The organism is Peribacillus sp. NPDC096447 (assembly GCF_044762725.1).
Classification (GTDB): domain Bacteria; phylum Bacillota; class Bacilli; order Bacillales; family DSM-1321; genus Peribacillus.
In genome coordinates, this window is sequence record NZ_JBIWEV010000004.1 from 281,031 (window position 1) to 338,701 (window position 57,671).

The 57,671-nt window shown below is 40.9% G+C and carries 51 protein-coding genes, 1 pseudogene and 1 riboswitch (2 of these 53 cut by a window edge); of the genes and pseudogenes, 11 read left to right on the forward strand and 41 right to left on the reverse strand.

What is annotated here, in order from left to right:
• The 8 genes from ACIQZD_RS15745 to secA (ACIQZD_RS15780) form a co-directional block, all read right to left on the reverse strand.
• Positions 1-820: the 5' portion of a S41 family peptidase gene (locus tag ACIQZD_RS15745; protein ID WP_402904372.1), read on the reverse strand. 605 nt of this gene lie to the left of the window's left edge; 820 of the gene's 1,425 nt are visible here — the first part of the coding sequence; it begins with the start codon at positions 818-820; its stop codon lies off the left edge, out of view.
• Between the two features lie 144 nt (positions 821-964).
• Positions 965-2,341, reverse strand: a complete 1,377-nt coding sequence (locus ACIQZD_RS15750) for a murein hydrolase activator EnvC family protein (RefSeq protein ID WP_402904374.1) — start codon at positions 2,339-2,341, stop codon at positions 965-967.
• Between the two features lie 95 nt (positions 2,342-2,436).
• Positions 2,437-3,330 (reverse strand): permease-like cell division protein FtsX, encoded by an 894-nt coding sequence (ftsX, locus tag ACIQZD_RS15755; RefSeq protein ID WP_402904376.1) that lies wholly within the window; start codon positions 3,328-3,330, stop codon positions 2,437-2,439.
• A complete protein-coding gene (ftsE, locus tag ACIQZD_RS15760; RefSeq protein WP_402904378.1) occupies positions 3,320-4,006 on the reverse strand; it encodes a cell division ATP-binding protein FtsE in 687 nt (228 codons plus the stop codon). The genes ftsX and ftsE overlap by 11 nt, the downstream gene beginning before the upstream one ends.
• Before the next feature lie 295 nt (positions 4,007-4,301).
• Positions 4,302-4,643 (reverse strand): cytochrome c551, encoded by a 342-nt coding sequence (gene cccB, locus ACIQZD_RS15765; protein WP_402904380.1) that lies wholly within the window; start codon positions 4,641-4,643, stop codon positions 4,302-4,304.
• A gap of 49 nt (positions 4,644-4,692) precedes the next feature.
• Positions 4,693-5,556 (reverse strand): YitT family protein, encoded by an 864-nt coding sequence (locus ACIQZD_RS15770; RefSeq protein WP_402904382.1) that lies wholly within the window; start codon positions 5,554-5,556, stop codon positions 4,693-4,695.
• Between the two features lie 155 nt (positions 5,557-5,711).
• Positions 5,712-6,810 (reverse strand): peptide chain release factor 2 gene (gene prfB, locus ACIQZD_RS15775; RefSeq protein ID WP_241593077.1). Its coding sequence is split into 2 segments (ribosomal slippage): positions 5,712-6,746 and positions 6,748-6,810, totalling 1,098 coding nucleotides; the frame shifts between segments, so codons are not numbered across the junction.
• Positions 6,811-6,980: 170 nt separating this feature from the next.
• Entirely contained in the window at positions 6,981-9,494 is a 2,514-nt protein-coding gene (gene secA / locus ACIQZD_RS15780) for a preprotein translocase subunit SecA (protein ID WP_402904385.1), read from the reverse strand.
• Between the two features lie 421 nt (positions 9,495-9,915).
• On the opposite strand from secA (ACIQZD_RS15780), the gene ACIQZD_RS15785 reads away from it, so the two are divergent.
• Complete coding sequence (locus ACIQZD_RS15785) at positions 9,916-10,239, forward strand: helix-turn-helix domain-containing protein (protein ID WP_063233922.1); 324 nt, start codon at positions 9,916-9,918, stop codon at positions 10,237-10,239.
• 149 nt (positions 10,240-10,388) lie between these two features.
• On the opposite strand, the gene ACIQZD_RS15790 is transcribed toward ACIQZD_RS15785, so the two are convergent.
• From ACIQZD_RS15790 to ACIQZD_RS15890, 21 genes are all read right to left on the reverse strand, one after another.
• A complete protein-coding gene (locus tag ACIQZD_RS15790) occupies positions 10,389-10,529 on the reverse strand; it encodes an anti-repressor SinI family protein (RefSeq protein WP_402904387.1) in 141 nt (46 codons plus the stop codon).
• 31 nt (positions 10,530-10,560) lie between these two features.
• Positions 10,561-10,646, reverse strand: a riboswitch (cyclic di-GMP riboswitch).
• A 151-nt stretch (positions 10,647-10,797) separates the two neighbouring features.
• Entirely contained in the window at positions 10,798-10,998 is a 201-nt protein-coding gene (locus ACIQZD_RS15795; protein WP_402904389.1) for a hypothetical protein, read from the reverse strand.
• Between the two features lie 298 nt (positions 10,999-11,296).
• Positions 11,297-11,854: a ribosome hibernation-promoting factor, HPF/YfiA family gene (gene hpf / locus ACIQZD_RS15800; protein WP_352923949.1), complete on the reverse strand. Its 558-nt coding sequence runs from the start codon at positions 11,852-11,854 to the stop codon at positions 11,297-11,299.
• A 252-nt stretch (positions 11,855-12,106) separates the two neighbouring features.
• Entirely contained in the window at positions 12,107-12,451 is a 345-nt protein-coding gene (gene fliT, locus ACIQZD_RS15805) for a flagellar protein FliT (RefSeq protein ID WP_402904392.1), read from the reverse strand.
• Positions 12,451-12,852, reverse strand: coding sequence for a flagellar export chaperone FliS (fliS, locus tag ACIQZD_RS15810; RefSeq protein WP_402904394.1), 402 nt, complete (start codon positions 12,850-12,852; stop codon positions 12,451-12,453). Before fliS ends, fliT begins: the two co-directional genes overlap by 1 nt.
• Positions 12,853-12,876: 24 nt before the next feature.
• A complete protein-coding gene (locus ACIQZD_RS15815) occupies positions 12,877-14,388 on the reverse strand; it encodes a flagellar hook-associated protein 2 (RefSeq protein WP_402904396.1) in 1,512 nt (503 codons plus the stop codon).
• Positions 14,389-14,402: 14 nt separating this feature from the next.
• A complete protein-coding gene (gene flaG, locus ACIQZD_RS15820; RefSeq protein WP_402904399.1) occupies positions 14,403-14,765 on the reverse strand; it encodes a flagellar protein FlaG in 363 nt (120 codons plus the stop codon).
• Positions 14,766-15,695: 930 nt separating this feature from the next.
• On the reverse strand, positions 15,696-16,922 hold the full coding sequence (locus ACIQZD_RS15825) for a flagellin N-terminal helical domain-containing protein (protein WP_402904401.1): 1,227 nt from the start codon (positions 16,920-16,922) through the stop codon (positions 15,696-15,698).
• A gap of 136 nt (positions 16,923-17,058) precedes the next feature.
• Positions 17,059-17,292, reverse strand: coding sequence for a carbon storage regulator CsrA (csrA, locus tag ACIQZD_RS15830; RefSeq protein ID WP_214750272.1), 234 nt, complete (start codon positions 17,290-17,292; stop codon positions 17,059-17,061).
• Entirely contained in the window at positions 17,264-17,734 is a 471-nt protein-coding gene (fliW, locus tag ACIQZD_RS15835) for a flagellar assembly protein FliW (protein WP_402904404.1), read from the reverse strand. The genes csrA and fliW overlap by 29 nt, the downstream gene beginning before the upstream one ends.
• Positions 17,735-18,322, reverse strand: coding sequence for a DUF6470 family protein (locus ACIQZD_RS15840; RefSeq protein WP_402904406.1), 588 nt, complete (start codon positions 18,320-18,322; stop codon positions 17,735-17,737).
• A 41-nt stretch (positions 18,323-18,363) separates the two neighbouring features.
• Positions 18,364-19,242, reverse strand: a complete 879-nt coding sequence (gene flgL, locus ACIQZD_RS15845; protein WP_402904408.1) for a flagellar hook-associated protein FlgL — start codon at positions 19,240-19,242, stop codon at positions 18,364-18,366.
• A gap of 15 nt (positions 19,243-19,257) precedes the next feature.
• The gene (gene flgK / locus ACIQZD_RS15850) at positions 19,258-20,814 is read right to left on the reverse strand and encodes a flagellar hook-associated protein FlgK (protein WP_402904410.1); all 1,557 of its coding nucleotides are present in this window, start codon (positions 20,812-20,814) and stop codon (positions 19,258-19,260) included.
• A gap of 30 nt (positions 20,815-20,844) precedes the next feature.
• Entirely contained in the window at positions 20,845-21,333 is a 489-nt protein-coding gene (locus tag ACIQZD_RS15855; protein ID WP_402904412.1) for a flagellar protein FlgN, read from the reverse strand.
• A 77-nt stretch (positions 21,334-21,410) separates the two neighbouring features.
• Entirely contained in the window at positions 21,411-21,674 is a 264-nt protein-coding gene (flgM, locus tag ACIQZD_RS15860; RefSeq protein ID WP_402904414.1) for a flagellar biosynthesis anti-sigma factor FlgM, read from the reverse strand.
• Positions 21,675-21,892: 218 nt separating this feature from the next.
• Positions 21,893-22,312 (reverse strand): TIGR03826 family flagellar region protein, encoded by a 420-nt coding sequence (locus tag ACIQZD_RS15865; RefSeq protein ID WP_402904416.1) that lies wholly within the window; start codon positions 22,310-22,312, stop codon positions 21,893-21,895.
• A 99-nt stretch (positions 22,313-22,411) separates the two neighbouring features.
• Positions 22,412-23,104, reverse strand: a complete 693-nt coding sequence (locus ACIQZD_RS15870; protein ID WP_402904418.1) for a ComFC family protein — start codon at positions 23,102-23,104, stop codon at positions 22,412-22,414.
• Positions 23,097-24,488: an ATP-dependent helicase ComFA gene (locus ACIQZD_RS15875; RefSeq protein ID WP_402904835.1), complete on the reverse strand. Its 1,392-nt coding sequence runs from the start codon at positions 24,486-24,488 to the stop codon at positions 23,097-23,099. The genes ACIQZD_RS15870 and ACIQZD_RS15875 overlap by 8 nt, the downstream gene beginning before the upstream one ends.
• 123 nt (positions 24,489-24,611) lie before the next feature.
• The gene (locus tag ACIQZD_RS15880; protein ID WP_402904420.1) at positions 24,612-25,454 is read right to left on the reverse strand and encodes a DegV family protein; all 843 of its coding nucleotides are present in this window, start codon (positions 25,452-25,454) and stop codon (positions 24,612-24,614) included.
• Positions 25,455-25,646: 192 nt separating this feature from the next.
• Positions 25,647-26,330 (reverse strand): response regulator, encoded by a 684-nt coding sequence (locus ACIQZD_RS15885; protein WP_101223770.1) that lies wholly within the window; start codon positions 26,328-26,330, stop codon positions 25,647-25,649.
• 47 nt (positions 26,331-26,377) lie between these two features.
• Positions 26,378-27,520 carry a sensor histidine kinase gene (locus ACIQZD_RS15890; protein WP_402904422.1) on the reverse strand — a complete coding sequence of 381 codons (1,143 nt, stop codon included), beginning with the start codon at positions 27,518-27,520 and terminating at the stop codon, positions 26,378-26,380.
• 614 nt (positions 27,521-28,134) lie between these two features.
• Between ACIQZD_RS15890 and ACIQZD_RS15895 the strand changes: the two genes are divergently transcribed.
• Both ACIQZD_RS15895 and ACIQZD_RS15900 read left to right on the forward strand, forming a co-directional pair.
• Entirely contained in the window at positions 28,135-28,770 is a 636-nt protein-coding gene (locus ACIQZD_RS15895) for a YigZ family protein (protein WP_402904423.1), read from the forward strand.
• 177 nt (positions 28,771-28,947) lie between these two features.
• Positions 28,948-29,970, forward strand: a complete 1,023-nt coding sequence (locus ACIQZD_RS15900) for an LCP family protein (protein ID WP_402904425.1) — start codon at positions 28,948-28,950, stop codon at positions 29,968-29,970.
• Between the two features lie 153 nt (positions 29,971-30,123).
• Here the strand turns inward: ACIQZD_RS15900 and ACIQZD_RS15905 are convergent, their stop codons facing one another.
• From ACIQZD_RS15905 to ACIQZD_RS15915, 3 genes are all read right to left on the reverse strand, one after another.
• Positions 30,124-31,257, reverse strand: a complete 1,134-nt coding sequence (locus ACIQZD_RS15905) for a glycosyltransferase family 4 protein (RefSeq protein ID WP_402904837.1) — start codon at positions 31,255-31,257, stop codon at positions 30,124-30,126.
• A gap of 85 nt (positions 31,258-31,342) precedes the next feature.
• Positions 31,343-32,446, reverse strand: a complete 1,104-nt coding sequence (locus tag ACIQZD_RS15910; RefSeq protein WP_402904426.1) for a glycosyltransferase family 4 protein — start codon at positions 32,444-32,446, stop codon at positions 31,343-31,345.
• 18 nt (positions 32,447-32,464) lie between these two features.
• On the reverse strand, positions 32,465-33,208 hold the full coding sequence (locus ACIQZD_RS15915) for a WecB/TagA/CpsF family glycosyltransferase (RefSeq protein WP_402904428.1): 744 nt from the start codon (positions 33,206-33,208) through the stop codon (positions 32,465-32,467).
• A 110-nt stretch (positions 33,209-33,318) separates the two neighbouring features.
• On the opposite strand from ACIQZD_RS15915, the gene ACIQZD_RS15920 reads away from it, so the two are divergent.
• Genes ACIQZD_RS15920 through ACIQZD_RS15930 form a run of 3 tightly spaced genes read left to right on the forward strand, consistent with a single transcriptional unit; the run spans position 33,319 to position 37,471 of the window.
• Complete coding sequence (locus ACIQZD_RS15920; protein WP_402904430.1) at positions 33,319-34,749, forward strand: O-antigen ligase family protein; 1,431 nt, start codon at positions 33,319-33,321, stop codon at positions 34,747-34,749.
• 4 nt (positions 34,750-34,753) lie between these two features.
• Positions 34,754-36,280 carry a murein biosynthesis integral membrane protein MurJ gene (gene murJ / locus ACIQZD_RS15925; RefSeq protein WP_402904432.1) on the forward strand — a complete coding sequence of 509 codons (1,527 nt, stop codon included), beginning with the start codon at positions 34,754-34,756 and terminating at the stop codon, positions 36,278-36,280.
• A 24-nt stretch (positions 36,281-36,304) separates the two neighbouring features.
• Positions 36,305-37,471, forward strand: a complete 1,167-nt coding sequence (locus tag ACIQZD_RS15930) for a glycosyltransferase family 4 protein (RefSeq protein WP_402904434.1) — start codon at positions 36,305-36,307, stop codon at positions 37,469-37,471.
• A 36-nt stretch (positions 37,472-37,507) separates the two neighbouring features.
• Here the strand turns inward: ACIQZD_RS15930 and tagH are convergent, their stop codons facing one another.
• The 5 genes and pseudogenes from tagH to ACIQZD_RS15955 all read right to left on the reverse strand — a co-directional run bounded on the left by tagH (position 37,508) and on the right by ACIQZD_RS15955 (position 45,439).
• A complete protein-coding gene (tagH, locus tag ACIQZD_RS15935) occupies positions 37,508-38,305 on the reverse strand; it encodes a teichoic acids export ABC transporter ATP-binding subunit TagH (protein WP_101223779.1) in 798 nt (265 codons plus the stop codon).
• Between the two features lie 17 nt (positions 38,306-38,322).
• Entirely contained in the window at positions 38,323-39,120 is a 798-nt protein-coding gene (locus ACIQZD_RS15940) for an ABC transporter permease (protein WP_402904436.1), read from the reverse strand.
• A gap of 3 nt (positions 39,121-39,123) precedes the next feature.
• A pseudogene (locus tag ACIQZD_RS15945) lies at positions 39,124-40,329 on the reverse strand (CDP-glycerol glycerophosphotransferase family protein); the annotation flags it as partial.
• Between the two features lie 139 nt (positions 40,330-40,468).
• Positions 40,469-42,007, reverse strand: a complete 1,539-nt coding sequence (locus tag ACIQZD_RS15950; RefSeq protein ID WP_402904438.1) for a glycosyltransferase family 2 protein — start codon at positions 42,005-42,007, stop codon at positions 40,469-40,471.
• 102 nt (positions 42,008-42,109) lie between these two features.
• Entirely contained in the window at positions 42,110-45,439 is a 3,330-nt protein-coding gene (locus ACIQZD_RS15955) for a CDP-glycerol glycerophosphotransferase family protein (protein ID WP_402904440.1), read from the reverse strand.
• Positions 45,440-46,346: 907 nt separating this feature from the next.
• Here ACIQZD_RS15955 and tagD point away from each other — a divergent pair.
• The 4 genes from tagD (at position 46,347) to ACIQZD_RS15975 (ending at position 50,438) form a co-directional block, all read left to right on the forward strand.
• A complete protein-coding gene (gene tagD, locus ACIQZD_RS15960; RefSeq protein ID WP_057278149.1) occupies positions 46,347-46,745 on the forward strand; it encodes a glycerol-3-phosphate cytidylyltransferase in 399 nt (132 codons plus the stop codon).
• Positions 46,738-47,901, forward strand: a complete 1,164-nt coding sequence (locus tag ACIQZD_RS15965) for a CDP-glycerol glycerophosphotransferase family protein (RefSeq protein ID WP_402904442.1) — start codon at positions 46,738-46,740, stop codon at positions 47,899-47,901. The genes tagD and ACIQZD_RS15965 overlap by 8 nt, the downstream gene beginning before the upstream one ends.
• Before the next feature lie 280 nt (positions 47,902-48,181).
• Positions 48,182-49,222 (forward strand): C40 family peptidase, encoded by a 1,041-nt coding sequence (locus ACIQZD_RS15970; RefSeq protein WP_402904444.1) that lies wholly within the window; start codon positions 48,182-48,184, stop codon positions 49,220-49,222.
• Positions 49,223-49,511: 289 nt separating this feature from the next.
• Positions 49,512-50,438 (forward strand): LCP family glycopolymer transferase, encoded by a 927-nt coding sequence (locus ACIQZD_RS15975; protein ID WP_402904446.1) that lies wholly within the window; start codon positions 49,512-49,514, stop codon positions 50,436-50,438.
• 20 nt (positions 50,439-50,458) lie between these two features.
• Here ACIQZD_RS15975 and ACIQZD_RS15980 read toward each other — a convergent pair whose 3' ends face one another.
• From ACIQZD_RS15980 to secA (ACIQZD_RS15990), 3 genes are all read right to left on the reverse strand, one after another.
• Complete coding sequence (locus tag ACIQZD_RS15980; RefSeq protein ID WP_402904448.1) at positions 50,459-52,255, reverse strand: LTA synthase family protein; 1,797 nt, start codon at positions 52,253-52,255, stop codon at positions 50,459-50,461.
• A gap of 244 nt (positions 52,256-52,499) precedes the next feature.
• Entirely contained in the window at positions 52,500-52,949 is a 450-nt protein-coding gene (locus ACIQZD_RS15985; protein WP_402904450.1) for an SLAP domain-containing protein, read from the reverse strand.
• A complete protein-coding gene (gene secA / locus ACIQZD_RS15990; RefSeq protein ID WP_402904452.1) occupies positions 52,946-55,324 on the reverse strand; it encodes a preprotein translocase subunit SecA in 2,379 nt (792 codons plus the stop codon). The genes ACIQZD_RS15985 and secA (ACIQZD_RS15990) overlap by 4 nt, the downstream gene beginning before the upstream one ends.
• Positions 55,325-55,582: 258 nt before the next feature.
• On the opposite strand from secA (ACIQZD_RS15990), the gene ACIQZD_RS15995 reads away from it, so the two are divergent.
• Positions 55,583-56,998, forward strand: a complete 1,416-nt coding sequence (locus tag ACIQZD_RS15995; RefSeq protein ID WP_402904454.1) for an alkaline phosphatase — start codon at positions 55,583-55,585, stop codon at positions 56,996-56,998.
• 573 nt (positions 56,999-57,571) lie between these two features.
• Here the strand turns inward: ACIQZD_RS15995 and ACIQZD_RS16000 are convergent.
• On the reverse strand, positions 57,572-57,671 hold the 3' end of the coding sequence (locus ACIQZD_RS16000) for a SpoIID/LytB domain-containing protein (protein ID WP_402904456.1). The gene runs 1,970 nt beyond the window's last position; 100 of the gene's 2,070 nt are visible here — the last part of the coding sequence; the start codon falls outside the window, past its right edge; it ends in the stop codon at positions 57,572-57,574.

Here is a 57,671-nt window from a genome sequence, read left to right on the forward strand (position 1 = left end):
CTGCAATTTGCAAATAAGGCTTGTCTTTTGTGATAAACTCGCCAAGAATCGTTTCCACACTAGAAAGAAGGCCACCTGGGTTGCCGCGTACATCTATGACCAAGCCCTTGATTCCCTTCTTTTCGAGCTCTTTCATCTGCTTTTTGAAATCAGACGCAGTATTTTCCGAGAAAGTGGTCAACTCGATATAACCGATTTGTTCTCCGGCAACTTCCTTAATTGATGAAAATACGGTATCCAACGGAATTTCGGCACGCACCATATTGAATTCAAGTGGATTGTCCACCCCTGCCCGCTTTATTTCCATTTTGACGGGAGATCCTTTTTTGCCGCGGATTTTCAGGCGTGTTTCATACAGATCCAAACCTTCTACACTTTCACCATTCACCTTAAGGATTTGATCTTTCGGCTTTAATCCAGCTTTTTCAGCAGGCGAGTCTTTGTAAGGAGAAACAATTATGACCTTACCATCTTCCATTCCGATTTCCGTCCCGATCCCTTCAAAAGAGGAGTCCAGGGTTTCATTGAATTGCTTGGCGGTCTCCTTGTCCATATATACGGAATAAGGATCTTTCAAAGCTGACAGCATGCCCTGGATGGCACCCTCCACCAGGTTGGAGCCGTCCACCTGTTCTACATACTGACTTACGATCAAACCGTAAGCTTGTTCCACTTTTGCCCATTCCTTATCCTTCGTTATTTCTTGACTTTCATCCTTTGCTTCATTCTTAGCCGGAAGGCTTGTCCAATATATGCCCCCCACTGCTCCAATGGCTAGTGACATGATGATTGCTAGAGGAAGTACCCATTTTTTGACCATATTTATCCCCATTTCTGACCTGATATGTATTTCACTATATGAGGGGAATGGAAAGAATATGCTTATAGAAAATGGTGACACCAAAAAAAAAAAAAACAGACAAGGAATTTATCCTGGTCTGTTTTTTAATTGATATATTGGGTATTAATTAGGTATATAGTCTAATGGATTAACAGCATTTGACTTGCTATAATTCCATGCGCCTTTATGTAGCTCAAAGTGTAAATGCTGACCGAACGAATGTCCAGTGTTCCCCATGATGCCAATTTGTTGACCTTTGGCGACAACAGCACCTTCACTTACTTGTCTAGAGTTTAAATGTGCATACACCGTAGTCCATTGCTGACCGCCGATCGAATGCGTGACGAAGATGACGTTACCGTATGAACTTGAGAAGTAAGAACGGCTTACGACTCCGTCGGCTGCAGCCACAATTGGAACCGTTCCGCTAGCAGCGATATCGATGCCGGCATGCTGTTTATTCCAACGTTCACCCATTGTTGAAGATACATATCCTGCACTTGGTCTAGTGAAAGTACCAGATGATACAGCTGGCGCTTGACTTACATTAGACGAAGGTTGTGAAGTTGATGGCGCTGATGAACTGTTGCTTTTTGCACTATATCCTGAAGAAGTGGATTGTTTTTTTGATTCGGATGCTTGTGATGCTGCTTGAGCCGCTTCTTGCTCTGCACGTTTTTTCGCTTCGGCTGCCGCTTTTTTACGAGCTGCTTCCAATTCGGCAAGACGTTGATGCTCTAAGCTGATGGCTGATTTGATGGCCTTTTCTTGAGCAGCAAGATTCGCTTTTTCTTCCTCTAGACCCATCTTCTCATGTTCATGCTTTTCAGTTTGTTGCTTTAATTTCTTAACTAAAGCATCCTTTTCTTGCTTCTGCTGTTTTTGTTGCTTTTGAATTTCCAATAGTTCAGCTTTTGCCACTTCTAAACTGGCAAGCTTCGTTTCAACGGCATTTTGCTTTTCTTCCAGATCCTTTTTATCCAGCTCATGCTGCTTTAAAATATCGCGGTCTGCTTCTGCGATTGTCGCTACAGCTCCGACACGGTCAACTAAATCCCCAAAACTGGATGATCCGAATAATACTTCAAGGTAGTTCACGTCCCCGCCAGTCTCCTGGAAAGAAAGTGCCCTTTCCTTCAATACTTCATTACGTTTGGCGATTCGCTCTTTTAATACTTTAATCTCTTCTTTCAATGCCTCGATTTCTTTTTTCGTTTGTGTAATTTCAGCATTTTTAGCATCGATTTTTTTTGCGGACTCTGCAATTTTCGCTTCAATGGCAGCGATTTGGTCTTCTGCAGTCATTTGCTTATCCTGCAGGTTATCGATTTTCTTTTCCGTGTCGGAAATATTCGATTCAACACCCGAACGTTTTTCCTGGATGGATTCTTTCTGTTTTTCTAAATCCGAAATCGACTCAGCATAAACCGAAGGTGCCGCTAGAATGCTTCCCAACCCGATCATGATGGAGGCATTCATGGCAATGATATTCTTTTTCACGTTTCATTTCCCCTTTCAACCCGTTACATCCGGAGCCTTGTAACGTCTCTCTTTATATGTCTGGCTTCTTTTGGCTTTCGAGCAAAGATACACTTTTATACTTTCAAGAACTTCCTGACGGACATCAAGCTGCCCCATATCCCGATAACGGCACCAATTACGATGAGGATGGCCGAAACTTGATAAATAAACGGATTAGCAGGCAGGAAATCGATGAATTTTAACGTAATCTGCGGTGCTGCATATTTATAAAGATTGTAGTAGAGTACTGCAATCAGACCTATCGGAATGATGGAACCGAGGACTCCCAACCACAGTCCCTCCAAGAAGAATGGCCAACGGATGAACGTATTCGTTGCTCCTACCAATCTCATGATCTCAATTTCTTTTCTTCTGGCTACAATGGTAATTTTAATCGTATTCGAAATCAGGAACATTGCAGTAAATAGTAATCCTACAATAAGAACGATCCCTATGTTTCTAGCAATATCAACAAAGCTGAATAGTTTCTCGACGTAGCCTTGTCCATATTTAACACTTTGGATATACTCCAAACCTTCGATTTCTTTTGCCACCTTGATGACATCTTGCGGAGATTTCGTTTTGATAACATAAACGTCCCTTAATGGGTTATCCTGTTCAAATGGTTTAAAAGCCTCGCCATTATCTCCTAAATCATCTATTAAATTCGTAAGCTCTTCATCTTTTGGAGAGAAAATCACTGATTCAATGCCGTTCATCTCCGTAATTTGCTTACCAATAGCTTTTACATCGTCATCATTCGCCGCATTATCAATATGTGCGCGAACTTCGACATCTTTCTCCACATTTCCCGCGATATGATTTAAATTCATCATGAGCACTAAAAAGACGCCAACCAATGTTAGAGTGACCGTTACTGCACTGACTGAAGCAAACGTCATCCATCCATTACGGCCAATATTTTTAAAACTTTCACGGAAGTGACGGAGCAATGTTCTAAATTTCATATCCGTAATCACCTCGATGTTCATCGCGTACTATTTTTCCACTTTCAATGGCAATGACACGTCGTTTAATATTGTTGACGATGTCCCTATTATGAGTGGCCATGACAAGTGTAGTTCCGCGTTTATTAATTTCTTCAAATATGTTCATGATTTCCCATGATGTTTCGGGGTCAAGATTACCTGTAGGCTCGTCGGCTATGACTACCTTAGGGTCATTGACGATCGAACGGGCTATTGCAACCCTTTGCTGTTCTCCACCAGATAACTCGGAAGGCAGCATTCTTGCTTTATGTTTAATGCCAACCAGATCAAGGACTTCCATTACTCTCTTTTTGATTTCTTCTGGATCCTTTTCAATAACTTCCATGGCAAAAGCAACATTTTCATATGCAGTGAATGTTTGAAGGAGTTTAAAATCTTGGAATACCATACCGATATTACGGCGGAATAGAGGAACTTTCGAATTACGGATACTTGGCAGGCTAAGACCATTGACCAAGATATTACCGCTTGTAGGCTTTTCTTCCCTATACATCATTTTGATGAAGGTCGATTTTCCGGCACCGCTCGGACCCACTACATAAACGAACTCGCCTGGCATTATTTTCACATTGATTCCATTAATGGCAATTACGCCATTTGGATATGTCTTTTTCACATCTATCATTTCTATCATTCTAAAACCACCTAATTTGCTTGGATTATCACTATGTATCTGCAGCTTTTTCGACAATTTTCACTGAAATCTGACAGGAATCTCTCTTACTTGAGCACAGAAACATTATAACATCATATTTTGTCAAATTAAGCATAAAAAATATTACAGTTTCATTTCAGTTAGACATATATCAACATCTATGTAATAATTCCAGGATTAAGATTGCTTGAAAAAGGGGTTAAATGTGAGTTGTTTCGAGGTTTTAAAGGAGGCTAAATGAAACGTCCTGCTAAGCAGAACGTTTCATTAATAATTATTTATGTTCAGAAAGCCATTCAGCGACCATGCTCGCTTCCTTGCCCTGGATTATACCTTTTGGCATTCCGCCTTGACCATTCGCAATGACTTTTTCGATGTCTGCTTTTGATAGCTTAGAACCGACCTTCGTTAAATTCGGTCCTACGCCGCCTTCAAGATTCACTGCATGACAACTTGAACATTTGTTTTCATAAATTTTTGCGGCATCACCGGCACCTGCCGTAGTCGTTTCATTATTTTCACTTGCAGGCTCTTTATCTGCAGCATCATCGTTCCCACCGCATGCAGCCAAGGCCAAAGAAGTTCCCAAAACTAAGGATAACCACTTCATTTTCATTGAATTTACCCCCTCTGATTTATACCAGTACAAGAACATTATACCAATTTCAATCCAGTTTAAAACCCTCCCCAAGTACCTCCGATGCGTCCATTACAATTACAAATGCTTTAGGGTCAACGAGTTTCACCAATTGTTTCAATTTGGTGAATTCCGACTGGTCTATTACGCACATCAAAATTGGTCGAGTATCATCCGTATAGCCGCCATACCCGGATATGCCTGTTACACCCCGGTCCAGCTCATGTATGATAGCATCCCTTACTTCCATTTCTTTATTCGTGATGATTAATGACATCTTCGAATGGTTCAATCCAATTTGGACGAGGTCGATCGTCTTGCTTGTCACATACAATCCAATCAATGCATAAAGCCCTTTTTCAATATCAAAAACGATGGCAGCACTTAAAACGATGATTCCATCAATGACAGCCACACAGGTCCCCAATGACAGATGGGTATACTTATGGAAAATCTGTGCCGCCAAATCAGTTCCGCCTGTGGAACCCTTCCCTCGAAAGACGATCCCCAGCCCAAGTCCGACCATCATCCCTCCGCAAATCGAACCAAGCAATGCATCATTCGTCCATGCATCCCAATCCTTTGTCAGAAATACCACTAAAGGCAGAAACAAGGTTCCAATCAAGCTTTTGGCTCCAAAATGTCTACCAAGGATAATAAGACCCGCAATGAACAAAGGGATATTAAAACCCCAAAGAACGTATGCTGGCTCCCAACCGAGAGTTGAATCGAGAATCGTGCTAATCCCGCTGACCCCGCCAGATGCGACCTGGTTAGGCAGTAAGAATACATTAAAACCAATGGCAATTATGGATGAACCGACAATCACCAATCCATACTCAGTTAACTTTTGAATTAAAGGGTGCTTCTGCTCCCGGTATCTTTTCTTCATTTTGCATAAGTCTCCTCGAACCATCATTATTATCTAGTATTGGCCGAACGAGGTAGAGCATCCCTTTTCAATCCTGTAAATGTCAGCCAGAAGATTCATTAAAAAGGAAAAAATAAAAAAAGCCGGACCGGGGAAACCGGTCCGACTGGCTGATCTTATAATTTTGAACGCAGGTAGGCATCAATGAACATATCGATATCGCCATCCATGACAGCTCCCAAGTTTCCGGTCTCCGCACTAGTACGGTGATCTTTAACCATGGAATACGGGTGGAAAACATAAGAACGAATTTGGCTTCCCCAGCCAATTTCCTTTTGCTCACCACGGATTTCATCCAATTCCGCTTGTTGCTGCTCAATTTCACGTTGATACAATTTGGCTTTCAGCATATTCATGGCCTGGGCCTTGTTTTTGATTTGAGATCTCTCGTTTTGGCAAGTAACCACGGTGTTCGTAGGTATATGGGTGATCCGTACTGCCGAGTCAGTTGTATTGATATGCTGACCACCTGCACCACTTGCCCGGTACGTGTCTATTTTCAAATCTTCCGTGCGTACTTCTATATTGATCGTCTCATCGAATTCCGGCATGACTTCACATGAAACGAATGAAGTATGGCGTCGTCCTGAGGAATCGAAAGGAGAAATACGGACAAGACGGTGTACCCCTTTTTCCGCTTTCAAATAACCATAGGCGTTATGGCCTTTGAAAATTAAAGTGACACTCTTGATCCCAGCTTCATCACCTGGAAGGTAATCAAGGGTTTCCACTTTAAAGCCTCTTTTTTCACCCCATCTTGTATACATGCGCAGCAGCATGGAACCCCAATCCTGGGACTCCGTTCCGCCTGCACCAGGATGCAGCTCAAGAATGGCATTTTTCGAGTCATATTCTTCACTTAGTAAAAGTTGAAGTTCAAAGTCATTCATCTTTTGTGCAAGAACCGTGATCTCTTCTTCCAGCTCCGCTAAAAGTTCTTGATCATTCTCCTCTTTCACTAATTCATATGTCAAATCCAGATTTTCATATGATTCATTCAGGTCGGACAATTGATTGACTTGTTCTTTTAAAGCATTCGTTTCATTGATGACAGTTTGTGCTTTTTGCTGATCATTCCAAAAATCGGGATGTGTCATCTCATTTTCTAGCTGTGCGATTCGTGCCTCTTTTTCATCTAAGTCAAAGAGACCCCCTAAAGTCCGTTAATCGTTGCGCTGTCCGTTCAAGTTCATTTCTAATTTCTGCTAATTCCATTTCTCTTCACCTCATTAAGTATGTTAAAAAAAATCCCTGAAGAGGGATTCCCTTCATTACAAGTAAACCTCTCCAAACTATATGCAAATGTATTGCTTTATGCAAACTAAACATGAAAAGAGGCGGCAAGCCTTACACTTAACCGTCCCATAATCATTATACACCTAACTTTAGCCTAAATTGCCATGGCAATTCTTATATTTTTTACCGCTGCCACATGGGCATAACGCGTTTCGGCCAACGTCTTCCTTTTTACGGGCAGGGGCTTTTTTCACTTTTCCCCCGTCTTCTTCCTTCGGATTGACCGCTTGTCCTTTTATGACTTCCTTGCGTTCCAAATTGTTGCGGATTTCGGCCTTCATGATGTATTTTGCGACTTCATCTTCCATTGAAGCAATCATCGCTTCAAACATTGCGAAACCTTCTGATTGATATTCACGAAGCGGATCAATCTGACCATAAGCACGAAGGTGGATCCCTTGGCGCAATTGCTCCATTGCATCAATATGGTCCATCCACTTACTATCGACTGCACGAAGAACGATTACTTTTTCGAATTCACGCATTTGTTCTTCAGATAGCTCTTCTTCTTTTTGGTCATAGCTTTCTTTCACTTTTGCTAAAATGAACTCAACCAATTCCGATTCATTTTTCCCTTCCAAATCAGCTACGGTGATTGAACCTTCATTGAATAGGTTACCATTCAGGTAATCGACAAGGCCTTGTAAATTCCAGCCTTCCTCATCGCCCATTGGTGCAAACGCGACAACATTTCGCTGGATGGATGCCGTGATCATCGTTTCGACGATTTCACGTAAGTTTTCACTTTCCATGACATCGAAACGCTGTTTATAGATAATTTCCCGTTGTTGACGGAGAACATCATCATACTGCAGTAATTGCTTACGTGAATCGAAGTTATTGCCTTCGACCCGTTTCTGTGCAGATTCAACGGCCCTTGTCACCATTTTGCTTTGAATTGGCTGGGAATCATCCATACCAAGGCGTGCCATCATGTTTTTCATGTTATCCGAACCGAAGCGGCGCATCAATTCATCTTCCATTGATAAATAGAATTGAGTGACCCCTGGATCTCCCTGACGGCCGGAACGACCACGCAGCTGGTTATCTATACGCCTGCTTTCATGACGTTCCGTACCGATTACAGCAAGGCCCCCAAGCTCCTTGACACCTTCACCAAGCTTGATATCCGTACCGCGCCCTGCCATGTTCGTAGCGATCGTAACTGAGCCTTGATTACCTGCATTCGCAATGATTTCCGCTTCACGCTCATGGTTCTTGGCATTCAAAACATCGTGAGGGATTCCTTTTTTGGATAAATAGGCAGATATGACTTCAGATGTTTCAATGGCAACCGTACCGACAAGCACAGGCTGACCCTTTGTATAGCGTTCGGCTATGTCTTCCACAACAGCCTTGAATTTCCCATCAGTTGTCGCGTATATAAGATCTGCCCTGTCATCCCTGATGATATTCCTGTTTGTCGGGATCGCAATGACATTCATATTATAAATATTGCGGAATTCCTCTTCTTCCGTTTTGGCTGTACCGGTCATACCTGAAAGTTTTTCATACATCCTGAAATAGTTCTGGAACGTGATCGTCGCAAGAGTCATGCTTTCATTTTGAATTTCAAGTCCTTCTTTCGCTTCGATCGCCTGGTGGAGACCTTCACTGTATCGGCGGCCTTTCATCAAACGGCCAGTGAATTGGTCAACGATGACTATCTCGCCTTCCTGGACCACATAATCCACATCCAAATGCATGGAAACATGAGCCTTTAACGCCTGATTGATATGATGATTCAAAGTAACGTGATTAATATCGAATAAATTATCGATATTAAACGCTTTTTCAGCTCGATTCATCCCATCTTCCGTCAGCTGAACACCTTTTGTCTTTTCATCATATGTGTAGTCCGTTTCTTTTTTTAAGGTTCTTACAAACGCATTGGCCTGGATATAAAGCTGAGCCGATTTTTGTGCGGAACCGGAAATGATCAATGGCGTTCTTGCCTCATCGATCAATATCGAATCGACTTCATCAATGACAGCGAAGTGCAGCGGGCGCTGTACCATTTGTTCTTTATATAACACCATATTGTCACGAAGATAATCAAAACCTAACTCATTATTCGTACTGTACGTAATGTCCGCATTGTACGCCGCCTGCTTTTCTTCTTTAGAATGACTGTTCAAGTTCAACCCGACGGTCAAACCAAGGAAGTCATACAATACACCCATCTCGGTGGCATCACGGTGTGCCAGGTATTCATTGACAGTAACGACATGTACACCTTTACCGGTAAGCGCGTTTAAATAAACCGGCATGGTGGATGTTAAGGTTTTACCTTCCCCTGTTTTCATCTCGGAGATATTTCCATCATGAAGTGATGCCCCACCCATGATTTGAACACGGTAAGGATATAAGCCCAGAGCACGCTTTGCCCCTTCACGCGCAACCGCAAAAGCCTCAACAAGCAAATCATCAACGGTTTCCCCATTTTGATAACGCTCTTTAAACTCACCCGTTTTGGCACGCAACTGTTCATCCGATAACGAAGCCGTCTCATCGGCCAGCGCTTCGACCTGATCAGCGATTTTTTCTAAACGTTTGATTTCTCGCTTATTCGGATCAAAAACTTTATTTAATATATTAAGCATTCAATAACGCTCCTCTATTATGGTAATGATCGTTCAATGACAAAATTCATATAAGTAAGAAGAAACACACTTCTATTATTACTAATGCACGCTTAATTTTACCACTTCTATCATAGAGGTACAACTTCATGTCACTTCCCTGGTATAGACCTGAATACAATTCTTGCGAAAAACAATGGATAAATGAGGAGTAAAACTGTTAAAATAGAAGGAAGTATAAAAAATATGTTGCAAAATTCCCCACTATTCCAAACGCAAACGAGAATTATCCATAACCTTCCATCACTAGATGCTGTGTGTCCTCTCTAGCGATAGCATGTCAAGGTAATCCAACCTTACAGTCGTCTTGTTTTGAATGATAAGATTGGCTGCCGACACTTATTTGCGGAAGATAAATAGAACATGTTTCGAGGTGGTATTGATGATTGGTGAACGTGTAAAAAAACTGCGAGAAGAAAAGAAAATGTCGATGACTGAACTTGCCGATAAAGCGGGTGTGGCAAAGTCTTATTTAAGTTCGCTCGAGCGGAACTTACAAACGAATCCTTCTATTCAATTTCTTGAAAAAATCTCCGCCGTACTTAACATTCCTGTTGATGCCCTGCTTTATGATGCACCAAATAAGGAAACCTTGGACACTGACTGGATGAAAATCGTTGAGGAGGCCATGAATTCGGGTGTTTCAAAACAACAATTCAGGGAATTCATCGAGTTTAATAAATGGAGAAAAGATAAAGAAGAGTAGAGTGGTAGTGCACTAGTTTACCTACATAATCCTGAAGAATACAGTTTGAATAAGCTAGACTTGTTAGAATCTCAAGGAAGAATAAACCCTATAAACAGCTAATGAATCGAATTACTGTTTATAGGGATGTTCTCGATCTTGTTCGGAAGCTATTTTCCATTGTTCTCCTCTAATGTTGCCTCAAGGCTTTCCCGTTTTAAAAAAGCACTGATTTCCTCTTTTTTGAAACCCAAGCTCCTTGCTTCTGAAATCAATTTCACCCATTCTTGATCTATTTCCACATTAGCCACCTCTTCTACCTCCTAAAATACTCTTTGTATTTCAGGCAGACCAGCCATCATAGTCTCGAGGACCTTAGACCTGTGCCTTTGCGCCCTCATCTTTCAATAAGTTTGCCTTTGTCGTGGTATTTATTACCAAATACACTACTTATAATCATATTATAACGGATACCCACTCCATATATTGCTATTTTATGTCGGTAATCTACTTAAATGCAAAAACTTTTATCCGACAAAATATTACAATATTAAAAAAATTTGAATTCCAGATGATTCTTTATTTAATTTCTTTTTTTATATAATAGTAAATATTACTCTTCTTAATATTTCGTTGCTGTGTATTGATTCTCTCCATTGTAAGTGCATCCATGGCTTTTTGCTCAGTTAAATCCTCACCGCAGGTCGGGCAAAGCCACTTTCCATATTCCGCACTGCTAAAAGAAGCCCTATGGCAAGTATGGCAATTCTTTCGATACAAGTAATCCAACCCCTCTGCACCTTGATCAAATTGTTTTTTATAAAAAACCAGTCGTTCTTTTTAAAGAACTTACAATTTGAGTATAGTGCAAAAGAAAGGGGTTATTAAATAGGTAAAACTGACTATTTATCTTAATAAAGAACAAATATTGTTCTTTATTAAGGATTTTTCGTTGATTTGGATTCTTTAGAGAACAAAAGAAGCAATCATTTTTTTCCTTTTCAAACGAATTCTATCAACAGGCATTAAAAAAGCACAACCCAAAGGCTGGGCTGTGCTTGTGATCTTAGAATAATAATTAACTAGGTTCAATCAATCCATAGCGTCCATCTTTTCGGCGGTACACTACGTTCGTTGTATTAGTATCCGCATTCGTGTAAACGAAGAAACTATGACCAAGCATATTCATTTGTAAAATCGCTTCTTCACTGTCCATCGGCTTTAAATCAAAGCGCTTATTGCGGACCACTTCAATATCATTATCGTCTTCGAATTCATCCACCACTTCGTCAACTTCCGTATTGAAGGCGAATGCATCTGGTGCAGCCGATAGATTGTTCCGGAACTTACGATTGACCTTCGTTTTATGTTTACGAATTTGGCGTTCAAGCTTATCATTGATCAAGTCAATGGCAGCATACATATCCGCATTTTCCTCTTCAGCACGAAGAACCAAATTCTGCATCGGAATCGTCACTTCGACCTTTGATGTATTATTGTTCACTTTTAAATTCACTAACACATTTGCATCTGGTGTATTGTTAAAATATCGTTCTAACTTGCCAATTTTCTTTTCGACGTATTCTCGAATTGCTGGAGTTACCTCAATGTTTTCACCGCGTACGTTGTAATTCATAAAGTGAGTCCTCCTTAAATTAAGACTATACAGTTAGATTCTACAATACCCCTCCGGTTCCTTTTAGAAACACATCATGAAATATGTCGAAATAATGAAACAATTGTCGGGAGGTTTGGAAAGGGTTGATGTCTGCCCTAGCTTCATTATATCAAATGCTATGCTATAAAGAAAAAATTAAGCCTATTTTATTTACAGAAAATTTAAAAATAATTAACATAAAAACCGTTTGGAATCCAAACGGTCGTGTAATCAATTTCTTTTATCGTAGAACATACCATCCACTGATAGACTTTCATACGGGTTCGTGTATTTATTGGATGATCGTTTCTTCTTATTTATTTCCTGGATATCCCGCTGTATCTCCTGCTTCTGGAGCTTCAACAAGTGATCGACCTTTTGATTGAGCAACAGTGCTGCACGTCCCAGCTGCTGCTCTTCAGCAGTAAAAGGCGGTTTGATTTGAGGAAGAATTCCATCTCGCTGATCGATCAGCTTTGTGATCCTTTCTATTTTATCATCACGCTCTGTGATCGTGTGATCTTCCAGAACGGCAAGTAATTCAACAGTCAAATCATGAAAGGTCCTAATCACCATTAAACTTGACCGCTTTGGGTAAATTGTTTTTTCCGATTGATTTGAATTACTTCCTTCCAAGTATTCCGGAACTCAGTAACAAGGCCCTCCACTTCTTCCAAGGCAGAAACATCATTTTTCATATTCGCTTCTATCAGACGCCAGTTCATGAAATCATACAGACTCATCATATCTTTGGATACATCCTCATCCATATTCAGTGTCACCATCAATTCGCGGATAATATTTTGCGCCTTGATGATGTTCGTATTCTTCGCTTCGATATTTCCTGCTTCAATGGCCTTCTTCCCAAGCATGATGAACTTCAAACAGCCATTATAAAGCATTAATGTAAGCTCACCCGGGGATGCTGTATTGACTGAATTTTGCTGATACGATTGATATGGATTATTTATTGCCATATTTAACTTCCTTTCCGACATACCTTAACTAAAATAAGAAGCTAACGATGCACTTTGGCTGTTTGCCTTTTGAATCGCTTTTTCCATCGCCGTGAACTGGTTGTAATAGCGCGATTCCAATTTCGTTAACTTTGCTTCAAATGTTGAGATCTTCTTATCCAGCCCATCAACCAATTTTCCGATTGTAAAATTGTTATTAACATATCCGGCCTTTCCGGCTTTTTCAGTAATCGCCTTCATGGATGATTCTATATCATCCCTTAACCGGCGCGCGAGGCCTTTATCGCTCTTTTCGGAACCATTGGCCATGAACATATCATAAATCGCATTGGGATCCTCACTAATGGCTGCCCGGAGCTTGTCCTCATCAATCGTTAATTTACCGCCCTCCAAATAATTTTTGGTGGTGGTGATCCCCAAACTGCTGAGATTGTTTTTTCCAGTGATCCCATCCACCGAGGTATATAGGGATGACCTCATTGTGGTCAGGAGGCTTTTTAAGGTCGAATCGCCTTTTAACGTTCCGCTCTTCGCTTTTTCTTCCCACAGCTTCACTTCATCTTCTGTCATTGCCTTCTTTTGCTCAGAGGTAAGCGGGGTAAATGAGCGATATTTCGCTTCACCCGTTTTATCTTGAACCTTTTTTATGACTTCATTGTATTTATTCACAAACTGTGTGATCGTGTCCAAGATGGCGTCCACATCAGCTGTTGAAGAGAAAGTGACTGTATCCGTCGTTTTTTGCTTCACCGTTATTTCCGCTCCATTAATCTGAAACGTATTCGAAGAACGGGAAATTTCCAGTCCATTATAAACAATCGATGCATTTTCCCCTTTTGTGCCGCCAGTTCCTTCATTGTTACTGCCCATTTTTAACATATTGAAAAAATCTCCGGTACCACCCAATTCAATTTCAGGCCGATCTTTAACATCACCGGTATTCTTAGCAGTGATCGAAAAATTCTGGGACGTTTCATCGAAAAATAGATTCACTCCCGAGTTTGCATTAATTTTATTTATGACACTCTCTAACGTATCGTCCGCATTAAGGGTAAGCGTATACGGTTTTTCCGCTGTTACTCCATCTTTTACCTCCGTATCAAAACCGCCATCTTTATTGATGGCCAGTATCGTAATATCCTGAGGTGTCGTGATTCCCAATTCCGATAGTTTCTTTTTGGGGTCAGTAACAGCTGATTTTTCCGTATTTGTCATGGTTGCTGCTTTGGCAAGTCCATTCACTTGTATATTCCCTGAAAAATCACTGGTCGAATTCACATTTCTCACTGATACAGCATCTGGATTCGATACCGACACCTTCTTTTTAATGAAGGAAGACTGCTTCCCAATTCCATCACGAATGAGCGTATCCAATTCTGATAAAGCTGTATTTATCGAGCGGTAATCATCCCGCTGCCACTCGGAATACTGCTTTTTCTGTGTTAATTTATCCAATGGCACCCTTTCTGCCTGCATCATGCTCTTAACTAATTCATCAATGTCCATCCCGCTTGCTAAACCACTGATTCGTACCAAAATTCATCACCCGCTTATATTTTTTCATCCACCATTATGCCGACAAACTCCGTCATTGCCGCATAGAAATCCAATAACTTCTTCGGTGGAATTTCCCTGATCGTCTCATCCGTCACGTCATCCACTACCTTGACATAATACTCATTCAGCTTCTCGTGATATTCAAAACGAACCGCCGTATGTGTCGGATTCAGGAAGGTGTTCAAACTATCCACCATTTCCTGCACCTTTTCTTTTGAAGGCACATCAGTAGATTCCACACTTTGCTCCGAATAGGCTAGCGTATTCATTTCTCGCTGATAAAATGAACTGATTCCTTCCGAGATTGCTGTTCTAAGTTGTGAGGAAATAATATTCGTGGACAAACTCTCCAGCATCTAAATAGCCCCCAATATGATTTCTTTACTTTTTATATCGGTAATTACAGTTTTATATTTAGTCAAGCTTTGAGTTTCAACTGCGGACTTTCATGAATGACTCCTTTGCTATAAAAGAGAATCCACAAAAAAACTCCAGAAAAATATCTGGAGTCAACAGTTTTTTGGGTTTTTTAAATTTGACCATTGATTGGAACGTAGGGCACTCGCTTGGACACGTATCTCCCGCAGGAGTCTCATACCCTCCGTTCTAATCAGATCTCCATGAAATCTAAGATGGAACCCCAATTGCCCATACGTTTTGAGGTTTATACTGTGACCGTTGACTTCCACTCCAGGCACTCGCTTTCCGCGGGCGGTCCGGGAGCCTCCTCGGCGTCTTTGCGCCTGCGGGGTCTCCCTTCGACGCGTATTCCCGCAGGAGTCTCGCACCTTCCGTTCTAATTAGATCTCCATGAAATATAGGATGGAATCCCTATTGCCCATACGTTTTGAGGTTTTATACTGTGACCGTTGACTTCCACTCCAGGCACTCGCTTTCCGCGGGCGGTCCGGGGAGCCTCCTCGGCGCTTTGCGCCTGCGGGGTCTCCCTTGTACTCGCATTCCCACAGGAGTCTCGTACCTTCCGTTCCAATCAACTTTGTTTTAACAGTTAGATTGCTCCTTTTACCTAAGTTAAAATTGAGGTGATAATCACTTCTACTTTTGGAAAAAAAGACTGACTATTTAATATAGGACTTCTCTTTTTATTCATCTATTAGGATTGTAGCCATAAGATTCCTTGGTGACATAACGAATGGCCCCCTACTTTTTAAGGGGCAGTAATCTCTTTTTTTCTACATGTAGTGTTCCTTACACCCCTCAATCAGTACAAAAAAAAGAGCCTAACACAAAGTGTCAGACCCTTTATTGTTAAGCTAACTCTTCAATTAACGAAGTAACTGAAGAACGCCCTGAGGTTGCTGATTTGCTTGAGCTAGCATTGCTTGAGATGCTTGCGCCAAGATAGAGTTTTTAGTTTGCTCCATCATGGTTTTAGCCATATCTGTATCACGAACACGCGATTCAGCAGCTGTCAGGTTTTCAGAAGAAGTACCCAAGTTGTTGATAGTGTGCTCTAAACGGTTTTGGTTAGCACCTAGTTTAGAACGTTCAGCCGATACTGTATCGATCGCTGATTGGATTTTTGTGATAGCGGCTGATGCGTTTTTAGCATTTGAAACATCCAGGCCTGATTCCACACCTTTAGAATCTGTACCATTGCTTACATTTGTAGTTGCAGTGAATCCATCGCCAGTACCAGTCAATCCAAGATTGCTTGCACGCATGTCACCAATTTCAAGTGTCAGGCTTTGGTTTTCGTTTGCACCGATTTGGAATTGAAGACCTGCTCCAGCATCAGTACCAGTAGAAGAAGAACTACTTATTTTTAAATCAGCTAAGGCAGTACCAGCAGATGCACCAACTATTTCAACGGAACCTTTAGCACCAGTAGTTAAAGACTCAAGTTTTAAGGCTCCACTGTCAAGAGATGCATATGTTCCACCAGTTGTTCCAAGTGCAGTATTTGCTGCAGTATTAATAGCAGTCACTATATCAGCAGCTGCATCACCATTTCCGATTGTAACATCGACATCTTTCCCATCGATTTTAAGACTTAATGTACCACCAGTTGTAACAGCACCTGCCGCCCCTGAACCAGTCAAGCTAGCAGTAGAAAGTTTTGTATCAGAATCCTTTGAACCATTCAATAGTTTCTGAGTATTGAATTCGGTAGTATTACCGATACGGTTGATTTCGGATGTTAATGAATCCATTTCCTTTTGGATTTCGCCACGGTCACTAGTTGTATTGGTATCCGTTGATGCTTGTGTAGCAAGTTCACGCATGCGTTGAAGGATGTCAGTCGTTTCGTTCAATGCACCTTCAGCAGTTTGGATCAATGAGATGGCATCTTGTGAGTTACGGGATGCTTGGTCCAATCCGCGGATTTGTCCACGCATTTTTTCAGAGATTGCAAGACCGGCTGCGTCATCGCCTGCACGGTTGATGCGCATGCCCGATGCTAGTTTCTCCATTGATTTGGATTGTGCATTCGTTGCACTTGATAATTGGCGGTGCGTGTTTAAAGCTGAGATATTGTGATTGATAATCATTTATGTTTCCTCCTTGAGTTTTAAGTTCCCACGTCCATGTGGTTGTTACGAAAAACAGTGAATAAGTCGCCGCCTATTTCACTGCCCATCGTTGTATACTTAATATCGACCTGCTTGGAAACATATTTAGCTGATTTTAAGATTTTTTCTTGAAATACTCATTTATATTTTCCAGAAAATTGGTTTCTGTTTTAGAGGCTTTTCTATTTTCCTGCTGGATCGACAGGTAGATTTCCTTCCTATGGATATCGACGTTTTTAGGGGCATTGATCCCCAGTTTGATCTGTTCCCCCTCGACGGACAGGATCGTAATTTCGATATCATCGCCAATCATGATCGCTTCATTTGGTTTTCTGGTCAAAACGAGCATCATTTCCCCCCTGTTCTGCTGAAGGTTCAAAAAGTTTGTGCTTTGTACGGTATTCACTTGCGTTCATGATGAATTGCTTCCCCGTTTTTTTAGAACTATTTATGATGATGGGGGCCTGGAGATTCGCCGTCGTTTCATTGAAAGGGTCCTGAATTGTTAAGATGACGAAAGTAAAGACTTCCAGTTCCGTTTCTATTTGTAAAGAAGATATCACTTCATCCGTAAGCTTCAATTCGTAATCAGGAAACACCTCAAAAGGGTCCGTCACAATGAAGGCAAGCTCTTTTGTTTCTGTCGATTGCAGGACAAAAAATGGCGTGTCATCCAAAGCTAGCAAGCAAAACTGTTTTTCTCCCAAAAATCCTGGTATCCCGCTTTCAAATACATAAATCTCTTTCTCTTCCAATTCAAGTTCGCCATGAAATTTTGTTTGTAGAATCATTTATGTTTTCACTTCCCTCTCATCCGGAAATAAATTGATGAAATCTATATCTAGCGTATTTTTTTGTAGAATTTCAACATCAACACTACCTGGTGTGTATGTATGGTTCACCCTATTGATTTGAGCATCAATGATCGGTTTTTGGGCGGTTGTTTCAATCTTCACTTCCGCTGGCTGGTAGTCAAGCTTCACGCTAAATGGAGATGGAATCCAGCCGAGATTGAATCTCTTCTCAGGTCCTTTGCTGTTTTGCCTTGCCTGTTCAGCGAGTGGATTACCGCCTTTTTCAATATGCCTTAGCTCAGTTCCCTGCTGGGCACGTCTTGCCATACCCGCCAGCCAATCCTGATATCCCTGCTGCGCAAATTCATCGACTCTTACCGAGAGGCTTTTCAAATCCATGTCTTCCCTTGCTTTTGACTGATCGATCGTCAGCTTGCCTGGGGTCGTTTGAATCTCGAGGATCGCTTGCGGCTGTTGAATGGATTGGACCGCTGCCTTCTGTTCGATTTGCTGTACAGGCTGTTCTATATTCAATCCAATCTTCATTGGGATAGTTTGCAATCTAATTTGCGGAATCTGCATCATCAACACTCCTTATAGAAAAAAGCTATCCATTTAAGAATAGCTTAGCGAAGAAAATCCAATAAACTCGGCTGCATGATCTTTGCTCCGATGCTTAAAGCAGCACTATGGACACTTTCCTGGGTCGTCAAATCCATGATCGCCTTTTCGATATCGACATCCTCATTTTTCGAAAGGATTTCAGTGGCAAAAACCTCCTGCTGCTTGAGACGGTCCGTCATCAGCTCAATCCGATTTTGCCTTGCGCCAACCTGTGCCTGCATGCCTAAGAACGTATTTATCGTTGCGTCAAGTCCTTCCAGTGTGCCGCTCACGTCCCCGCCGTTTTCGAGTGCCTCGATTGTCTTGTCGATGCTTCCGCCGGCAGCTAGTGCATCACCAAAAATCTTGGAACCGTCCGTATTGATTTTAAGGGAAATCCCCGAAAACACTTCAAGGTTTATGTCCCCCGTGCCATACACGGTATTTCCATTCCCATCTTTAATGGACGACGGTCTCACATTCGTATCCTGGCCGTTGAAAATATACTTCCCGCCAATCTGTGTGTCTCCAAGAGTTATGAGATGTTCTTTTAATTGTTTAATTTCTTCAGTAATTGTTTTAAGTTGTTCCCCTTCATACGTGCCATTGCTGCCTTGAACGGTTAATTCACGAATCCGCTGCAGGGCGGAAACACTTTCAGTAATGGCATCATCCGTGCTGTCGATCCAATTGGTCGCCTCGGCAATGTTACTTTGATACTGCCCTATTTGATTGAGGTTTGTCCTGTACCCCATTCCCATCATGGCCGCAACAGGGTTATCGGATGGCTTGGAGAACTTCTTTTGAGAAGAAACCTGCTCTTGCAGCTTGGACATCTTTTCGTAACTGCTGCTTAAATTGCTCAGCATATTATTGGTTAGCATCGATTGCGTTACCCGCATATTCGTCTCCTCCTATCATCGGCCTACTGTACCCATTCCGTTTATGATTTTATCGAGCATTTCATCCATCATCGTCATCATTCTTGCAGATGCGTTGTATGCCTGCTGGAATTTGATCATGTCCGTCATTTCTTCATCAAGGGATACGGAACTGACAGACTCCCTATTTTGATTGACTGAGGCAGCAAGCACGACAGAGTTGGAAAGGTTCTTTTGGGCGCTTTGGGAATCCACACCAAGCTTTCCGATAATACCGGAATAATAGGTGTCGAAGCTTCCCGTCAATTCATCGGAGTTTTGGCCTTTAGTCGAGTACTCACTGAACGCCTTCTTTTTAAGGTCAGCCAGGAGTTTGGCGTTTTCATTATCACCCGATGCCCCTCCGCTTTTTCCGCCTGCGGCAATTTTTGTGGGGTCCTTAATGATTTCACCATTCACCTTGATGCTTTGGGCGGCACTTTTACCAGGTTCAAGTTCAAAGAAGTTCAATGTGGAAGTGTTATCATCACCTAGGGCATAACCTTGTTTATGGATGGCATTGAACTCATTCACAAAAGCCGCCGTCATATTATCGAGCTTTTTCAGCATATCAGGATAAGCACCGCCGATTGTGCCATCAGCCTTCTTATAGCCAAAGCTGTTGATCAGACCGGACAGTTCTCCGGAGAAATTGTAATCCGTCAATGTTTTCGAACCAAACTTCAATCCGTCCACCATACCTGTTTTATCATGGCTAACTTCAACTTTCGAAGTTCCCACCATCCCGGTTTGGTTAACACTGACTAGATTGATGGGCGGCACAAAAGACGAACCGTCTTCTTGCATCAATTCGATGTTGTATAGCCCTGTGGCCACATCGCTTGCTCTGCCGTAATCCGCCGGAATGACATTATTCACCTTAATGCTGACAAGCTGCGAGAGATTGTCCACGAGTACATCACGTTTATCGTAAAGGTCATTGGGGATATAACCATGCGGCTCCACTTTGCTGATCTGTTGGTTAAGCTGATCAATACTGCTGATGAGCGTATTGATTTCGTTCGCTTTGACGTTTATCTGATTGCCGATATCCGTTTGAACGTTCGTAAGCGAGTTGTAATAGTAGTTCAGGGTATCCGCGACCATGACGCCCGTCGAGGCAACGACCTCACGTGCCCCGGAGTTTTCCGCATTCGCCGTCAGCCCCTGCAGGGAATTCCAGAACTTCTCCATCGTGGCGGCTAATCCGCTGTCGGTCGGCTCGTTCATGACGCCTTCCATTTTCGTCAGGGATTCGCTCATGGCCCCGTAATAACCGATTTTATTACTTTGTGTCCTGTATTGTGCGTCCAGAAAACTGTCCCGGATCCGCTGAACCGTTTCAGCTGCCACCCCTGTCCCGATTTGGCCGGCAACGCGCGGGCTGTTCAAACCGACAGTAGGAAAGCCCGACGTCTGGACCAGGTTGACCCGCTGTCTTGAATATCCTAATGTATTGGCATTGGCCACGTTATTTCCTGTTGTATACAAGGCCCCTTGAGAGGTGGATAATCCGCGTTTGGCAGTCTCAAGTCCCATAAAGCTTGAAATCATTTGCTCGCACCTCCATCTTTTTTCTGCTTATTATGCTTTGGAATCAAACATTCCCATGCCGATATTGGCCGTTTTCTTTACCGAATCCCCGTAATTCAGATTCTGGTTCTGCGGCCTCAGCATATCCAAAGAGAGATTGATGAATTGAAGGGACTGATAGATCAATTGCTGATTTAAACCGTTCCGCTCCTTCAGCTTTGCCACCTCATCAATCAATTCCGCTTTTAGCATTTCAAGGATTTCCGTTTCTTCTGGTCCCGTCAGTTCCGTTACGGTATGGATGGAGGAAGGCTGTCCCGCCGTTCCATTGGCTGCAAGAAATTCCTCGACTGCCCTTCCTCTTTCCTTATCCGTTTGACTGATCGCTTTAATATGCTTTTGTTCCGAAATCAGCAGGGCACTAATCGCCTCGGTATCATTTGCTTTCAAAATGGCCGTTTTTCTTATCGCCAATTGATTGAAGCTTTTATGAAGCTTTATCAATTTTTCAAGCGATTCGATAATGTTCCGTTCAGACATTTTGCTGCCTCCTCCACTCATAAATGAAGGACGGAAAATAACTCCGTCCACTTCATTCAAGCTTTTTCATTGAAAATTCATTTCCGGTAAAAATCGATGAGACCCTTAGCCGTTGCTTGTGCATTCAATTTATAATTTCCTTTTTCAACTTGGATTTTCAGTTCATCCACTTTTGCTTGTCTTGCAGCAAGAATCGATGATGATTGCTGCATTTCTTTTGCCGCTGAAGAAATTTCAACTTTATCCGAGGATTTGACCTTGGTTTCTTTGATATTCCCCGTTTTATTGGCTTGAAGATTATAAGGGTTAACACCTGTCATACCGACGTTATTGATTTTCATATTCCAGATCCTCTCCTTCGGTCGATTTTATAAATCCCATAATGTTTCGATTCCTTAACACATGAAATGGTTCTGGACTGTGTTATTCTCCCTATCGTTATTATCGACAAGGAATGGATTTCTTTAATTGTTTCGGGCAATCTTCCTTCGACACCCATTGTCGAATCTTGTTCTCAATATCGAATATTTTAACAAATACCGCATCATGTTTCCATGATTTATCCTTTTTGATCATCCTTCATGTAGTACGTATTTTTTTTATCATTTCCTTGAATTTCAGTCAGGCGCTTTTCCTCATTTTCAAATGCCTGCAAATCGGTAACGAATGAATCGCTGCATTTGCCGCATAGCCTTCCGATCTTGATGTTAGCGCCGCACTTTTCACATGGAATTCCTAGATTGGGAAACTGCGAAATTCTCAGCTTTCCTGTTCTCACAAATTTAATAATTAACGTTTCTTCAACGCCGGTGTCCTTAACCACCTGCATCATGGACGCCGTTCTATTTATTTTCTTGCGAATATATGCATACACTTTATCATATTGGTCTTCTTCTTCTTTATAACAGGCATCGCATACATCACGGAATTTCGTCATAACGAATAACGAATTACAGCTTGGACAGTTGAATACTTCCATCGAGGCCCCTCCTTCACCATCACAGCGATTATTCTTCAGTACTGTATATATCGAATAATACCGGCGATACTTTAGGATGTTTTAATAAAATAAGCTGTTTCACCTAGCAAGGGTGATGGATGATACTTCTTTGGCCCCAGACATTATCAAGGCTTTGGCTGCATGCCTGAGAGTTGTGCCTGTCGTGTAAATGTCATCGATGATCAAAATTGATTTATGCTCCAGCAAATCTGATTGCATGACCTGAAAAACCTGCGGTAATGACATCCTCTCTTGACGTGATTTTTTTGATTGTTTTTCCGTATGGATTCTTGTTAAGATCTCAACCGTATGAAGTCCAAGAAGGTCTGCCATTGCCTGTACCTGGTTGAATCCACGTTCCCTAAGCCGTTCATGACTAAGCGGGATGACCGTTACCAGGTCAAACTCCATATCCTTTAACCCTTCTTTCAAAAAAGGGACGAAAACCTCAGCTAATGCATAATCCCCACGGTACTTATATTTAGCAATAATATCTTTTAAGTATTCATTATAATGAAATAGCGATATGTTCTTCGACAAATAGCCGCGCCATTCCTTATTCCTTTCCCATCTTGAACAATCCAGACAGAGGTCACCGTTAATATGAACCCCACCAAGCTCCCTTGAACACATTGTACATGTTTCTCCGGTAATCCTATTAAGTTTCCCCTCACATCCTGCGCAGATTGCTCTTGCCTCGGCCTGCTTAAGCAAGCTCCTCCATGTCAATGCCTGCTTCAGTCCTTCATCACAAACAAGACATCTATTCATAGAGCAGCCCCCTTTTCGCGGCATCTTTATTCATCATTTGTATATGGTGAACCGCCTCGACCATCGCTTTACTTTTACCGTAATGAAAAAAGGTGATCTTCCCAGCAGGATTAGCAAAGCTTCTCCCTACCCTGCCGGCAATCTGAACGAGGGCACTATCAGAAAACACTTCATGTTCAGCACCGATCACGGCTACCTCCAACCTCTCAATAGTCACGCCGCGTTCGAGGATGGTCGAGGTCAGTAATCCTGGAATCAATCCATTTCTTAGTGCCATTACTTTTTCCTTTCGATCAGGGTGCCGGGAGTGGACAATCGTTAATTTTGGGGACAGCATTTGAAACAGCGGAATGACCTGCTCCATCACTTCAATGCTTGGAAAAAACAAGAGGAAGGGGATGTTCTGCTTAAGGCGTTCACTTACCCATCCATTGATTGCGGGGGGAATCTTTTTTTGAAGAAAGCGTTTTTGCCAATTGCCGCTCCACTTCATTTCAGGGACAGGGATTGGCTGACGATGATAACGGGCCGGGATTATGACGGCTTTCAATTTGCCGCTGCGGTATAGCCGCTGCATCCGTTTCGAAGGTGTGGCGGTCAAGTAGATGGTTGCCGCAGAAACTTTTTTTGATTTATTGACCGCATAATGCAGCGAATCATCAATTGAGTAGGGAAACGCATCGACTTCATCAACGATGATGACATCGAAAGCTTCAATAAAACGGAAAAGCTGATGTGTCGTGGAAACGGTTAGTGGCGAAAATCCATGTCGATCGGCACTGCCGGCATAGAGGGTCGCGACTTCAATGGCAGGAAAGGCTTTTTTTAACCTTGGGGATAGTTCGAGAACGACATCGGTACGGGGTGTTGTCAAACAAATCCGTTTCCCGGCATGCAAGGCTGCCTCAATCGCCGGGAATAGGACCTCCGTCTTTCCTGCCCCGCATACAGCCCATACCAGGAGTTCACCTTTTCCGTTTACGACTTCAACGACACGGTCGGAGGCAGTTTGTTGACCTTCCGATAAAGTGCCTTCCCACCTCATCACAATGTCAGGAATCTTAAACTGAATGCCGGGTCCGGTCCACCTATATAGCTTTGCACATTCACTGACACGTCCCATCATGATGCATGAGCGGCAGTAAGTGCAATCTTGATCGCAAATCTTGCAAGGGAAAGTATAAAACAAAGTTTGATCTTTGTTACCGCAGCGTACACAGTGATAATTGCCGTTCCCGGATTGCACGCCGCAAGTTTCCGAGACATACCCATTCTTGAGGTGCTCTGCGAGGAGTTCTTGAGAGAAGGGGATTTCGAATGCCAAAAGATGTTTTCCGGTGAGATGGTTCTGAAGTTCCGGGGAATAAGGCGGGGAAATACTCATTTTTTCCAAACTGCAACCTCCTTTTCTTGATATATTACGCTCCTCCTTATCATTCGCTTTTTACTTCCGAATTCCCTTTTGCTTCATAAAAAACCACCTTCCACTTAGGAAAGGCGTTATGGATTAAAATTTATACCAGCCCATCCCCATCGAGCCTTCGCCCAGATGAGTTCCGATTACTGGACCGAAGTAGCTGATGTCGAACTCGACATTCGGGAACCGGGCTTCAAGTTCTGCTTTCCAGTCTTTAGCTTCACTTTCCCGTTTTGCATGAATAATGACGGCTTTATATTTCTCGCCGCTCTCCGCGTCTTCTCCAAGAAAATCAGCAATCCGTTTCATCGCTTTTTTTCTTGTACGGATTTTTTCGAATGGGACGATGACCTTATCAACAAAATGGAGAACCGGCTTCACTTGAAGCAAACTGCCAATCAATGCTTGGGCACTGCTTAAGCGTCCCCCGCGCTGCAGATGGGAAAGGTCATCTGCCATGAAGTATGCCCTGACCGATGGCTTCATCTCTTCAAGCCTGACCATGATTTCTTCTGCACTTTTACCATCAAGTGCCATCTTTGCCGCCTCGATCACATAAAACCCTTGTACCATGCAGCTGATCTCCGAATCAAAGGCATGAACCTTAATTCCCTCGACCATTTCACCCGCCGATACCGCTCCTTGAAACGTTCCGCTGATGCCGCTCGATAAATGAATGGAAATAACATCATCATATTCTTTTTGCAGCTCTTCGAACTTCTCGACAAACTTCCCTATTGGAGGCTGTGAAGTGGTCGGCAATTTCTCCTGCCTCTTTACTTCCTCATAAAACTCATCCGCAGTGATATCAACTTCCTCCCGGTAAGCTTCATTGGAAAAAATGACATTAAGCGGCATCATATGTATATGTAAACGATCACGCATTTCCTCAGGTATATATGCAGTGCTATCTGTTACGACTGCGGTTTTCATAATAGTACCATCCTTATAAAAATTTACTTCATATCATACTCACCATTCTATCTGAAAATGCCTTTTTTTGCATTAAATTGCTTTCTGCATTACCAAAAATATGAATCCAGTTAGTCATCCTTCCAACAAAAAAATCCAGCCCTTCAGCACGCATTGCGGAATCTGAAGAGCCGGACTTATCGATCGTTTTAATTACTTCACTTCTACCCAGCCGTTTTTAATAGCTAGGACAACCGCTTGTGTACGGTCATTCACATTCATCTTCTGAAGAATGTTACTTACATGGTTCTTGACTGTTTTTTCACTGATATATAGAGTTTCACCGATGGCACGGTTACTTTTCCCATCCGCTAAAAGTTGGAGCACTTCACATTCGCGTCGAGTCAATAGGTGAAGCGGCCTCCTGATTTCTATTGTATGTACGGAATCACGATCAGCACCCTCTTCAGCTGCCAAGCGGCGATATTCTTTAACTAAGTTATGGGTCACCTTCGGATGAAGGTATGAGCCGCCTTCAGCTACTACACGCACAGCATCAATCAACGCATCTGCGTCCATTTCTTTCAACAGATAGCCTTGTGCTCCTGTTTTCAATGCGTGCTGTACGTAGTTTTCATCATCATGAATGGAAAGGATGATGACCTTTGTTTCAGGGTATCGGTTCACGAGCATTTTTGTCGCTTCGACCCCATTCATGTTCGGCATGTTGATATCCATGATAACAACATCAGGTTTATGTGTTTCAACGAGATCCATAGCTTCGCTTCCGTCATCACCCTCGGCAACAACATCAAATGATGATTCAAAATCTAAAATGCGCTTTACGCCTTCACGGAAAAGCTGATGGTCATCGATAATGATGATACTAGTCTTCAACGGCTTCTTCCTCCTAGTTTCTATTTAAAATGTCTATTCTCTATAGTTTATATATGGTAGGGAATTTGTATAAATACTAAAGTGCCTGCCCCTGGTTGTGAATCTATCGTCATTTCACCTTCCAGCAGCTCGACTCTTTCTCTCATTCCTACCAAACCAAATGAACCTTCTTTTTGAATCGAAGAGTCAAACCCCTTTCCATCATCCTTGACGACGACGGTCACCATCTCCTTGGAAATGGACAGTTTAACTTGAATCTGTTTTGGGTCCGCATGCTTCAATGAATTTTGTACTGCCTCTTGAACCAGCCTGAATAAAGCGACCTCCATATCGGAAGGAAGCCTTTTGACCTGCCCAAGGTTGACGAAATTCAGATTCACGCCATTATTATAGTCTTCCGTCGTTTGCAGGTACTTTCTGAGGGTAGGAACTAGTCCTAAATCATCAAGTGCCATAGGACGAAGGTCATAGATGATTCTGCGCACCTCATATAAAGCATTCCTTACCATGACCTTTAAACTGCGGATTTCCACTAACGCTTCATCAGGACCTCTCTCCCGTTGCACTCGTTCTATCAGATCTGAGCGCATCATGACGTTTGCCAGCATTTGCGCCGGACCATCATGAATTTCACGTGAGAGCTTTTTACGTTCCTGCTCCTGGGCTTCGATTATTTTCAGGCCGAAGTCCTGTTTGCGTTTCGCTTCTTGAAGTGCTTCCCCGACAAATTTAAGATCCTGTGTCAAATAATTCTGTACTACCGATATTTGCGAGACGAGATGCACCGCTTTATCGATCGTCTGCTGTAAACCCCTTAACCTTAACTCAAGCTCATCCCGGCGATTACGGAGCTCTTTCTCCAATTGCCGGTTAATTTGTAGATCGACTTGCAGCTTATGTGCCCTTTCATAAGCATCCCGCACCTGTTCTTCAGAAAAATGGTTGAAGTGCATACTGACTTCTGAAAGCCTTTTTCGAGCAAACCTGGCTTTTGAATCCAGTGCATCGCTGTCGGTTATCACAATGGCAACCCTGATTTTCACATCATCAAGCTCTCTTGATAATGACTCGAAATCCTTTCGGCATTGTTCGCCGATATCAAAGACTTCATCCTTACTTTCACTAACGGTGCTCACCATTGTTTCTAAGATCTTGTCCAATGCTTTAGCATCAACCTTTTTTATGGACATTAAGATCCCTCCACTTACCAAAAGACTTAAACAATTTATTGTCTTAAAGACTATGTATATGGAAAAAATTCCTTTTCCTTTTTCATGAATGGTTAAATTCCAGGAAACTTTTGTATGAAGTAACCTTCATGAACATATTGTACCAAAAAAAGATTAAAAATACGTTAATTTCCTTTTATGATTTCCATAAAATGTACATATTTACTATACATCTCATATTCCGGCCATTAAGTCTGCCTTTTAAAGGCAGAAAGCCATTTCTATTATCCTAATACATATTATCCTTTTCAATCAAATGGGATATTCCCTTCCATTGATTATCATATGAAACAGATGCATTTATTAAATGGCAAAATCCTTGAAATGAGAGGACACGTTAAGGTAAAGCCAGGATAATGGCACAGAACTCATGTTTTTCCTACAATGTTATTCTTTTAAGCATATATGACCAGCTAATAACAATAACAGGCAATGAAATTAATTATAACACGTACAGCTTTATCTTATATTAAAGTTTCTTTACACATGCTGTTTGTAAATGAATCGTCATTGCCACTTTTTCCGCAAAGCCTTATAATAAATCAACTAATAGGAAGTACGAAGGTGGAATAGCAATGCTCACTCAATATTTAACGGTGGCAGGTCGCGGCGAACACGAAATCGTCATTGAAAAATCCCGTTTTATTTCCCACATCGCCCGGGTCGAAACCGAGGATGCCGCACAGGCCTTTATCCAGGAAATCAAGAAAAAGCACAAAGATGCCACACATAATTGTTCAGCCTATGTGATCGGGGAACAAAACCAAATCCAAAAAGCCCTCGACGATGGGGAACCAAGCGGAACGGCAGGCGTCCCTATCTTAGAAGTGCTTAAGAAAAAAGAACTGAAAGACACCGTTGTTGTGGTCACACGGTATTTCGGCGGCATCAAACTTGGTGCTGGCGGTCTCATTCGCGCATACAGCAAAGCGACTTCAGAAGGAATAAATACCACTGGTGTGGTCATTAGAAAACTAATGCGGGTCATTTCGACAACCGTCGACTATACCTGGCTTGGAAAATTGGAAAACGAATTGCGATCTTCCATTTATCAAATAAAGGAAATTCAGTACCTTGATCAGGTCAATATCCTTGTATATGTTGAGGAAACACAAAAAGAGACATATACCGCTTGGATTACAGAGCTGACAAATGGCCAAGGCCACATCACTGAGGAAGAAATGCTTTATTTGGAAGAGGAATTCGCCTGATATACTCCTGCATATTTTTCCTTTTTTATGCTGTAATATAATTGAAAAGAAATATTTATTTTACGAATTTATTAAATCATTGTAAAATTAGGTGTAATAAATGACGAAATATAAACTGCAGGATTCGAAAAATAGCGATATATGTCTGATGTTCGTTATTTAAAAGGAGAAGAAAAGATGTCTACTACTAGGCGTGTTTATAAAATTAAAAAAACAAAGAAAAAAAGGCGAAAGAGGCTTTGGTTATTGCTCGTTCCCCTGCTTGTACTCGGTCTCGGTGCTTCTACGTATGCTGCAACCCTGTATATGAAAGCCCAGAATGTTTTCAATGATTCCTATGACCCCGTGGAAGCATCAGCAAAGCGAAGTGAAGCGATCGACCCGCTCGAAGATAATTTCTCGATCCTTTTCATAGGAATCGATGATAGTAAGGACCGTGACTTAAAAGGAAATTCCCGTTCGGATGCTTTAATGCTGGCCACATTCAATAAAGATCAAAAATCTATAAAACTATTAAGCATTCCACGTGATTCATATGTGTACGTGCCAGCCAAAGGCGTAACCACGAAAATCAACGCGGCCCATGCAGCCGGCGGACCAAAAGCGACGATGGACACAGTAGAGGAGTTACTCGATGTCCCTGTCGATTATTATGTCCGCATGAACTTTAATGCTTTCATCGATGTCGTAGATTCATTGAATGGCATCGAAGTCGACGTCCCTTATGAAATGTATGAAATCGATTCACATGACAAGAAGAATGCCATCCATCTCGAAGAAGGATTACAGACCGTTGATGGTGAAGAAGCATTGGCGTTTGCACGGACACGTAAAAAGGACAGTGATATCCAACGTGGTGAGCGTCAGCAGGAAGTCCTGAAAGCCATCATTGCCAAAGCAACCTCGGCTGGATCACTAACCAAATATACAGATGTAATGGAAGCTGTCGGTGACAATATGACAACGAACCTTCAATTCTCACAAATGAGAGGTTTCATAAAATATGTAACTACCGATAAAGGCCTCAATCTTGAAACCATCAAACTTGAAGGTCAGGATTCTACCATTAACGGAACCTATTATTATCAGCTGAACGAAACATCATTAGCGAACACTAAGCTGTTGCTTCAATCCCACTTGAACCTGGGACCAGCTGAAGGCAATCAAACTGAAGCGGTTCAATCACAAATACAAGAATAAAGTGAAACCCCCACTCGTCATGAGTGGGGGTTTCCTTTTTTGTTATCTTTGCGCCCCATTCAGTTAGGAGCAAAAAAGCCACCTGCCGCTATTTTAAACGGCTGGTGGCTTTTCATATAAATTGGCTAATCTAGCAATCTATTTCCAAAACAATCATGGCTTGTTTTTAAAGTTGAGCATCTTGAGCAACGGCTGATAGTTTGAATTGACCAAACCAATTTTCTCCACAAAAATTTCTATGATCAGCAGGAGTCCCGTTACTAGGATCAATGCTCCCCACATCGTTGCAAATGAAAAGATTATGGCCGCTAAGCCAAAGCAAGCAGCTAAAGCGTAAATGAGCAAGACCGTCTGTTTATGAGTGAATCCTAAATTTATCAAACAATGATGTAAATGGGATTTATCAGCAGCCGAGATCGGCTGTTTATTGACGACCCTGCGGATGATCGCGAAAAATGTATCCGAAATGGGAACACCCAAAATGATGATCGGTACGATCAAAGAAATCATGGTAACGTTTTTAAACCCTAGCAGGGACAGGACGGCAATGATGTAACCTAAGAATAATGCGCCTGTATCTCCCATGAAGATCTTTGCCGGATGAAAGTTATATTTCAAAAAGCCAAGAGTGCTTCCAATCACGATCAATGCGACCATGGCAACAAACAGGTCCCCTTTAATGAGGGCCATTGTTGCAATTGTCACTAATGCGATCGTTGAAACACCGCCTGCAAGACCATCCAGTCCATCTATCAGGTTGATTGCATTAATGATGCTGACAATCCACAAAATGGTGATCGGTATACTTAAAACACCAAATTCAAGTGTATCGGTAAAGAACGGCAAATTGATGAATTTCACTTCAAGACCGCCCCATAATACGATGATGAGGGCTGCCAAAACCTGGCCCAGGAATTTGGGTGCAGCTCTTAATTCAAAAATATCATCAGCCATCCCGATCAAAATGATGACAAGGGCTCCCACGAGAAGGGGCAGCTGCTCCCCAAAATCATTCATGTAAAGGGGCAGCTGCTCCCCAAAATCATTCATGTAAAGGGGCAGCTGCTCCCCAAATTCATTCATGAAAAGCAAGTAGGTAATGAAGGTAATGAAGGTAATGAAAAAACTCAAAAATATAGCTAAACCGCCCATGCGCGGCATAATTTTACTATGCACTTTTCGCTCATTCGGTTTATCGGTAGCTCCTAACTTAAAGGCCAGCTTTCCGACAAAAGGAGTCAAAAAAATGGATAATAGAAAGGCTATCAACAAGGCCCCTATTAACATCAAGAACATCAAGAACCACCTCAATTCAACTAAAAATCTAATACCCGTAACGATCTATAAGAAAACCTATATATAAATGCTTATTTTAATTTTTCATCCTCAAATAAACATTATATACGTTATTGGCTAAAATCTCTATAGAAAAGTTGTTTTTTGCAAATTTTTGTAAATCCGTCCCTATCTTTGTCAGGTCCCCGGATTTTTTTAATTCTAAAGCATTGCAGATGGCCAATTTCAGCTGTTCGACATTGCCGATATCCGTAATCCAGCCCTTGCTCCGATCGGGAATCAATTCCTGTACACCGCCGACATCACTTGTGATTGCCGGAAGACCCGATCTTGCCCCCTCAAGTAAAACCAGTGGAAAACTTTCACTTAAGGAAGTCAATAGTGTGATGTCCCCCAATGGGTAAATTCGATCTAAATCTTCACGATACCCTAAAAATTGCACGTGATCGGATAATCCCTTTTCCGTGACCATCTCTTCCAAAGCCGATCTCCTGCTCCCGTCCCCTGCAAGCAGCAGCTTTACATGGGGGAATTCCGATACCACTTCACTTAATGCCGCAAAAGCAAATTCATGACCTTTCACACGTTCCAGCCTTGCTGGCATGATGATGATGAAATCCTCTTGCCCAAACCCGAAATCTTCCCTTTTAAACGGGAAAGGCAATTCCTTTTCAAAGTCAATTCCGTTTAGGATCTTTGTTATTTTGGACGAATGGATTCCTTGGTCAATCAAGTCCTGCTTAAAGCGGTCGGAAACTGCCAGTATATGATCGGCATATTGAAATGACCTTACATGAAGGCCCGTAAAAATTTTCCCTTTTACACCCTGCCCCAAAAAATCATGTTGGGGTGAACTGTGAACAGTAAGTAGCCAAGGGCATTTAATGAGGCGCTTTATAAAGGCACCATATATATTCGCCCGAGGACCATGTGTATGGATGATGTCTATATTATTTAGACGGATAAAGTCCCGTAAAGGTTTCAAAATTGAAAGGTCATATTTGGAATGTTGCTTGAAAAGTTCGGTTTGTATCCCGGAGGACATGGCCCGCCGGTAAAGTTCACCATCTTCAAATAAACCAAGCAAACACTCCTCTTTATTCAATTGGTTCAGTAAGGACATAATATGAAACATACCGCCTCCGGTTTCATTACCGGCGTTTAAATGCAAGATCCTCATCCAGTCCACTCCTTATGTTCAGGAACGCTGCACCGATTTCCTCAACCGCCTAACCTTTAATACGAATCTTGGCAGCGCAAGCATCCGTTTCCACCGTGAAGGTTGCTGGATAAGTCGGTACAACCATTCAAGACGCATCTTTTGCCAGAAAACCGGGGCGCGGTTCACCTTACCCGCCAGGACATCAAAGCTTCCCCCAACTCCCATGAATAACCCCTTATTGAATAATGCATAGTGCCTGGAAACCCATTTTTCCTGCCTAGGGAACCCCAATGCAGTCAAAATGATGTCAGGTTCAAGTTCCGCTATCGACTTAGGCAGGGTATCATCCTTGATATCAATGTAACCATGGTTGTATCCGACCAACTCGAGAGCCGGGTATAGTTCTTTTACTTTCAGGGCCGCTGCTTCAATCACGTTTTCCTCCGCTCCAAGCAGGTATACCTTCAGCGCTTTTTCATCAGCGACCCGAAATAATTCATTCATCAAGTCGAATCCTGTAATCCGCTCTTGTAAAGGTTGATTTAGCCATTTAGAGGCCATAATAATACCAACGCCATCAGGAGTGATGTAATCAGCCGATAAAATGATGTCTTTATAATCCTGATGTTCATTTGCATACTCAACTATTTCCGGATTTGCCGTAACGACAAACGTTTTTTCCTGATTCATCAATCTTGGATATATCATTCCATTCTTGAATTCATCCATATTGCTATCAATGAATGGTATGGATAGTATCTCAACAAACTTTTCTGTCATTTCACTTCAGCCTTTCATATGTACTATACATCTAAAGGGTGGGGTATTATTCAAGAAATTTTTTCATACACATAATAGAACGTGATTTTGATTCAAAGGTGGTTAATCAATTGAAGTTTATAGAAAAACAATCATTACCCATTCTATTACTGTGCCTGCTCGTCCCATCGGCAGTGCCTCACCCTATCGCCGGTTACATGGCAACGGCGTTGATGCTCGTTTTTATCGGTATAAATAAAAAAAACCTGTTATTAATTCTATTCATTTATTTCCCTGCCCGTCCCTTATTGATGGAACTGAATAGCGGCTTAACCTATACAGGTGACCTGATCATCCTCACCTTATTCATTTCTTTGCTTATTGAAAGATTCAAAAAGGACGAATGGCAATTTTCGAAATATCATTTTACTGCCCCATTTTGGTTGTTTTGTTTAATTGGCGCCGCAGCTGCACTCATGAACGGAGTGGGAATCCTCCCCATCCTATTTGAACTTCGTGCATTGCTTATTACATTCTTGCTTCTTTACATTATCGGTGAATTAAATCTAGAAAGAAAGGATATCTTTCGCTTTTTGAAGGTTATCCTAATATTTACAATGTTACTTTGCCTGCATGGCATAGTGGAGAAAATCTTTTTACGCACGATCCTGCTTCCACACTCATGGGAAATGTGGAATCTTTCTCCAATAAACCGGATGAGGATTTATGGAGCACCTGCCAATCCCAATGTATTCGCCTTATTCTTAAGCATCCAGTTATTCCTTAGTTTCTTTCTATTTCAGTCGCTGAAAAAATATAAATGGATCGTCTTTCTCGCTGCCATCCTGCTTTCCGGAACGTTACTGCTTACCTATTCACGGGGCACGATGATTGCATTCGGGTTCGCGGCGCTTGTCTTTATAATATGGACCAGAAATAAACCATTTCTCAAATATGCTGCAGGAGCATTTTGTCTCGGCCTGCTTCTTATTTATTACCCAGTTTTATTTGCATCAAGTAAAGTGGAGGTATCCGCATCGATTCCCATGGAAAATGTGATAATCGGCAGCACCCCCTCTGCTGAACGCGAAAATGCCCTCTCCAATCGTTTTTCAGATATGTTCTCTGATAAGACTCTGCACCAGAGTACAGAGTGGGGCCGGTTATATGTCCTGATCAAAGGAATTGAAATTTTCAAAGAACACCCGATAATCGGTACAGGGTTAGCAACCTTCGGAGATTCTGCCACACTATCCTTTTCCTCACCAATTTATCAGGAATACCAAATTGGTGAAAGGATGTATACCGATAATCAATATATCCAGATTTTGGTCCAAACTGGTATGCTGGGCTTTCTTGCGGTTCTTGCATTCATCTTTTTCACCTGCCGTACAATCCTGAAATCGGGAAATGGCACTTTGGCAGCGTTCACCATCTGCTTGATGTTGGCCGCATTATTAGCAGGACTTTTCTACAATATTCTCGAAGATAAAACGTTTACGCTGATATTTTATAGTTGTTTAGGATTCTGTTTACAGAAGGACATCATTTTAAAGGATTGAAAATATGCCTACTCTTTCACATGTCATTAAATCGGTCGGGCTCGTCACCATTATTGCAGCCATTGGAAAAGTCCTGGGATTCGGGCGGGAATCTATCATAGCCGCCTATTTCGGGGCATCATCGATGGCTGATGTTTTTTTCGTGGCAAGCCTCATACCAACCATTCTTTTTACGGCTCTCGGCAGCGGTCTTCAGGCCGGCGTTATTCCCATTTACTTGGAAAAGAAGGCGGATAACCCGTTGAAAGCTGATGAATTCATCAGTGTTTTAGGTTCTTTCTTTATGCTGGTAGCCGCAGTCATGACCATTGCCTGCATGATTTTCATAAAGCCGCTCGTCATGTTGACGGCCCCGGGTTTCTCTGATTCGGAGCTGGCCCTGACGGATTCACTTACCCGGATCATGCTGCCAAGTTTACTATTTTTCACGCTTTCTTACATGGCGACGGGGGTCCTCAATGCGAATAAGCGTTTTATTCTGCCGGCACTCACTTCAACTGCACAAAACACGGTAATTATCGCAGCCACCATTCTGTTCGCTGCTCCGTTTGGGATTGAAGGGTTGGCTTGGGGGTTTGTGTTCGGAGCAGCAAGCCAGTTCCTTATCCAATACCCATCATTGAAGCAGTACGGAATCCGGCCCATCGTCTCTTTCCTGCCTCATAAACGGCAGATCGCACAAACACTGTACACCTTTTATCCAATCATTATCGCCGCTTTGGCGATCCAGTTGAATAGTGTCGTCGATCGGATTATTGCGACCTCGCTCGAAACCGGAAGCGTATCGGCCCTGAACTATGCGAATCGCCTGCTGTGGCTGCCATTAAGCATTGTCCTCACGCCGCTGATTACCGTATTGTACCCTTCAATCGTCGAGCGCGCGCTTATAGGCTATCAATCTTTCCTTAATTTGACCTTAAAAGGGTTGAAATCGCTGTTATTTTTAGCGATTCCGTTCATGGTCGTCATGTTAATCAGCGGAAACGGCTTAATCACTCTGGCTTTCCAACGCGGGGCTTTCGATGCTTCAGCAACCGAAATGACTTATAGGGCATTCATCTTTTATTCAGCTTGCCTCCCGTTCTTTGCACTGAGGGATTATTTGATGAACGCCTTCTACGCCTTGAAGAAAACGAAAGTGGCGATGTATTCCTGCCTGATTGCCGTATTGCTTAACGTCCTGCTCAGCTGGGTCCTATCACGTTATCTCGGCGTAGGTGGAATCGCTTTAGCATCGGGCATTTCCATGCTCCTGCAATCTCTCTACCTTTTCGTCTACCTATGGCTGAAGACAGCAAAAGCGGACAAGGCCGCTTTCAGGGATGTTTTTCAGGAAAGCAGCAAGCTTACCATCATCGGAGCCGTCATTTACGGAATGGCTCTCTGGATCCACCCGCTTACCCTAAAGTTGCCCATCATCATTGAATTAGTGATCATCTCGCTGCTGGTATTCGGACTATATCTCGCATTATCCATTCTTTTTAAAGTAAGCAGCCTGCAAGCGCTGAAAAGGATCAGATCATCAAATTAATGCATTAGAAGAAGGAGTGCCACTATGGACATTTTAATCACAACGATTTTCAACTACCCTCATGAAGGAGGGCTATCGAGTCATATCACTACGTTAAAAAAGGGGTTAATGTCACGGGGCCATAATGTGGACATATTATCTTTCTCTCAATTACCCCCTTTCAAGAGGAAGATGCTCGCCCAGGCCCCAGGATTTTTATTAAATAAAGTAAAACAGGGGAGCGGCCAGCTTTTCAATGACCGGCAACGCCAAAAATTGTTGGCTTCATCTATTAAAGCCTTGAAAAAGAACTATGATGTCATTAACGCTCAAGACATTTTCGCAACGCTTGCCTCCATCGAATCCGGGATACCGACGGTGCAAACCGTCCATGGGTATTATTCATTCGAGGCAGTCAGCAGGGGCGCCCTTCTTCCGGACAGTGAAGAAGATTTGATCATTCGCGAACTAGAAAGAAAAGCTTATCAGTCCGCTGCAAAAGTAGTGACGGTCGATCAAAGGATCAAAGACTATATCAATCATTTGGCACATATAGAGGCGTATACGATCAAGAACTTCATTGACGTGTCTGCTTTCAAACCGGAAAGAGCAAAGCGGGAGCAAACTCGCCAGGACTTTCAAATACCGCTACATAAAAAGATGCTTTTCGTTCCGAGAAGAATGACGGAAAAGAACGGTGTCATCTACCCGCTTCTTGCTCTGCCGGAGGTGCTGGAAAACCATCCTGAAACAGTATTGGTCTATGCAGGTACGGGTGAACAGCGAAGCCGGCTTGAGGAAACCGCAGCCAGGCTCAAAATATCAGATTCCGTACTTTTTCTCGGTTCAGTGCCGTTCGAGAAAATGCATAACCTCTATGAAGCATCGGACATCGTACTCATCCCAAGCGTTCATTCCCACGGGGTGGAAGAAGCGACTTCCATTTCTGCTTTAGAAGCGATGAGTTGCCGCTCACCCGTCATCGCAAGTGCAATCGGAGGTTTAAAGGAGATTCTCATTGATGGTGAAGATGGTCTGTTAGTAGCGGAAAAAAGTGAAGAAGCACTTGCACAAGCCATCTCCAACCTGCTTAATGATCCTGAATATGCAACAAAGTTAGCTGCGAAAGCAAGATATAAAATGGAAAGCGAATACTCCCACCTTTCAGCTGCCGAGCGGTTTGAGAAAGCTTATGAAAAAGTGCTTAACTAAAAAAAGCAGACCCGAAGCCCGGGTCTGCTTTCACTTTCATACCAGTGCGGAACTGCGCCTTTTCATTTGTTCTTCACGGTATTTTTTCTGTTCTTGTTTAGACATGGCGTTATATTCTTTTAAGAATGCTTCATATTGCGGCATTACTTCGTTCATGGCACCGTATGCCTTTAACTCTCCATATTCAAGCCATAAAGCCTTTTGGCAAAATTTCTTCATCTGACCGATTGAATGGCTGACAAAGAACATCGTTTTGCCCTTTGCCTTAAATTCGTTCATTTTCTCTAAACACTTCTCGGCAAAGTTTTTATCCCCGACTGATAAGGCTTCATCAATAATCAGGATATCTGGATCGATATGCACGGAAATGGAAAAACCAAGCCTGGACTTCATGCCGCTTGAGTAGGATTTCACCGGTTGGTCAATGAACTTACCAAGTTCCGAAAACTCAATGATCTCAGGCTCAAGTTCTTTGATTCGATTTTTATCGAATCCGAGCATCAGCATTTTCAGTTCGATGTTTTCCCTGCCCGTCAATTGATTATTCAGGCCCGATGCAACGGCAATCAAAGCCGTTTTCCCGTTAGTTTGGACATTTCCGTCCGTGGGCGGGATAATGCCTGCAATAATATTGGACAATGTGGATTTACCTGACCCGTTGACCCCGACAAATCCTATTACATCGCCCTTTTCTGCTTCAAAACTTACATTCCTCAGAGCAAAGTACTCTTCCCCATAGCTTTTGGGCAAAAGAAGATCCAATAATTTTTCCGAGTTTTTATTATATAATTTATATTTTTTCGTTATATCTTTGACAATTACCGATTTTTCCAATTTTTCTCACTTCCAGTTTACTTAAAGTCAACAAAGCGATCTCTAAACCTGACATGCAGCGAGGAACCTATCAAAAATAAGATGATAACGACTGCCCAGAAATAAAGGGTATATTCCCAATGCGCTATCAGATACCATGATTCCCCCAACAATGAAGCCCGATACCCTTCCACAATATAATATAGCGGATTCAGCTTCATGATGTTTAGTACGATAGGGTGCTCCTTAGCATCCAATACCCAAAGGATTGGTGTTAAATAAAACAAGACTTTCATTAAGGACACGATTATATTATGAACGTCACGAATGATGGTTGATAATGTTGAAGAGATTAACCCAATTGAAAATAACAGCAAGACCGTCGCGGCAACATAATACGGCAGTTGTATGATATAAACTGTAGGGAGGTATCCAGTAAAACCTAATAGGATGATGATGACTCCCAGCAGCATGAGGTGCTGATACAACTTGGCAAAGATTACATACGATGGAATGACACTCATCGGGAAGCTCATCTTGGATACCATATTCAGTCGGGAATAGACGGATTTGGACGTTTGGGTTATCGAAGGATTCACAAAGAACCAGACAACGATCCCTGCCATCAGCCATGGAAGGAAATTTTCCCCGCGATTTAAGATTATAAATCCGAATACAAACCAATAAATCGCAATCTGTATCATTGGATTGATGATTTCCCATAAGACTCCCAGGTAGTTATTGCTGTTGGCACTTTTCATCTCATAAACAGATAAACGCCTTACCATATAAAAATTATTGATTTGTTCTTTTAAAACGGTCAAAGCTGAACTCATAAATTACACAGACCTTCCTAAAAACACTTTTTCTACGACACGGCGTGAAGCCTGGCCATCCTCGAGTGCACAAAACCGCTCGTGAAAATGATTGTTATCATTGGTATTTTCATATTTCATCGTCTTGATACTATCAATGACCGCATCAGATGTTTTGACTAACAAACCAGGTGCACTCTTTTCGAAATCAAAGTAAAACCCGCGAAGCTTGTCCCTGTAATTTTCAATATCATATACATAGAAAAGCATCGGACGCTGTAAATTTGCGTAATCAAAGAATACGGAGGAATAATCAGTTATTAATAAATCCGAAATAAGATACAAATGACTAATATCTTCGTAACTGGATAAATCATAGGCGAATCCTTGATACGCCGATAAATCCAAGTTCTCGGAAACCAAGTAATGAAGACGGAGCAAAATGACATACTCCTCCCCCAATTCCTGTCTCATTCGATCCAGATCGAGTTTTATTTCAAACTTATATTTTCCCTTGCTATAAAACTCATCGTCCCTCCAAGTTGGGGCATATAAAACGATCCTTTTCTCTATTGGTATACCCAACTTCTGTTTCAATGAGTCGATTGTATCACGATTATTCCCATTGTAAAGTATATCATTGCGAGGATAACCGGTTTCCAGAATTTTAGCAGCATCGACATTGAAGGCACGGGCAAAAATCTCACTTGAATAAGCGTTCGGTGAAATTAAATAATCCCATTTACTTGATTCGGCATGGAAATTTTCTTTATATTTATCCGTCGTTGTTCCAGGCATATGAACTTCATTCATATCTGCCGCAAGTTTCTTTAATGGAGTCCCATGCCATGTTTGCAAATAGATCGTGTGCTTCGGCTTCGGAATCCAAAGCGGGAGCCTGCTGTTCGTTACCCAATACTGGGCTCTTGTCATTTTGAGCAGCCAACTAAATGAAAAGCGATTGAGATATGGAATGCCTGCCTCTTCGAAATGAGCTGTATATCTTTTATCTACGCTCCAATACATTTTATATTCAGGATGGTTACTCTGCAAGTATTCATAAATCGCCCGGGGATTGCAGCTATACTGCTTGCCCAAAAAGCTCTCAAAAATAACTAGCTTCCGGTCCACTGGCAATACTGTGCCCGCCAATTCAAAAGCCATTTTATATCCTCTTAAAATAATTGCTTTAGCCTTATTTTTAACTAGCGATAGAAAGGAAGGTCTCTTTGAGGTTTGTATTTTTTCATTTGACATATCCGATCTCCCTTTTTATTGATTAATGATAAGTGAACCATATTAATAAATCGAATTAAAAATAAGCTCGCCCAATAGAAGGGAGAGCTTATTTTTGGTGTGCTTCTAACAGCTACTCCAAAGACTTTATTGCCAGTCCCAAATTATTTGCCACTGTTGTATAAAACTCTACATTTTTTTTATTATACGTCATCTTATTTTTCAGGATCCTTTTAATATTCACCAATTGATAATCATTGTAGCGAATGAACAACGTAAATAAGGACTTTTCCATTTTATCAATTTCATCCAATGAAACAGTGAAATGGCCTCTATTACCTTCTATTTGAACTCCGCAATTGATTTCATTGTCGATTCTTGTTCTATCTCGTAACAATACAGAATTTATGTTGTTTATATCATCACCATAAATCTCAAAACTTTGGTGGTAGACATTATCCATAATATAAGAATCCAGTGCACGGGCAAGCATCGGTATCCTGACAAAGCGAAATTCGCCTTTCAGAAATGGAAGTTCATAATAGGGTAAACCATCTTTTATATAATATTTTTTATTGGAATCTCGCTTTAACCATTCAAACAACTTTATGAAATCATCAATACGGTCCTCCATGAATAATTCAAGTGCCAATTTATAAATAGGTACTTTAAATTCATTCTTTAAGTCATATGACAAGTTTTTCGCAGTTTCGACAGCTTCCCTTAATATTTCTATAAAATCTTCTTTATTCTTGGACTTCACAAAGGTTTGACTGTCGAACGTTTTTACAATATCGTACTCATAAATCCGGTTAAGAGCCACCTTTTTCAATTCAATGGCAACATCCTTGGATTGAATATACTTTATTATTTCAATATCCGCTTTTCTTTTGTCCAACACATTTGTGACACGTGTTAAAGAAGAGGGGTTTTCCGACGTTCTATTGACATAATAAATAGGTTTTTTAGTAGTTGATACAGCTTTAACTTTAAAGAAAACATCAGTAAAAAACCATTTATCTTCACCGAATTTCATATTCGGAAAACCAATTTCATTTTCTTTAACCATAGGCAGATTCATCATCCTGGCCGTTGGACCCATATGATAAAAAAAGTGCGGAACATCCAGAGGGGTGATGCTTCTTCTTTCTTTAACGGAAGCAAACTCACCGATAACACTCTCTGACCCGGATTCGACTTTTACCGTTTTGCCCACCACATAATCATCACCGGTTTCCTCCAGGATGTTATAGAGGCTTTCCAGTCCATCATGGGCAAGCCAGTCATCCGCATCTAAAAAAGTTATATACTTGGATGTTCCCAATTCTATTCCAATGTTTCTCGGGGTCCCAGGTGACCCATTATTTTCTTGAAGGGTGACTGAACAGATATTTTTATATTTAGCTGTATACTCTTGAATGATTTTATTGGTGCCATCTGTCGAACAATCATCAATGATGATATATTCAATCTGATCTATGCCCATGGTTTGATTTATTACTGATTCAATCGTTTTCCTGATGAATTTTTCAGCATTATATGCAGCAGTGACTACAGTGACTTTTTTTTCTTTTCCTAAAAATTTATTTCTTAAGCTTACAGGATTATTTTTTATAAGGATATTGCCGCTCTTTAAAAGTTCCCTCGCTTTTTGACGCACCAAGAAATTCATACGATTCCTCTCCTTTTATAGATCTAGAGGTAACATAGACGTTTCGACTCAGGCAGCCAAATTCACCAGTTACTTAAGCAACAATACCCTTTATTTTAGGAATCAATCATTAAAAAATTTATCCACGATTCTCTGTGTAGCTTTACCGTCCTCTATTCCACAATACTTCTCTCTAAATAAACCATATCTCTCTTTATATTGCATGTTTATATCATCAATATTGGTAATAGTTTCAATAATATCCTCAGTTGTTTTTAAAAACGGACCTGGTGCTTCCTTTTCAAAATCCATATAGAATCCACGGATGTTATCTCTGTAATCTTCCAAATCATAAGTGTAGTACAAAATCGGCCGAGCAGTATTAGCAAAATCGAACATTACTGAAGAATAATCCGTAATCAATATATCAGAAATCAGGTAAAGTTCCTGAATATCAGAATAATTGGATACATTTATCACGAAATCCTCAAATTCGCTCGGGATGCTGAGATTATTACTTATAACAACATGCATCCTTAACAACAGGATATATTCATCCCCAAGTTCCTCCTTCATTCTTTCCAAATCAAATTTCAGCTCGAAAATAAATTTATTGTTTTTCGAAGTTTGATTATCCCGGAATGTAGGAGCATATAAGATGACTTTTTTTCCTTTTGGTATCTTCAATTTCTCCATCACTGACTTGGCGATTATCGAAGAATCTTCCCTGTAAAACAAATCATTTCTTGGATATCCCGTTTCTAATATTTCCCCTTCATATTTGAAGGCACTTCTGAAGGCCTTGGATGCGTATGGACTTGGTGATACTAAGTAATCCCAAGTTCTCGTTGCACCATGCACTCGATTTAAGTACCCCTCGTCTCTTCCTTGAATATTGTCTATATCAAATAGCATTTTTTTCAAAGGGGTACCATGCCAAGTCTGGATATATGTCGTTTCCTTCCGTTTGCTTAAATAGGTAGGGAAGTTTTGATTATTTATCCAATAACCTGCTTTGGCTAAATAATAATAGTATTCCGGACTTAAGCGTTTAATCAGCTTTGTATTCTTACCTTTTATCGGTAAATTGCCATTATACACCCAAACCTTTTTATATTTATTATCCCTTTTGACCAGTTCTTCATAAATATACTTCGGGCTATCGGCAAATTGCTTCCCTATCCCACTTTCAAAAAGAATAAGGTTCCGGTCAACCGGGATAACCTTGGACATGATTTTATAAACTTTTTTCATGACAGGGAAATACTTATCACTTTTCCTGAATCGATTCATAATGAGTTTCGATATCGGATGGTTATATAATTTAATTAGTGAATTTTGATCTTTTTCTGCATTTTGAATCACTTCGAATATCCTTGAATTAGAATGGACATCGCGATATTTAATAAAACGGTTCGCCTTATCCATATACTTTTTCTTCATGACAAAATCAGTGTTGGCATATTCGGATAATACTCCTAACAATTCATCCAATTCATCAACGATTTCACCCGGAAGATCGTTATCCAAATCCAAATGTGACGGTCTTTTCCCTATGAAACGATCTCTATCAAATTGATAATAAATTACCGGTTTATGCAGGAAACTAAAATCAAAAGCTACACTTGAATAGTCCGTAATCATAATCGCGCTTTCCTTAATTAATCTTTGGACATCCACTTCACCCTGACTGATCACCCTGACAGGGGCATCTTTAAAATAAGACGTGAACTTCTGCATATTAGGGTGAAGGCAAAAAATGATTTCGAACCCATTGTTTTTAGATAACTCATGTAAAACCGGGTGATTCACCAATTTCTGATACCTTTCAAAATACTCGCTTTCCAAAAATATTTCATCGGATGTAATCCAATCTCTCCATGTTGGAATGATCAATAATTGCCGTTTTGTTAAAACATCATCCTTGAACAACGAGTCGAACCTCGAAAGTCCCGTCGTGAATACTTCTTTTTCGTTGTATCCAAAATCTGTTACAATCATATCCTTTTCGAAGTCTGAACTTACCAGAAAAACATCCGTACTAAAGCCTGAGACTGCATTTTTACCGTAGTTTGCCACCATATTCTTCGTGCCCATAACACCATGTTGAAGAAATACCTTAACTCCCTTAACACGATTTTTAAATTCAGATGTTCTTAAAGGATATAAATAATCCGGATGATGTGATGAAATGATACGGGTCGATTCCATAGTCTTTTTAATATGATCCTTTGACTTGAAATAAAGTATATTTCCAAAGGGCTCGACATTCTTGGCTTCCACTGAATTTTCTTCTATTACATAATACACTTCTTTTTCTGGGTGGTTTTCCCTCATATATTTAAAAAAGTGATATCCGGTATCCTGGGCTTTATACGTTCTTTCTCCAATTAGCCAGACATCCTTTTTCTTTTTAAATAAAGCCAAAAATCGCCTCCACCCCATCATCCTTTTTAAATATCGATAACTTTCCGTAGAGAAGTTAAACACTTCCAATGATAAATTGGATGCTTTAAAGGTATAGTATGGATTGACGATAGCAACTCCATTATTCGAGCTGACATCGGTCTCTTTAGTAAATAATTTAGTTCTGGTGGTTGGTCTTCCGACGCGTACCATTTTCGGCTCTTCCTGATCATGCAAATGTAATTTCATGTAAATGTCATATACATCATCTACCAAATCCGCACTGACTAATTGTTCTAAATCCAATCTCAAATCATATATATAACGATTCAGTCCATATTTCTTGATATTCATTTCCTTATTGTGAATAAAAGAAATATTTGCCGAATATTCTTTGTCACTTTGTCTTCCTTTTACAAGGCCCTCACCTTTTATGATACTTGAATGCTTGGTGAAAATTTGACCATTAATTTGCATGGTCTTCGATTTGTTTTTGATTTTTTCAATTTGAGACTTAATCGAAATTTTAGGGGTTTTATTGAAGTAAAGAGATAAATTCCCTTTATTTGTTATAGAGAATATACTTTGTTTATCTTCATAGTTATAAATACTCAAATTGTTCATGTGCGTTTCCTGGAAGCGCCCTAGACGAATTGGATATTCGATATTAACCTGTTCGTTCTCTTCTACATATTCAGCTTTATGCTCGATATTAAGTATCGTTTTTTTGCTCAGCTTTTCAACTGGAACGGAAACCTTTATATAACAGTCATAAACAGTCGGTTCATCACCTTCTAATTTCCGCATTAAATCTTTCAAATCTACTTTAAACTCGAATTTAGATGAACTCACCGATTCAGCTATTTTTATTTTTTGATCTTCGTACTCCCTAGAATATAGCCATAGTTCTTTTGCGCAATAATGTTCTATTGAAAATTCCCCTTTTATCAACAGTGCATCTTTCTCTTGCGCAATGGTCAGAACTTGTTTCAGCTTAATTTTAGGAGTTTTTTTTGCTTTCCCTTTTCCAAGAAGCTTTTTAATCATTTTAGACCACCTATTACAAATTATTTAAATAGAAACGAATCATTCAATGTACTTTAAAATCATAAACTTTTTTGGCTTTTTCCTCAATATCATTAAACAAACAGGCGAACTGCCGTATATTACCTATAAATCCTCTAATAAACAAAAAAAGACAATATTGGTTAGCCCATATTCGAAAACGAACATACTAAAACTAAAAAACATTCCGTAAATATAAGACTTCCAAGGAAGGACTGCCGTTCTTCCATGTTGCCAGAATGGAAAGGGAATAGCAAAAACAATTCTCTTAATTGCATAGAAGACGCTTTCAAAACAATACTTGCACTTCATTAATTGGATCCTTAAAAAATGTTAGGCGATAGATTTATTGCCTATACATGCCCATCATCTGTCCTTCATACAATTCTGCCGCTTCACCTTCACTATTAGAAAACAGGGATTAATGAAGCTCCTCTAGTTGTTCTCTCCTAAACGTGGTAAAATTGTGAATGGCTTAATTCTGATTGCAGCAAGAATAATGAAATTTTTCTTATCTATCGTTCATCAGCTTACTTCAAGTAATGCGAAAAAAATTATTTTTAAATACCATTCAGTATAAAACATACATCCATATAGACACTTTATTATGCCCTACAAATTAGTCAACATTTAATTTTAGCTTAAAAAATGATATTTACAATAATCATCAATGTAAAAATTGTGGTTTATTTGTAAAAAAATTGTGGTTTATTTGTAAAGCTATTAAGTTATAATTAGTTAGAGAATGTCATTGCCTAAAAATATAGGAAAACAACAAGCAGAATTGAAATGCTAGTTGCCTGTTTTATTGTTCCATTTCATATTCTAATAGACCAAATATATTAATTTGATTAAATAACAGTTTAAGAGTTTTAAAGGAGGAATAAAAATGAAGAAAGTAATCACTTACGGAACCTTTGATTTGCTTCATTGGGGCCATATCAATCTATTAAAACGCGCTAAAGATTTAGGGGATTATCTGATCGTTGCCATTTCCACGGATGAATTCAATGCTTTAAAAGATAAAAAAGCTTATCATAGCTTTGAAAACAGAAAAATGATCCTTGAATCAATCCGCTATGTGGATGAAGTTATACCGGAAGACAATTGGGAACAAAAGAGGGAAGACATCGTTCGTGAAGGTGTAGATATCTTTGTAATGGGTGATGACTGGAAAGGCCAATTCGATGAATTATCAGAAGTTTGTGAAGTGGTCTACCTTCCAAGAACAATCGGAATTTCGACTTCCCAAATTAAAGATGACCTTTTACAAGTTACTAATGGCTAAAGAATTCGCGATAGGGATTTATCTTTTTTGTTTCAAAGTTTTATTCTCTATCTTTAAACTTTTCCCTTTATATGACAAAACGACCTTTGTCACATCATTCGGGGACAATTGCCAATATATCGCAGATGAAATGGACAAGCAGGACATTTCCGTTCAAAAAGTATTTTTAATGAAATCAAGCAGTTCCATACAAGTTAAGGACGATGGGGAAACCATCGTCCTTCCGTTTGAATCAAAAAATATCATGGCCATGATCCGATCGATTTATCATCTGGCTACATCAAAATGGATTATCATCGATAATTATTTTGGCTTTCTTTCAGCCATTGCATTCAAAAAGCAAGTGACATGTGTTCAAGTGTGGCATGCGGCCGGTGCCGTTAAGCAATTCGGGGCAAAAGACCCTTCCATTCAAAACCGTTCAGCCGGTGCAAGGAAAAGATTTTTTGAGGTATATAACAAATTCGATTATGTTACGGCAGGTTCAGAGAGAATGGCCGAGATTTTTCAAGAAAGTTTTCAACTGCCGGCATCCCATATCCTAAGGACCGGGATACCCCGGACCGATTTCTTTTTCAATGATGAATCAAAAAGAAATGCCCGTAATGCTTTGCTGGACAGGTATCCAGAACTTGAGCATAAGAAAATAATTTTGTATGCCCCTACATTCCGTAATGACGGCTTGAACAGCGGAGAGATTGCACTTGATTTGGAATTGCTCTACAAGGAACTTCAGGGCGAAAATTATGCGTTATTACTAAAACTGCATCCAGCAGTTAAAGCAGAGCATGATTTACAAGATAAATTCCCGGGATTCATTTACCCTGTCGATAGTGAATTTCACGTTAATCAACTGCTTATCAGTACGGATCTTTTAATAACCGATTACTCATCGATACCATTTGAATTCTCTTTCTTGGAAAGACCCATGATATTCTTTGCATATGACTTAGAAAAGTATGTGCAGGAACGGGGATTCTGGGAGGATTACTCCTCTTCCATGCCCGGACCCGTGGTATCTACCACAGAAGAGCTCTTAAAGAAAATCCGTGCCGCCGATCATTCATTACTGAAGATCGCTTCCTTTAACCAAAAATGGAATGAATACTCCACAGGAAATTCAAGCAGGAATTTAGTCGATTTCCTTTTTAAATAAAAAACCCACTTCGTAAAACGAAGTGGGTTTTCATTTTTTCAATGGAAATGCACATCCAAAAACAGAGTCATTTTTACAGATAATGACAAATGGAAACGCAAAACTCCTCAATGTGAAAAAAGACTCACAATATAGAAAATATTGTAGATTACAATACTCAAACCCCACCAATATAAACCAGTAAAATACTACTATTTTCCCCTTGTAACAAAAATGTAATATGTTTAAACCTATTTATTTTGTTAGAATAGGGAAAAAGACATATTAGAGGTGGAAAATTGTGAAAAAAAGTGTTGTCGCATTTTCGACATTAGCCATTTTATCTTCGACTTTTGTTTCTCCTGCCCTTGCCGGTACATATACAGTCAAAAGCGGTGATAACTTAAGTAAAATCGCCCAGAAGCATCATACGACGGTAAAAGACTTAAAACAGCTTAATAACTTAAAATCAGACTTTTTGAGAATCAATCAAAAATTAATTACACCCAACTCCAAAACAACATCCAATGCTTCTTCAGTTTCCGTGAAAAAAACAAAGAAAACCACATATACCATTGTTTCAGGTGACACCTTAACCAGGATAGCAAACAAGCATAACCTTACACTTGCTGAATTGATGAAACTGAATAACTTAAAATCCGATAGAATTTATGCAGGTAACAAACTTATCGTATCTAAATCAACCACTACCACTACCATTGATTTACCCGGCAGCTCCAAACCATCCAATGTTACACAGACCCCAGTCAATTCGTCTACATACATTGTGGTAAAAGGTGACACCCTTTCCAAGATTTCCAGAAAAACCAACTTGACGGTAACTCAGCTTAAATCAATCAACTCTTTAAAGTCCGATTTAATCAGAGTGGGTCAAAAGCTAAAACTAAGTAAATCGGCAAGTACTGCCCCAGCGGATAAAAACGATGAGGGAAAAGTGGAAGCCCCAAGTTCAGGGAACAAAGTGGCCAAGCTCGTTTCCGAAGCAAAAAAATTAATTGGTACACCATATTCGTGGGCGGGTTCCTCCCCATCAGGTTTCGATTGCAGCGGATTCATTTACTATACATTCAAGAAGGCTGGGTATGACGTACCGAGGCTTTCATCTTCCACATATTATGATATGGGTAAAAAGGTTACTTCACCGAAAAGCGGCGATCTTATCTTCTTTGCAACAGGTTCCAATAAATCAGTGGTAAGCCATATGGGAATCTACTTGGGCGGCGGGGAATTCATTCATGCCTCATCAAGCAAGGGAGTAACAATCAGTACTACTTCAAACTCTTATTTCAAGAGTAAAATCATCGGTTATAGAAGTCTATAAGATTTACTTGCCAGACTTTCTCTTAAAGTCTGGCAATTTCATGTAAAAGAATCATAGCTTCTTTATCTCTGGCTATCCAAATTACGAAACAATCGAATGATGTGCCAACGAAGGAATTCGGTTTCTCTAGAATCCTTCGTTTTTTTTGGATAAAAAATGGTAAATATGCACTCTAACTACAAAAAGAAACTATTCTATTTTTGACAAAAAAAAGGTATAGTTAAAAATACCGACTAGGTACTTTTTCACACCTTCCATTTTGTGGGATGGTTAAGGGAGGAATATTAAAATGAGATCCGAACATAAAAAAAAGAAAAAGAAACGCAAAACGTTTAAAATAATCAGCTTCACCCTTCTTATCCTTTTCATTGGCGCAAGTGTTTATGGCGCTTCAGTTTATCAATCATTAGCTGGTGCGATTAGCACTATGCAGGGTACAGCCCATAAAACGGATAAACGGGAGGAGGACATCAAGTTCAAAAGCAAAGATCCATTTTCATTGCTGATTCTTGGTGTGGATGAAAGAGAAAATGACTCAGGTAGATCAGATACGATGATTGTCATGACGGTTAATCCTAAAAAAGAATCGATTGAGTTATTGAGTTTACCGAGGGATACTCGTACAGAGATCATCGGTAAAGGTATAAATGATAAAATGAACCATGCCTATGCATATGGCGGAGTTGCCATGTCGATAAATACAGTGGAAGCTTATTTGGATATTCCGATTGATTATTACGTCAAAATGAATATGGAAGGCTTTCAGGATATTGTGAATGCTGTTGGTGGCGTCACAGTCGATAATGATATGGACCTTGCCTATAAAGGCTATACTTTCAATAAAGGCACAATCGACTTAAATGGTAAAGAGGCCTTGATTTATTCCCGAATCCGTAAGGAAGATCCCCGCGGGGATTATGGACGGCAAATGCGGCAACGCCAGGTTATCCAAGCTGTCATGAAAAAAGGTTCAAGCCTATCGACACTTACCAATTATGACGATATATTCGAAGCTCTAGGTAAAAACGTGGAAACCAACTTAAGCTTCAATGAAATGTTGAGCATCCAAAATAACTACAAATCATCCCTCAAAAATATTGAACAATATACACTTGAAGGTGACAATCAACGGGTAGATGGCGTTTGGTACAACATCGTTCCGGAAGATACAAAGCTTGAAGCCCAAAACCGTGTGAAAACGCATCTGGGATTATGATGAAGGGAGGATGGCTTTTATCAGTCATCCTCTTTTTTTTCACCTTTTTTCTCTTCCTTCATTTGTTTAAAGTAATTGGAACGTATCACTTGATCACTCAGATCAATCTCCTTTTGGTCTTCAGGTGAAAATTCTTCGACCTTGCCTTCCCCATTTATTTTCATTTGAGAACCATAATCCCCTTTTAATATCAAAGCATCGCCCTCTTCACCATTCAGCATGCTCTCTCCAAAATATGCAGAACTCTTAATATTGAACAGATCATATAGAGTTGGTAAAATATCGACTTGGCCCGCTACCTTATCGATCGTTCTCCCTTCCATGTCCTCCTGATAAATGATCACGGGAATGGGCATATATTTTTCAATCCACTCTTCATCGCTAATTTTACTACCGTAATACGCTTCTACCTCGTGTTTATCTTTTAAAAATAGCCCATCATGATCTCCGTAAATGACAATCACGCTGTCTTTCAATTTCCCGTCATCCTTCAACCTCTTTACGAAATCCCCGATGGCTGAATCTGTATAATGTATTGCTTCAAAATATTTAGTCAGGTAACTGTTCTCTTTTCCAACTTCAGGCTTCAATGTTATCTGTTCCTCTGGCAGCGAAAAAGGTACATGGCTGGTCAATGTAACGAAAAAAGCGTAATAGGGATTTTGTTTATCTTTTAAGAAATCATAGCTTTGCTTGAAGAAACTGCGGTCTCCCAATCCCATCGAAATCATCTCATCTTGCGACATATCCTCTATGGAAAGATAGTCATCAAACCCTAGCGAGGGATATGCATGCTGCCTATTCCAAAAGTCTTCTTCATCTCCGTGGAAAGCAAAACTTTGATAATCCGACTTTTTTAATTCCTTAGCAAGACCCGGAAAATCATTATATGGGAATCGAAAAAAGGTCGCACCCTGCTTTAAAGGAAATAATCCGGTATTCACGATAAGCTCTCCGTCAGATGAATTCCCAAATACCGTCTGTGGATAAACATGGGGGAAGTACAAACCCCCTTTCGCCATTTCATTCATGAATGGCGTGACCTCCTGCCCGGCACTGCTTTGAAATAGCGGAAACGCCTGTAAAGATTCCACCTGGATGATAATGAGATTCTTCCCCTCCAAGGAGCCTGAATGCCCATTTTCCTTTCTTTTCTTTTTATTGAAGTAATCAGAAACGGCCTTCTTTTCCTGCGAAGACATTCCATGCCTTCCCGAGTCAGTAAAGTAGGCATACGTATCCAATGCGTGATGGCCGATCGGACCCCAGTTTCGCAAGAAGGTATTCGCCTCATAACGCCTGGTTATATCTACTTTGTCGATAAAGATGTTCTTGACCGGCTTCAATCCTGCTATCATCAGGAATATTACGGCCGGTACAAGCGCCATATGCTTGAGGGGGTATTTTTTCTTCACAAATGACTCAGCTATTGGGATGCCTACCAGAAGAAAGATTGCATCCTTCATTTCCATCATACTGAATATACTTTCACCAAGCCCATTCAGGTTGCTTTTTTGCATCCACATATAGGATGTTATAGGTGTCGAATAATAACGGTAAAACCAGATGTCACCAAGGAAAAAGACCATAATCGAAAGAAGGAAAACTGAAAAAATGATGCCTTTTACGATTCGATTCGATATCCATTCCTTCAGATAAACAATAAAACCGGCAACACCGATGATTATCGTAATTATCCCAATAGAAAGATCGTTACCCATCCTATCATTCGTATAAATGAAAAGTATGGCCACGATTGAGAATGACAATAACTCAAATAGCCTCTCCTTCAAGCGTTGATTACGGTTATTCTTCATGCTCCTGCCACTTTCCTCTTCATTATTTCCAAGCCTTAGTTAAGCCTGATTGCGGAAGATTACTTATAAATATTACTTAGCGTTGCCATTTATGAGAAATTGCACACAGAAAATGGCATAAATATTATGCACTAATGACTTCCTTTATAAACAAAAAGCCTTCATCACTAACAGGATGAGGGCTTTGCTTTGGATCTCCGGAAAAAATAGCTGCCGGTTGCCGCTAGACTCATGCGGAGTTTTCCTATTTTCTCTTCCATTCGAAAGCAATCTTCCAACCTTCATCAGGAATCGATTCCGCCAACATATCCCCTTCCTCGAATAAGAAACGCCAGAGGATGCTTGAAAGTGCTGGAAGCTCACCAAGCTCTGAAAGATCGAATGCCTTTTTTGCGAGGAATTTTCCATCTCCATCAACTAACAGTAAATCCACGATATCAAAACTGACAGCTTTCTCTATTGAATTTCGTAGAAAAGCCTCTATGATTACATCATCTTCCACCCTAGTCAGCTTGATGCCGGATAATGAAATTTGGTTCGGTTTTAATGCAGGAAGCCTTTGATGGTAAAATTTATATACATATTCCTCTTGCTTGGAAACTTCCCACCCCTTGTGAAACATCAGGGCAGTTTGAACGGTGTCATCCTGATCTGATAACTTTTGTGTATTATCCCTTTTTTCAAATAAACTCATCGTTCCTCACCCTCCAAAGCAGCTTCATCTTCCTGATTGCTTTTCATATATTCCATAAAGCGGATGCTTATCTCCGACTCAATTTTACTTAATAGAAGGTTAAATTGACTGAGAGCTGCTTTTTCCAACAACGTATATGGGTCCTGCTGACCATATCCGCTTAAACCAACGCCTTCCTTCACACTGTTCATTTGATCCAGGTGGTTCATCCAATTTGTATCAATATGCTGCAGCATGAAAGCGCGCAACTGGTTTCCCCATTCTGCATCGTTCTGAAAGATCACCAGTCTCGATTCAAATTCACTTAAAGCATCCAACGCTTTTCCTTCGATCCAGCATTCCAAATCCTGTAAATCACTTGCCTGCCAACCCAACGACTGGAAAACAGGGGAAAGCTCTTCAATAAAGGCAGAGGAATCAGGTTCCATCATATGTTCAGGGGAATATTTCACTGTGAGCCGAGTAATGTATTTTTCAATATATTCAAGTAAAATGGCCGACATCCGTCCAGGCTCCATATCAAGAATCCGATTTCTCATTGCATAGATGATTTTACTCTGCTCATTTAATGCATGCTCTAACTTAAATAAATGGTAACGGCTTGATTGATGCATTTGCTCTACCGTTTCCTGAACCATTTTAACGAATTTATCGGGTGCAGGGCTCAGCACCAATCCATTTTCATCCGTTTTGATTTTCTTGATAAAACGTCCGATTTCTTCTTCATCATAGTAATCAAACAAATCATCTTCCAAAGAAATGATGAATTGTGTTGAACCAGGATCACCCTGCCGGCCGGAACGTCCTCTTAGCTGTATATCGATCCGACGGCTCTCGTGTCGCTCCGTACCGATAATATGAAGGCCGCCCAATTCCTTGACATCATCTCCAAGTATTATATCCGTTCCTCTCCCAGCCATGTTCGTAGCCAGCATCACTTGATTTTTTTGCCCGGCATTCGCGATGATTTCCGCTTCATCCTCTTCCGTCTTCGCATTAAGGATTTGATGTTTAATTTTCCCTTTCTCTAGTTGAACCGAAATTTTTTCAGATTGCTCAATGGAGGTCGTTCCGATCAGAATGGGTCTGCCTCCATCATGAATCCGTTTTACTTCCGTGACGATTTTGTTGATTTTGCTTGTTTCATCTTTATAAATCAAATCAACCTCATCAACTCGAATAATAGGCTCATTAGTTGGAATTTCAATGACGGGGAGCTGATATATTTCCCGGAATTCAGACTTTGATGGCATGGCACTGCCTGTCATCCCAGACATTGAATGATATAATCGAAAATAATTTTGGACGGTAATCATAGCCTGTGTTTCATTCTCTTCGGAAATCTCCAAGCCCTCTTTTGCCTCAATCGCTTGATGAAGACCCTCACTGAAGCTTCGCCCTTCCATCACCCTGCCTGTGAATTTATCGATGATTGCAATCTTTTCATCGATGACAATGTAGTCGACATCCAATTTCATGATTGCATGGGCTTTTAGCGCCTGTGTAACATTATGTAATAGCTCTTGATGCTCCATTCCATACAGATTGTCGATACCAAAGGCCGCTTCAATCTTGGAAGCCCCTTGATCCGTGAAAAAGGCGGACTTTGAATCGATGAAAATCTCGTAATCCTCATTTTCTACAAATGACTTCATGATTTGTGCCGTGATCTGGTGAAGCTCGGTTCCGTCGCTTGCCCTGCCCGCAATGATTAATGGTGTCCTCGCTTCATCAATCAAGATGCTGTCAATCTCATCGACAAGGGCAAATCGGTGTCCTCTTTGAACCTTGTCTTCTCTTCGGTAGACCATATTATCACGCAAATAATCAAAACCGAACTCTGTTGCCGTCCCATACGTGATATCTGCCGCATACGCTTCACGTTTCGCGGAAGGTCCCATTTGGGAAATGTTCAAACCAACCGTCAATCCTAGAAATTCTAGAATTTGTCCCATCAACTCTTTATCACGTCTGGCCAAATATTCATTGGCCGTAATAATATGCACACCATTACCGTACAGTGCATGTAAATAGCTAGGCAAAGTGGAGACAAGCGTCTTCCCCTCGCCCGTGTTCATTTGTGCAATGCCCCCTTCACTCAGGACAAAACCGCCTGCAAGCTGAACATCATGGTGCCTAAGATTCAATACTCGCTTGGAAGCCTCCCTCACGACCGCAAAAGCTTTGGCTTGTATATCGAATATATTATCACCAGCATCCAATACGCTTTTAAATCTATCCTTCATTCCTCTTAATTCTAAGTCTGAATATCTTTCATATTTACCCTCTAGCCGATTCACTTCTTCTACCAACTTATAAATTCTCTTCAAGTCTTTAGAACCTTCTTTGAAGAACTTTTTCATACTGGATAGCATAGGGTTTTCTCTCTCCTATTATTTCAATTGAACTTTAGTGAAATTATATCAGTTAAGTATTTACTGTTTATAAATTATCACCTTCATATTGTAATTATATAGAAATTCTTTCTTTTTTTGAAAGATAAATTACGTAAAAACCGACTGGAAGCCGCCAACAGTGCTAAAAAGATTAGCTCCATCCTTAATATCAGGGAGGGGTTTTTTTATCGATTTAGACAAATAATAGGAAGACTTTCACCCAATGGAGGATTACAGATGAATAAGACATCCAGACATAAACCGCATCGCTTTGGATTATTCGTTCTTATAATTTGTTTTATTTGCATGATCTCCCCTATTCAAGCAGAAACAAAAAACACCCCCAAGAATGTCATATTGCTGATTGGCGACGGCATGGGGTTAGGGGCGATAGAAATTGCCCGGCAATTGGAATATGGAAAGACAGGTGTACTGCATCTGGAAAAACTGGAGCATATTGCCCTGATGCGCACGTATTCCGCCAATAATTACGTCACTGACTCGGCAGCAGGTGGATCCGCGATTGCCACTGGTATAAAAACGAACAATGAATCGATCGGTGTCGATGCCAATGGTTCCGAGGTCGATAGTGTATTGGATGCCTTTCAGAACAATGGAAAAAAAGTTGGGATCATCTCAACCAATATGGTAGTCGATGCCACACCCGCTGCCTTTGGTGCAAGTGTTCCTAACCGCTGGACAGGTGGCGCAAATATCGCGAGGCAGCTCTTTGATAACCGGATCGACGTCATCCTCGGCGGAGGTGCCAGCTATTTCGAGGCGGATAAGCAGAATGGCGAGGATTTAATCGGTAAATTTAAACAAGCTGGCTATGGGATTACGACGACTAAAGAAGAACTTAGTTCCATAAATAAACCTGAAAAACTTTTAGGATTATTTCACCCTACCTATATGAATTTTAAACTGGATAAAGAAGTATTACATTCTCAAGAGCCATCCCTGCCCGAAATGACATCCAAAGCGTTGGATATTTTATCACGGGGTGGTAAGGGATTTTTCTTGATGGCCGAAGGTGCGCGTATTGACCATATGGAGCATGCAGCCGATATCACTGGAATATGGAAAGAAACGATCGAATTTGACCAAACCGTGAAAGAGGTTGTCAATTGGGCAAAAAATCGAAATGATACGTTGATTGTTGTCCTTGCAGACCACGAAACAATGGGGACCTCCGCTTCTGAAACAATGGATATCCCTGCTTTTAAAAAAATCAGGGTTTCATCTGAATATATGTCCAAACAGCTCACATTCGATAAAAATAATGAAATCAATCCAGAAAGTGTCGTTTCCACATTCAAGAATTATGCAAATATATCCCTTACTGAACAGGAAGTCGATCAATTCATCGATAACGTAAGAAAAAATAAAACGCTTGTCTATCCACAGCATCAAATAGATTGGGAAATCGGAAGCACCATCGCCAGGCATTATAAGGCGGGTGTAGCTGATCGAAGCATACGGGCGGCCAGTTCCACAGGAGGGCACACAGCCAATATGATTCCCGTTTTCGCTTCGGGTCCAGGCAGTGAAGCCTTTGATGGAGTCATTGAAAATACGGATATTTCGAAAATCATCACAAAAGCCGCCGGTGTTCCGTTCACACCCGGGCAGCATAAAACAAAAGAGGAATGAAATCATTACTTCCTCTTTTAAGTTTCTTTCTCATTAACTATTTTTCGCTATTCTTTTCTTTTGAGGTCCGTTTACTCAAGTTTTGGGGCATTTCTTTGAAGTTTTGGAGCATTTACTCATGAGGTTGGTGCATCTGCTCGTTGATTTGCGATTTACTCGTGAGTTTGCGCCTTTTACTTGTGAGTTTGGTGCTTTTACTCGTGAATTCTTGCTTTACTCGTGAGTTTGAGGCATTTACTCGTGAGTTTGCGCCTTTTACTCGTGAGTTTGGTGCTTTTACTCGTGAGTTTGCGCCTTTTACTCGTGAGTTTGGTGCTTTTACTCGTGAGTTTGCGCCTTTTACTTGTGAATTCTTGCTTTACTCGTGAGTTAGCGCATTTACTCGTGAGTTTGCGCCTTTTACTTGTGAGTTTGGTGCTTTTACTCGTGAATTCTTGCTTTACTCGTGAGTTTAGTGCTTTTACTCGTGAGTTTGCGCCTTTTACTTGTGAATTCGTGCTGTTTTCTTGTAAGTGTGGTGCATTTACTCTTTATAAGGTCAAAAAAAGACGCCATACGTGACGTCCTACTTCTTCATTTTTTTATGTGTTTTTTTAATACATATCCAAATTGGCTTCCCTTTTTCACTTTATACCATTCATCTTGTTGAGCCAGTATCGTTACGGCTTGGTCC

Excerpts from the sequence above, each read along its gene's own strand:
- ftsX (WP_402904376.1), bottom strand. The coding sequence starts at position 3,330 with ATGAAATTTAGAACATTGCTCCGTCACTTCCGTGAAAGTTTTAAAAAT.
- ftsE (WP_402904378.1), bottom strand. The coding sequence starts at position 4,006 with ATGATAGAAATGATAGATGTGAAAAAGACATATCCAAATGGCGTAATT.
- cccB (WP_402904380.1), bottom strand. The coding sequence starts at position 4,643 with ATGAAAATGAAGTGGTTATCCTTAGTTTTGGGAACTTCTTTGGCCTTG.
- ACIQZD_RS15770 (WP_402904382.1), bottom strand. The coding sequence starts at position 5,556 with ATGAAGAAAAGATACCGGGAGCAGAAGCACCCTTTAATTCAAAAGTTA.
- secA (WP_402904385.1), bottom strand. The coding sequence starts at position 9,494 with ATGCTTAATATATTAAATAAAGTTTTTGATCCGAATAAGCGAGAAATC.
- ACIQZD_RS15785 (WP_063233922.1), top strand. The coding sequence starts at position 9,916 with ATGATTGGTGAACGTGTAAAAAAACTGCGAGAAGAAAAGAAAATGTCG.
- hpf (WP_352923949.1), bottom strand. The coding sequence starts at position 11,854 with ATGAATTACAACGTACGCGGTGAAAACATTGAGGTAACTCCAGCAATT.
- fliT (WP_402904392.1), bottom strand. The coding sequence starts at position 12,451 with ATGGTGATTAGGACCTTTCATGATTTGACTGTTGAATTACTTGCCGTT.
- fliS (WP_402904394.1), bottom strand. The coding sequence starts at position 12,852 with ATGGCAATAAATAATCCATATCAATCGTATCAGCAAAATTCAGTCAAT.
- flaG (WP_402904399.1), bottom strand. The coding sequence starts at position 14,765 with ATGCTGGAGAGTTTGTCCACGAATATTATTTCCTCACAACTTAGAACA.
- ACIQZD_RS15825 (WP_402904401.1), bottom strand. The coding sequence starts at position 16,922 with ATGATTATCAATCACAATATCTCAGCTTTAAACACGCACCGCCAATTA.
- csrA (WP_214750272.1), bottom strand. The coding sequence starts at position 17,292 with ATGCTCGTTTTGACCAGAAAACCAAATGAAGCGATCATGATTGGCGAT.
- fliW (WP_402904404.1), bottom strand. The coding sequence starts at position 17,734 with ATGATTCTACAAACAAAATTTCATGGCGAACTTGAATTGGAAGAGAAA.
- ACIQZD_RS15840 (WP_402904406.1), bottom strand. The coding sequence starts at position 18,322 with ATGATGCAGATTCCGCAAATTAGATTGCAAACTATCCCAATGAAGATT.
- flgL (WP_402904408.1), bottom strand. The coding sequence starts at position 19,242 with ATGCGGGTAACGCAATCGATGCTAACCAATAATATGCTGAGCAATTTA.
- flgK (WP_402904410.1), bottom strand. The coding sequence starts at position 20,814 with ATGATTTCAAGCTTTATGGGACTTGAGACTGCCAAACGCGGATTATCC.
- ACIQZD_RS15855 (WP_402904412.1), bottom strand. The coding sequence starts at position 21,333 with ATGTCTGAACGGAACATTATCGAATCGCTTGAAAAATTGATAAAGCTT.
- flgM (WP_402904414.1), bottom strand. The coding sequence starts at position 21,674 with ATGAAAATCAATAACGTCGGTATGACAGGTGTTAACCCTTATAATCTT.
- ACIQZD_RS15865 (WP_402904416.1), bottom strand. The coding sequence starts at position 22,312 with ATGGAAGTATTCAACTGTCCAAGCTGTAATTCGTTATTCGTTATGACG.
- ACIQZD_RS15870 (WP_402904418.1), bottom strand. The coding sequence starts at position 23,104 with ATGAATAGATGTCTTGTTTGTGATGAAGGACTGAAGCAGGCATTGACA.
- ACIQZD_RS15875 (WP_402904835.1), bottom strand. The coding sequence starts at position 24,488 with ATGAGTATTTCCCCGCCTTATTCCCCGGAACTTCAGAACCATCTCACC.
- ACIQZD_RS15880 (WP_402904420.1), bottom strand. The coding sequence starts at position 25,454 with ATGAAAACCGCAGTCGTAACAGATAGCACTGCATATATACCTGAGGAA.
- ACIQZD_RS15890 (WP_402904422.1), bottom strand. The coding sequence starts at position 27,520 with ATGTCCATAAAAAAGGTTGATGCTAAAGCATTGGACAAGATCTTAGAA.
- ACIQZD_RS15895 (WP_402904423.1), top strand. The coding sequence starts at position 28,135 with ATGCTCACTCAATATTTAACGGTGGCAGGTCGCGGCGAACACGAAATC.
- ACIQZD_RS15900 (WP_402904425.1), top strand. The coding sequence starts at position 28,948 with ATGTCTACTACTAGGCGTGTTTATAAAATTAAAAAAACAAAGAAAAAA.
- ACIQZD_RS15905 (WP_402904837.1), bottom strand. The coding sequence starts at position 31,257 with ATGTTAATAGGGGCCTTGTTGATAGCCTTTCTATTATCCATTTTTTTG.
- ACIQZD_RS15910 (WP_402904426.1), bottom strand. The coding sequence starts at position 32,446 with ATGAGGATCTTGCATTTAAACGCCGGTAATGAAACCGGAGGCGGTATG.
- ACIQZD_RS15915 (WP_402904428.1), bottom strand. The coding sequence starts at position 33,208 with ATGACAGAAAAGTTTGTTGAGATACTATCCATACCATTCATTGATAGC.
- murJ (WP_402904432.1), top strand. The coding sequence starts at position 34,754 with ATGCCTACTCTTTCACATGTCATTAAATCGGTCGGGCTCGTCACCATT.
- ACIQZD_RS15930 (WP_402904434.1), top strand. The coding sequence starts at position 36,305 with ATGGACATTTTAATCACAACGATTTTCAACTACCCTCATGAAGGAGGG.
- ACIQZD_RS15940 (WP_402904436.1), bottom strand. The coding sequence starts at position 39,120 with ATGAGTTCAGCTTTGACCGTTTTAAAAGAACAAATCAATAATTTTTAT.
- ACIQZD_RS15950 (WP_402904438.1), bottom strand. The coding sequence starts at position 42,007 with ATGAATTTCTTGGTGCGTCAAAAAGCGAGGGAACTTTTAAAGAGCGGC.
- ACIQZD_RS15955 (WP_402904440.1), bottom strand. The coding sequence starts at position 45,439 with ATGATTAAAAAGCTTCTTGGAAAAGGGAAAGCAAAAAAAACTCCTAAA.
- tagD (WP_057278149.1), top strand. The coding sequence starts at position 46,347 with ATGAAGAAAGTAATCACTTACGGAACCTTTGATTTGCTTCATTGGGGC.
- ACIQZD_RS15965 (WP_402904442.1), top strand. The coding sequence starts at position 46,738 with ATGGCTAAAGAATTCGCGATAGGGATTTATCTTTTTTGTTTCAAAGTT.
- ACIQZD_RS15975 (WP_402904446.1), top strand. The coding sequence starts at position 49,512 with ATGAGATCCGAACATAAAAAAAAGAAAAAGAAACGCAAAACGTTTAAA.
- ACIQZD_RS15980 (WP_402904448.1), bottom strand. The coding sequence starts at position 52,255 with ATGAAGAATAACCGTAATCAACGCTTGAAGGAGAGGCTATTTGAGTTA.
- ACIQZD_RS15985 (WP_402904450.1), bottom strand. The coding sequence starts at position 52,949 with ATGAGTTTATTTGAAAAAAGGGATAATACACAAAAGTTATCAGATCAG.
- secA (WP_402904452.1), bottom strand. The coding sequence starts at position 55,324 with ATGCTATCCAGTATGAAAAAGTTCTTCAAAGAAGGTTCTAAAGACTTG.
- ACIQZD_RS15995 (WP_402904454.1), top strand. The coding sequence starts at position 55,583 with ATGAATAAGACATCCAGACATAAACCGCATCGCTTTGGATTATTCGTT.